The 40,811-nt window shown below is 32.7% G+C and carries 32 protein-coding genes and 1 tRNA gene (1 of these 33 only partly in view); 17 read left to right on the top strand and 16 right to left on the bottom strand.

The window, feature by feature from the left end; all coding sequences use genetic code 11:
* On the bottom strand, window positions 1-3,648 hold a 3,648-nt coding region (locus ACOSP6_RS14180; protein ID WP_422095730.1), incomplete at its 3' end, for an Ig-like domain-containing protein.
* Between the two features lie 574 nt (window positions 3,649-4,222).
* Window positions 4,223-4,984 carry a TerB family tellurite resistance protein gene (locus tag ACOSP6_RS14175; protein ID WP_422094499.1) on the bottom strand — a complete coding sequence of 254 codons (762 nt, stop codon included), beginning with the start codon at window positions 4,982-4,984 and terminating at the stop codon, window positions 4,223-4,225.
* 72 nt (window positions 4,985-5,056) lie between these two features.
* Between ACOSP6_RS14175 and ACOSP6_RS14170 the strand changes: the two genes are divergently transcribed.
* Together ACOSP6_RS14170 and ACOSP6_RS14165 are read left to right on the top strand one after the other, a co-directional pair.
* Entirely contained in the window at window positions 5,057-5,467 is a 411-nt protein-coding gene (locus tag ACOSP6_RS14170) for a BrxA/BrxB family bacilliredoxin (RefSeq protein WP_422094500.1), read from the top strand.
* Window positions 5,468-5,548: 81 nt separating this feature from the next.
* Window positions 5,549-6,583, top strand: coding sequence for a glycosyltransferase family 9 protein (locus ACOSP6_RS14165; RefSeq protein ID WP_422094501.1), 1,035 nt, complete (start codon window positions 5,549-5,551; stop codon window positions 6,581-6,583).
* Window positions 6,584-6,648: 65 nt separating this feature from the next.
* Here the strand turns inward: ACOSP6_RS14165 and lysM are convergent, their stop codons facing one another.
* Window positions 6,649-7,119 carry a peptidoglycan-binding protein LysM gene (lysM, locus tag ACOSP6_RS14160; RefSeq protein WP_422094502.1) on the bottom strand — a complete coding sequence of 157 codons (471 nt, stop codon included), beginning with the start codon at window positions 7,117-7,119 and terminating at the stop codon, window positions 6,649-6,651.
* A 70-nt stretch (window positions 7,120-7,189) separates the two neighbouring features.
* Window positions 7,190-8,245, bottom strand: a complete 1,056-nt coding sequence (gene thiL / locus ACOSP6_RS14155; RefSeq protein ID WP_422094503.1) for a thiamine-phosphate kinase — start codon at window positions 8,243-8,245, stop codon at window positions 7,190-7,192.
* A 159-nt stretch (window positions 8,246-8,404) separates the two neighbouring features.
* Between thiL and ACOSP6_RS14150 the strand changes: the two genes are divergently transcribed.
* The 9 genes from ACOSP6_RS14150 to sufD all read left to right on the top strand — a co-directional run bounded on the left by ACOSP6_RS14150 (window position 8,405) and on the right by sufD (window position 17,635).
* Entirely contained in the window at window positions 8,405-9,865 is a 1,461-nt protein-coding gene (locus ACOSP6_RS14150; RefSeq protein WP_422094504.1) for a choice-of-anchor B family protein, read from the top strand.
* Between the two features lie 14 nt (window positions 9,866-9,879).
* The gene (locus ACOSP6_RS14145; protein WP_422094505.1) at window positions 9,880-11,208 is read left to right on the top strand and encodes a hypothetical protein; all 1,329 of its coding nucleotides are present in this window, start codon (window positions 9,880-9,882) and stop codon (window positions 11,206-11,208) included.
* Complete coding sequence (locus ACOSP6_RS14140) at window positions 11,208-11,969, top strand: MbnP family protein (RefSeq protein WP_422094506.1); 762 nt, start codon at window positions 11,208-11,210, stop codon at window positions 11,967-11,969. Before ACOSP6_RS14145 ends, ACOSP6_RS14140 begins: the two co-directional genes overlap by 1 nt.
* Window positions 11,970-13,049: a cytochrome-c peroxidase gene (locus ACOSP6_RS14135; RefSeq protein ID WP_422094507.1), complete on the top strand. Its 1,080-nt coding sequence runs from the start codon at window positions 11,970-11,972 to the stop codon at window positions 13,047-13,049.
* A gap of 100 nt (window positions 13,050-13,149) precedes the next feature.
* Window positions 13,150-13,479, top strand: a complete 330-nt coding sequence (locus ACOSP6_RS14130) for a HesB/IscA family protein (RefSeq protein WP_422094508.1) — start codon at window positions 13,150-13,152, stop codon at window positions 13,477-13,479.
* A 28-nt stretch (window positions 13,480-13,507) separates the two neighbouring features.
* Window positions 13,508-14,956 (top strand): Fe-S cluster assembly protein SufB, encoded by a 1,449-nt coding sequence (sufB, locus tag ACOSP6_RS14125; protein ID WP_422094509.1) that lies wholly within the window; start codon window positions 13,508-13,510, stop codon window positions 14,954-14,956.
* A 98-nt stretch (window positions 14,957-15,054) separates the two neighbouring features.
* Window positions 15,055-15,417 carry a four helix bundle protein gene (locus ACOSP6_RS14120; RefSeq protein WP_422094510.1) on the top strand — a complete coding sequence of 121 codons (363 nt, stop codon included), beginning with the start codon at window positions 15,055-15,057 and terminating at the stop codon, window positions 15,415-15,417.
* A 58-nt stretch (window positions 15,418-15,475) separates the two neighbouring features.
* Complete coding sequence (sufC, locus tag ACOSP6_RS14115; protein WP_422094511.1) at window positions 15,476-16,225, top strand: Fe-S cluster assembly ATPase SufC; 750 nt, start codon at window positions 15,476-15,478, stop codon at window positions 16,223-16,225.
* 96 nt (window positions 16,226-16,321) lie between these two features.
* Window positions 16,322-17,635, top strand: a complete 1,314-nt coding sequence (gene sufD / locus ACOSP6_RS14110; RefSeq protein ID WP_422095583.1) for a Fe-S cluster assembly protein SufD — start codon at window positions 16,322-16,324, stop codon at window positions 17,633-17,635.
* A gap of 60 nt (window positions 17,636-17,695) precedes the next feature.
* Here sufD and ACOSP6_RS14105 read toward each other — a convergent pair whose 3' ends face one another.
* The 4 genes from ACOSP6_RS14105 to ACOSP6_RS14090 form a co-directional block, all read right to left on the bottom strand.
* On the bottom strand, window positions 17,696-18,091 hold the full coding sequence (locus ACOSP6_RS14105) for a hypothetical protein (protein WP_422094512.1): 396 nt from the start codon (window positions 18,089-18,091) through the stop codon (window positions 17,696-17,698).
* A gap of 118 nt (window positions 18,092-18,209) precedes the next feature.
* Window positions 18,210-19,328, bottom strand: a complete 1,119-nt coding sequence (locus ACOSP6_RS14100; protein WP_422094513.1) for a helix-turn-helix domain-containing protein — start codon at window positions 19,326-19,328, stop codon at window positions 18,210-18,212.
* Between the two features lie 99 nt (window positions 19,329-19,427).
* Window positions 19,428-21,953, bottom strand: coding sequence for a trypsin-like peptidase domain-containing protein (locus ACOSP6_RS14095; protein WP_422094514.1), 2,526 nt, complete (start codon window positions 21,951-21,953; stop codon window positions 19,428-19,430).
* Between the two features lie 241 nt (window positions 21,954-22,194).
* Window positions 22,195-25,278, bottom strand: a complete 3,084-nt coding sequence (locus ACOSP6_RS14090) for a trypsin-like peptidase domain-containing protein (RefSeq protein ID WP_422094515.1) — start codon at window positions 25,276-25,278, stop codon at window positions 22,195-22,197.
* Between the two features lie 270 nt (window positions 25,279-25,548).
* Between ACOSP6_RS14090 and ACOSP6_RS14085 the strand changes: the two genes are divergently transcribed.
* Both ACOSP6_RS14085 and ACOSP6_RS14080 read left to right on the top strand, forming a co-directional pair.
* Entirely contained in the window at window positions 25,549-26,265 is a 717-nt protein-coding gene (locus tag ACOSP6_RS14085) for a DUF547 domain-containing protein (RefSeq protein WP_422094516.1), read from the top strand.
* 241 nt (window positions 26,266-26,506) lie between these two features.
* Window positions 26,507-29,716 carry a starch-binding protein gene (locus ACOSP6_RS14080; protein WP_422094517.1) on the top strand — a complete coding sequence of 1,070 codons (3,210 nt, stop codon included), beginning with the start codon at window positions 26,507-26,509 and terminating at the stop codon, window positions 29,714-29,716.
* 102 nt (window positions 29,717-29,818) lie between these two features.
* Here ACOSP6_RS14080 and ACOSP6_RS14075 read toward each other — a convergent pair whose 3' ends face one another.
* The 5 genes from ACOSP6_RS14075 to ACOSP6_RS14055 all read right to left on the bottom strand — a co-directional run bounded on the left by ACOSP6_RS14075 (window position 29,819) and on the right by ACOSP6_RS14055 (window position 36,218).
* A complete protein-coding gene (locus tag ACOSP6_RS14075; protein ID WP_422094518.1) occupies window positions 29,819-30,190 on the bottom strand; it encodes a VOC family protein in 372 nt (123 codons plus the stop codon).
* Window positions 30,191-30,243: 53 nt separating this feature from the next.
* Window positions 30,244-30,831 carry a hypothetical protein gene (locus tag ACOSP6_RS14070; protein ID WP_422094519.1) on the bottom strand — a complete coding sequence of 196 codons (588 nt, stop codon included), beginning with the start codon at window positions 30,829-30,831 and terminating at the stop codon, window positions 30,244-30,246.
* Window positions 30,832-30,957: 126 nt separating this feature from the next.
* Complete coding sequence (locus ACOSP6_RS14065) at window positions 30,958-32,163, bottom strand: DUF418 domain-containing protein (RefSeq protein WP_422094520.1); 1,206 nt, start codon at window positions 32,161-32,163, stop codon at window positions 30,958-30,960.
* 84 nt (window positions 32,164-32,247) lie between these two features.
* Window positions 32,248-33,456 (bottom strand): 2-oxoglutarate dehydrogenase complex dihydrolipoyllysine-residue succinyltransferase, encoded by a 1,209-nt coding sequence (odhB, locus tag ACOSP6_RS14060; RefSeq protein ID WP_422094521.1) that lies wholly within the window; start codon window positions 33,454-33,456, stop codon window positions 32,248-32,250.
* Between the two features lie 32 nt (window positions 33,457-33,488).
* A complete protein-coding gene (locus ACOSP6_RS14055) occupies window positions 33,489-36,218 on the bottom strand; it encodes a 2-oxoglutarate dehydrogenase E1 component (RefSeq protein WP_422094522.1) in 2,730 nt (909 codons plus the stop codon).
* A gap of 193 nt (window positions 36,219-36,411) precedes the next feature.
* Between ACOSP6_RS14055 and ACOSP6_RS14050 the strand changes: the two genes are divergently transcribed.
* A tRNA-Asn gene (locus tag ACOSP6_RS14050) sits at window positions 36,412-36,485 on the top strand.
* A gap of 115 nt (window positions 36,486-36,600) precedes the next feature.
* The gene (locus tag ACOSP6_RS14045; RefSeq protein WP_422094523.1) at window positions 36,601-36,756 is read left to right on the top strand and encodes a hypothetical protein; all 156 of its coding nucleotides are present in this window, start codon (window positions 36,601-36,603) and stop codon (window positions 36,754-36,756) included.
* A 92-nt stretch (window positions 36,757-36,848) separates the two neighbouring features.
* Here ACOSP6_RS14045 and ACOSP6_RS14040 read toward each other — a convergent pair whose 3' ends face one another.
* The 3 genes from ACOSP6_RS14040 to ACOSP6_RS14030 all read right to left on the bottom strand — a co-directional run bounded on the left by ACOSP6_RS14040 (window position 36,849) and on the right by ACOSP6_RS14030 (window position 39,203).
* Window positions 36,849-37,577, bottom strand: a complete 729-nt coding sequence (locus ACOSP6_RS14040) for a hypothetical protein (protein ID WP_422094524.1) — start codon at window positions 37,575-37,577, stop codon at window positions 36,849-36,851.
* A gap of 31 nt (window positions 37,578-37,608) precedes the next feature.
* Window positions 37,609-38,184, bottom strand: coding sequence for a porin family protein (locus tag ACOSP6_RS14035; RefSeq protein WP_422094525.1), 576 nt, complete (start codon window positions 38,182-38,184; stop codon window positions 37,609-37,611).
* Between the two features lie 62 nt (window positions 38,185-38,246).
* Window positions 38,247-39,203 (bottom strand): DUF4382 domain-containing protein, encoded by a 957-nt coding sequence (locus tag ACOSP6_RS14030; protein WP_422094526.1) that lies wholly within the window; start codon window positions 39,201-39,203, stop codon window positions 38,247-38,249.
* A 174-nt stretch (window positions 39,204-39,377) separates the two neighbouring features.
* On the opposite strand from ACOSP6_RS14030, the gene ACOSP6_RS14025 reads away from it, so the two are divergent.
* Both ACOSP6_RS14025 and ACOSP6_RS14020 read left to right on the top strand, forming a co-directional pair.
* Window positions 39,378-39,899: an RNA polymerase sigma factor gene (locus tag ACOSP6_RS14025; RefSeq protein WP_422094527.1), complete on the top strand. Its 522-nt coding sequence runs from the start codon at window positions 39,378-39,380 to the stop codon at window positions 39,897-39,899.
* A 39-nt stretch (window positions 39,900-39,938) separates the two neighbouring features.
* Window positions 39,939-40,811, top strand: the 5' portion of a protein-coding gene (locus ACOSP6_RS14020; protein ID WP_422094528.1) for a FecR family protein. Its footprint extends 36 nt past the window's final position; only the first 873 of its 909 coding nucleotides appear in the window; the start codon lies at window positions 39,939-39,941; its stop codon lies beyond the right edge, outside the window.

Here is a 40,811-nt window from a genome sequence, read left to right as displayed (position 1 = left end):
ATCTGATGTCTCTGTAACGCTTCCGTTTGTAGGACCAGTAGTTAAACTATAGTCCTCTCCATCGCCGCCATCTCCACCTAAATAATCATTCGCGCTTACAGTAATTGAAACGTTAGTATCCTCATCCAATGAAGCATAATCATCATTTGCTGTTGGAGTGCTTACCAATAAGCAATTTGAGGCATCATTTAAGTTCGAATAATCAACTGAACCGTCTGATAATCTATCAATAAAAGACTGGTTTTCATCCGAATTGGCGTATCCTGGTGTTCTACCTGAAGAGCCAGATCTAACAAAATTTCCCGAATCTTCCCAATCACCACATTGAAAAGCAAAAGTACTACCAGTTCCTCCTGCTCCTAAATTAAAACTAGAACCTCCACAAGGGAAAGTAGGGAAAGGCGCGGTTACATCACCATAAGCAAAACCATGATAAAAAGTACCATCAGGCTTTCTTGTTTGCGCAGCATCTCCCCCATTTCTAAAGGCTGTTCTTGACCATGTGGAAGTCGTAGGTGTAGTACATGGCACATATGAAGGATCGCTTGATGTTGGATTAGAACTACACCCGCTTAAAGAACTATGATTTCCTGGTAAGATATAGACACCATCACCATTACTATCTGTAGGGTCATCTGGTCCTATATTTGGGTCTTTAGCACCTGAAGCATTATTATAAATAACAATTAAAGAACCAGGTGGTACACTGTTAAAAGCACTACCAAAAACAATATATCCTGAAGCAATACCAACTCCTGTAGTACTTCCTTCAAAATCACCATTATTATCATCAAAAATCCAACCAGTTAAATCAACATTGGTTGTTGGGTTCGAAGGGTCGCCAACAACTAATAATTCAACCCAATCCTCAGAGCCTGAGCTACCATTAGAAGCTTCGTTAACAATTAGACCCGCTTCAATAAGACAAGCATTTATTGTTATACTTACAGTTGCCGTATCTGTATCACCATCTACATCTGTAATAGTGTACGTGAAACTGTCTGTTCCATTAAAACTAGTATTAGGTGTGTACAAAAATACTCCATCCGATGTTTCAGTCACTGTACCATTTGATGGGCTCGTAGTTAAACTAAAATCATCTCCATCTCCTCCGTCTCCTCCAACACTATCATTACCGCTAACTGTAATAGAAACTGTTCCATTTTCAGTTACCGTAGCCGTGTCATCATTTGCCGTTGGTGTATCGTTTACTGGCGTAACTGTAATGGTAACCGTAGCACTTGAACAGTTTGCTGGAGTCGCGTTATCACATACTTCATATGAGAAGGTATCTGTCCCATTAAATTCTAGATTAGGTATATAAGTAACAATATCATCATTTGGGTCAGCATTTCCCCCATCATTAATTGTGACTGTACCGTTGCTAGGTGCACTAATAATTGTTAGTGAACCATCAGTGGGAACATTTGGATCATTTGCTAAAATATCTATTACTACAGAATCATCCTCAGCAACAGTTGCCGTATCGTCTACCGCAGAACCATTAATAGTGATGATTAAATTTGCAGAATCCGTGTTTCCTGAAGCATCTAAAGAATCTATAAGAACGTAAGGTATCGTATCTGTTAATGTGTTACCAACTAATAAGTTTATAACATCAAGATTCGCAGGGTCTAAAGTATAAGTGTAAGTACCATCTCCATTTAGAGTTATAAACCCATATGTTGTGGGAGTAAGAACTCCAACATTCAAAGTACTTCCGTTAACTTGATATATTCTAGGAACTGCTGTAGACTGCCAATTAAAATCAGTCACACCAGCAATTTGATTTCCTAAATCTAAGATTGTAGCATCAGGTCCGTAATTATATGATAAGACAACCTGATCTACAGGTTGATCAAAGAAAAAATTAACATTTCCATGAGCATCCTCTGGCGGAACAGAGCCAGTACCATAAAATGTATCAGCACCGACCTGAACAACTGAACCAGGAACCTGAGGAGTGTAAACTATATTTGTACCTCCAAGGTTCCCTGTTACTGTCATTTGATCTTGCCATGTATCTCCTTGTGAATAATCTATATCTGTTATAGTAAATGACAAACCAACTACTGGCTCACTAAAATCAACTGTTAGTGTTGTAGCAGTATTAGGATTTGTAGAAGGATCAGTATTAAACAATAAATAACCTGTATGACCTCCATTTGTAGATGTTGTTAAAGCAATTTGATTTAAAGCAGTTCCTATTCCATCAGGATCTGCAGAGGTAAAATCTAAAGTAACTCCTGAAATTGTTCTTGAAAGTCCATTAACAACCTGACCATTAGTAAATTCATTTTCCCAAATTAATTGTGACAGTAATCTATCTCCTGAATCCTGTCCAAATCCATCATCGTCAAAAATTACATTTCCCGAAGCTGAGGGAGAAGTTGATACTGTTACTTCATTTGTATTATCTGTTGCTACGGGCAATTCATCAACACCATTAATAGTTATCACGATAAATCCATAATCAGTATTTCCATTAATATCTTGTACAGCGTAAGAAATAATATCAGTTAAAGAAGATCCAGATTGCAATCCTCTAACAGTTATATTATTCGTATCTACGGTATAGCTATAATTACCGTTAGACTGCACTGTTATAGTACCATACGTAGTAACAAAAGCACTTCCTACTGCGCCTGAAAAACCGTTAACTTCTGAAATGCTCAGTACATCTCCAACTGTTAAATCTGTATCATTAGCCTCCAAATCTCCTGTAACTGGAGTAACAGAATTAGCAATAATTGAATTTGAATCATCAACAGCGTTTGGAAAATATTGCACATTAATAAAGGAATTTGCTGAACCAGTTGCACCTGTTCCGTCTTCAGTAACGGAAACAGCAACAGTTCTAATTCCTTCAGTGGCCCCACCAGCTCCTAATTGATTTCCATATTGAAAAAAAGAAAGAAATGAAATAAAGTTTGCAGTTGGGATGACACCTCCTACTGAATCTACGATATTAAAAACCCCTGGTGAGGGATTTGAAATGACTAAAGTATTTCCTCCGTAAGTAGCATTAAGTGTTGCATTTGTAGTAGAAAGATCAAATACTCCAACAAAAGCACCACCTCCATCAAAAAGACCAATTAACTCATTACTTCCATCTGCAACACCCGAAAAAGTTAAACTCGCACTAATAATGTTTCCTGTGTCCGTTGTTATTGTCGTTCCGAATTCAATAATTGGCCCGACCGAACCGGAAGTTGGTTCAGATGTAATATTAGCATCTACTCCAGCCCCATCGCCATTTAAATCTACACTGGTAACCGCAAAAGGATTAGAAATCAATCTTTTTAAAAACGAAGTACTGTTATTACTATTTTGTTTAGTGAAAGTATTATTATAAATGTAATGATCGTTATAAGAGGTACTACTTTTTACTAATGTTTTCTTACTTAACCTTTTCGGATTCGTTTTATCTAGCGAATAAGCATATTGACCAAATAATAAAGAGAAAAACAACATCACTGTTATATTCTTTATTGTCAATTTATTATAGCACTGATACAATAAAATAATGAAATCTCCTTTTTTATTAATACTTTTGCTCGCTTTCCTATATGGATTTAGAAAAAGGCTGCGAATTACAAAGAGCATCTTTTTTAATATATCAAAGAATCTTTTTTGATTTTTTGACATGAGAACATTAAGATATTTAAACATAATAATCAGTATTATATTGATTGTTATACACTACCCTGCTTTTGTAGCCGCTCGCCAAAGTGTTACAATTGCGGGGTTTATTTTATATAGTTTTACACCCTTCAAAACTGGTGTATTATAAACGTTATCAACATGCCAATTTCAGCATCTGACAAAATAAATTCTTTAGAAAAAACTGAGAGTTTGGTATACTTTCTCTTTGACACTCATTAATTCGGGGGAATTTAGTTTAGCCAATTTTATTTTATTCCAATTAGTTTGAGTCGTACTAAAAGATTCAAGCCAATGAAAACAAATTCTATTTTGTAATCCTACTATAACCATAATCTCAATTTTAAATATGAGTAATATCACTATAATAGATAGTAGTTGTTTGGTCATTATAATAATTACATTTTAAACCTACGTAATACCTTATAACGACTCTAATATAAAAATTTATTAACAAATGTTAACAGTTTTTTTAGACGAATTGAAAAAAACGAACTTTAAACGAATATTAACATTTGTTAATTGGACATTTTATGAAAAAGTCACATCAAGAAAAAAATTAGAAATTTCTTTCTTCTTTTAACCTCTCATAAGCATTTTGAATATTCTGAAATTTTTGTTTAGCAACCTTCATGTGCTCCTCACCAATATCCTGTAATCTGTCAGGATGATATTTCTTAGCCATTCTTCGGTATGCCTTTTTGATTTCATCAACTGATGCTTCTTTTTCTATTTCCAATATTTTGTAAGCAGCATCTGCTTCATTATAGAACATTGCCTTGATAGATTCATAATCTCTATCATTTATATATAAGTATCCAGCAATTTTTCGGATTACTTCTTCTTCAGAAGCTTCCACAATTTCATCTGCCTGCGCTATTCCAAATAGAAAATGAATTAACTGCAATCTTGAAGAATGAGACATGTGCTCGCGAATTTGAATACAAACTTGTCTCGTTGATACCTCTTTCTTTATAACTCCATTAAACAATTTAAAAGCTCTATTAGCTCTTTCTTTTCCATATAAATCTGTAAAATGAGTTCTTACAAAATCTAATTCTCTTTTATCTACATTTCCATCAGATTTTATTACAACCGATGCTAGCACCAACAAACTAATTTCAAAATCGCCAGAAGTTGAAGATTTAGCTTTCGATTTTGTTTTAATTTTCCTTCTATAACTGTCTTGTTCTTTTTTGTATTCTTGTTCACTTACTCCACTATCAATAACACTTCCTATTGCATAACCAATAAGCGCTCCAATAGGACCACCTAATGTGAAACCTAATCCTGCTCCTAACCATTTCGTAAAACTTCCCATTTCTAATTTTTTAATAATTTCAAATATAATGAGATTATAAGTATCTTTGCAGTCTAAAAAAAGATAATTCATATGTATCCAGAAGAATTAGTAAAACCAATGCGTGATCAATTAATTGACGCTGGTTTTGAAGCGTTATATAGTGCCGAAGATGTAGATAGTGCTTTGGCAAAAGAAGGAACTACTTTAGTAATGGTAAACTCTGTTTGTGGTTGTGCTGCAGGTACTGCAAGACCAGGAACGATTGCTTCTATTCAAGGAGATAAAAAGCCTGATCATTTAACAACAGTTTTTGCTGGTGTTGAAAAAGAATCTACGGCAAAAGCTCGTGAATATATGATTCCTTTTCCTCCATCTTCTCCAGCAGTTGCTTTGTTTAAAGATGGTAAGTTAGTACACATGTTAGAAAGACATCATATTGAGGGGCGTTCGGCTCAAATGATTGCAGAAAATTTATCTCAAGCATACGAAGAGTTCTGCTAGATTGTATTAAAATGAAAAAACTAAATCCGCTCTAAGAGTGGATTTTTTTATGCTTACTTTTGAAGCGTTAAATATTTTGTATTGAAAAATCAGCAACATATTATAATTTTTAGGTTATCTGCAATGGGAGATGTTGCTATGACAGTACCAGTTATAAAATCTTTTGTACAGCAATATCCTGAAGTTAAAATTACTTTTGTTTCAAGAAGTTTTTTACAACCTCTTTTTAGCGATATTGATAACGTATCCTTCTTTGCTGTTGACACTAAGAATAATCATAAAGGTTTTCTTGGGTTGATTAGCTTGTTTAAAGAACTAAAATCTTTACAACCGACTCATTTTGCTGATTTCCATAATGTACTTCGATCTAAGATTATCCGTGTTTTATTCTCTCTTTTTTCCAAAGTCAGAATTGCTAAAATTGATAAGGGAAGAAAAGACAAGAAGGCTTTAACAAGAGAGAAAAATAAAGTTTTCAAACAGCTAAAAACAAGCCACCAACGTTATGCTGATGTTTTAAACGAACTAGGTTTTACAACTAAAATCGAAAAAGACATTCTTCAAAGCAACCAAGGGCTTAGTAAAAAGAATATTGAGCTATTTGGCGAAAAGAAAAAGAAGTGGATCGGAATTGCTCCTTTTGCAGCATTTCCCTCTAAAACGTATCCAGCGGATTTGATGCTCGAAGTAATTGAAGGACTATCAAAAGAAAATGTGCGCTTATTTTTATTTGGTGGAAAAGCCGATATAGATAAACTCCAACCAATTGAAAGTAAGTTTAGCAATGTAACTTCTGTAGCAGGAAAGCTGGGTGGTTTAACTAATGAATTAAACTTAATTGCCAATCTTGATGCAATGCTTTCTATGGATAGTGGAAATGCTCATTTTGCCGCTATGCTAGGAATTAAAACAATTACGCTTTGGGGTAGTACACATCCTTATGCCGGTTTCGCTCCTTTTAATCAACCTAATGATTATTGTATACTTCCTAATTTAGAAAAATATCCTTTACTACCGACTTCTATTTATGGCAATGAAACAACTCCAGGTTACGAAAATGTAATGAGGTCAATTTCTCCTAACATGGTAATTAAAAAAATTAAAGAAGTTATTTAAAAAGATAAAGCACCACTTTCGTGATGCTTTATGATAGTATATAGTAAGTTTTTATATCATTTACCTTAATCTACTAATGGTGGAATTCTTAAAACCTGTCCTGGATAAATTTTGTCTGGGTGCTTTAACATTGGTTTGTTAGCTTCAAAAATAACTGGATACTTCATAGCATCACCGTAAAATTCTTTAGCAATTTTACCTAAAGTATCACCACTAACAACGGTGTGAAATTGTGCCATTTCTTCTTCAGCTATCTCTTCAACTTCAGCAACAGTCATATTATCTTCAACAGTAGCAATACCTTCAGTATTACCAACTACTAAAACAACTTTTTCTTTAGTTGCTAAATCTGCAGCTTCTCCTGTAATTGTTGCTTTATCATCATCAACACTAACGTTTAAGTCAGCAACAGATAATTCTAACGCATTTACAGCATCAACTAATTTACCAGCTTTTTCAGCAGCCTCTTCTTCAGTTGTTTTTCCGATTCCAAAAACTTTTGCTCCAGCATTTTTAATAAATGAAAATAAACCCATTTCTTTTAATTTTTTGTTATTAATAATTATTTATTCGTATCAGCAATATACAAATTTTATACCATAATTATTAATCATTTTCTTCGTTGAATGAATTCCAACCTTGTGCTTTTAACTTTATAGACTGATTCGCACGAGTAACCAAATTCATACCTTGATTCTCCTCAGTGATATGTCCAATAACTGTTAAATTAGGATTTGCTTTGATTTTATCGAAATCATTAATAGAAATGGTGAATAACAATTCGTAATCTTCTCCTCCACTTAAAGCCACCATAGTTGAATCGATGTTAAATTCTTCACAAGTTGAAATTACTTGAGGGTCTAACGGTAATTTATCCTCAAAAATATTACACCCAACTTTACTTTGTGTACAGATATGCATAATTTCAGATGATAATCCATCCGAAATATCAATCATCGCCGTTGGTTTAACCTCTAATTCTTTTAATATTCTTGGAATATCTTTTCTGGCTTCTGGCTTTAATTGTCGTTCTATTAAATAAGAATAATTTTCCAGATCAGGTTGACTTTGAGGGTTTACTTTGAAAACTTCTTTCTCTCTTTCTAAAACTTGTAGTCCTAAATATGCCGCACCTACATCTCCAGAAACAACAATTAAATCATTCGGCTTAGCTCCGTTTCTGTAAACTACATCTTCCTCAATTGCTTTACCAATAGCAGTGATAGAAATCAACATTCCTTTTGTTGATGACGTGGTATCTCCTCCAATTAAATCCACATTATAAGTTTCACAAGCTAATTGGATACCAGCATACAATTCTTCAATAGCTTCTAGTGGAAACCTATTAGACACAGCAATAGAAACCGTTATTTGTTCAGCCTCGGCATTCATTGCATATACATCAGAAAGATTTACCATGACTGACTTATATCCCAAGTGTTTCAAGGGCATATAACTTAAATCAAAATGTACTCCTTCTATTAACAAATCAGTAGTAATTAAAGTTTGCTTTTCTGAACTTGACAGTACTGCACAGTCATCACCAACTGCTTTTTTGGTTGAAGCATGATGAATTTTAAAATTTTTGGTCAAATGTTCAATTAAACCAAACTCACCCAACTCAGCTAATGAGGTTCTTTGTCTATTTTTATCTTCTAACATGCTGCAAAGATACTATTAGATTGTAAAAATTAACAGAATTATAGATATACTTATGTGTAAATTTCTTAAAATTAGGGTTTTTATTGTTAGAACTGTTATAGACTTAAACAAAGCTATTAATTTCATACTTTTGTTGTTAAGGCCTTTTAAAATTTCCTCATGAAGAAATTATTACAAATAGTTGCAGTATTTATATTCTACCCAAATATGAATATCAGCTCACAAACACCTTGTGATGGAACTGGTTTTGCAGGTTCTTACCCTTGCAGTAACTACGACTTAATGTCAACTATTGATATTGCAACACTCTCTGGTTCTAGTGCTGCCGAAGGTAGTGATATTTGGGGATGGACAGATTCCACAACAAATAAAGAATATGCGTTGGTAGCGATGACCAATGGAACAGCTTTTGTAGATATAACCGACCCAGTAAATCCAATATTTTTAGGGCGTTTAAATACGAATACTTCAAATAATGCGTGGCGTGATGTAAAAGTCTATGATAATCATGCTTTTATTGTCGGAGATAATGTTGGCGCTCATGGTATGCAGGTTTTTGATTTAACCAGACTAAGAAATGTTACTTCTCCTCCACAAATTTTTACTGCCGATGCGATATATAATGGTGTAACCAGTTGCCACAATATTGTTATTAATGAAAGTTCGAGTTATGCCTACTTGGTTGGCTGTAATACCTTTAGTGGTGGACCTACTTTTGTTGATATTTCTGATCCAAAAAACCCTGTTGCCGCTGGCGGTTATGCTACCGAAGGATACACTCATGATGCTCAGGTAATTACATACAACGGACCTGATGCATCATATACAGGCAAAGAAATTTTAATCGCTAGTAATGGAAATAATGGAGGTTCAAATGATATATTAATACTTGATGTTACCGATAAATCGAGTCCTCAATTTATTTCAAAAATTTCGTATCCAAATGCAGAATATACGCATCAAGGATGGTTTACTGAAGATCATCGATATTTTATTTTAGGAGACGAACTAGATGAACAACGGACAGGAACTAATACTCGAGCTATTATTTTCGATCTTTCTGATTTAGATTTACCAGTATTATCATCAACCTACACGGCACCGCATGAAGCAATTGACCATAACGGGTATGTTAAAGGAAGCGAATATTTCCTGGCAAATTACAGGGCTGGAATGAGAGTATTAGACATCACAAATATTTCCAGCACAACGAATCCTATGACAGAAGTTGGTTATTTTGATACATATCCAGCAAATAATAATGTAGGCTTCAATGGAGTTTGGAGTATCTATCCTTATTTTGCAAGCGAAAACATTATTATTAATGATATTGAACAAGGCTTATTTATTGTTCGAAAAAGTAGAACATTATCTGTACCTGACCAACAAATAAGCTCAAAGAAAATCACCATTTACCCAAATCCTGCGGATAGAGCTCCTATAATTTCTTCAAACACAATTATTGAATCTATTGAAGCATTTACTATTCTTGGTAAAAAAGTCTATCAAAAAGAAAATATTAATCGTAACGATTTCGTTTTACCAATAAACAACCTCGCCAAAGGAATTTATCTAGTGAAAATAAATGGTACTATTGGTAAAAAGTTAATCATTAAATAATCTCAAATTAATTCGTGAAACACTTTACTTTACTTTTAATCTTATTGGCTGTCATTGGATGCGGTGAAGGAGATATCAACTTAAACGACGCATTAAACCCCAATACTGGTATTAAAGTTGACTTTGTAAAAACTTTTGGTGGAAATGGTAACGACATAGGAAATTCTGTAATAGCCACCAATGACGGTGGATACGCTATTCTAGGTTACACCAGTAGTACGGATGGAGATATCACCTCTAAAACTTCAGATGATACCGATTTTCTACTCTTGAAATATGATAGTCAAGATGAGTTACAATGGTACAAATTGTATGGTGGGTCAAACGACGATAGAGGAAATCAAATATTAACGACCCTAGATAATGGATTTGTAGTATTTGGATTTAGTAACAGCAACGATAATGACGTTACCGAAAATAATGGAAATTCAGACTTTTGGGTTTCTAAATTGGATGCATCGGGTACTATCCAATGGGAAAAATCATTTGGCTTTTCAGGAAGAGATTATGGAACCTCTCTTACGTTAACTTCAGATGGTGGTTTTTTACTGGTTGGTGAACTAGATGTTACCGCTTCTGGTGGACAAGGAAATTCAGCAGCTGCAAGACAACATGCTGGTGGTGATTTTTGGGCGATTAAGTTAGATGCTAATGGAACAAAAGAATGGAGTAAATATTATGGAGGATCTTTTTCTGACACTCCACAAGGAGTGGTGCAATTAGACGATGGTAGTTATATCTTTTCCGGATTTTCTGATAGTAGTGATGTAGATATTACGGATAATAAAGGTTCTTATGACTTTTGGATTATCAAGATTAATAGCACGGGAACACTAATTTGGAGAAAGAATTTTGGAGGAACTGAAATTGATGAATCTTATGATATCAAGAAAACTCCAGATGGTAATCTAATACTTGTTGGTGATACTAGAAGTTCTGATAAAGATGTTTCTAGAAATAACGGAGGAGCAGATTTGTGGGTTATTAAAATCACACCTGATGGAGATTTAGTTTGGCAAAAGAATTTTGGAGGAAGTAATTTTGATGCGGGAAGAGCTGTAAAGAATACTGCTGATGGTGGTTTTGTTATTTGCGGTAGTTCGAGAAGTTCTGATAGAGACTTTATAAACAAAGGACAAAATGATGCGTGGGTAATAAAAATTTCGGCTTCGGGTTCAACTGAATGGCAACAATTTGTGGGAGGAACCGAAATTGATATTTTATATGATGTTGTAGAAACAAGTAACGGATCATTTATTGCAGTTGGAGAATCTACCAGTAACGATGAAGACATAGAAGAAAACAAGGGCTTTTCTGATTTATTAATGATTAAAATTCAGTAATGATTAAAAAACTGACATACATTTTCGTTATATTAATCCTAACCTGGTCTTGTTCTAGCGATAGTGATGAAACTATTCAAAATAAAAAAATCACGATTAATTTTATTCATGAATGGGATGGAACGCCTGTTACGAAAGATGATTTTAACGACATTAAGTTCAAAAATGAAAATGGCGACTCTCTAAGTATTGAAAAATATCGTTATGTAATATCGGATATTAAGTTAGTTGACCCTTCTGGTTTTGAAACTCCTCTAAAAGATTACTTATTCATAGACTTAGGTGAGGAACAAAATTTATCTTACTCGTTAGAAGATTTAATTTTAGATAGAACATATTCCTTAAGGTTTACGTTTGGTTTTACCGATGATGATAATCAAGATGGAGTTTACTTGGATTTAAATTCTGCTAATTTTAATGTTTCCGAAGGATTAGGAGGCGGCTATCATTACATGCAGTTTGACGGTAAATATAAAACAGAGACCACCACTACTCCGTCAGGTTTTAACTATCATGCTATTCGAGCTGTTGATAATACAGATCCCGCTAACTTGGTATTTCAAGATACTTCTTTTACAGTTAGTTTGACTGATATTTGGTTAAACTCCACTAATGAAATCATCAATGTTAAAGTGAATATTGCTGAGTGGTTTAAAAATCCAAACATTTGGAAATTAGACGAGTTAAACCAGGGACTCATGCCTAATTTTGATGCGCAAATTTTAATGAATGGAAACGGAAAATCAGTTTTTAGCTTATAAATGAGATATTGGTGGATATATTGTTTTGTAACTTTCTTTTTAATTTCTTGCTCTTCTGAGGAATCTAATGAGCCTTTTGATAACGGTGGTTATACTCCTGTACAAATTGATTTAGAAATCCCGCAACTATTTCAAGACAAGCTTTTAGCGCCACTAATTCCAAATAATAATCCTCAAACTCAAGAAGGAATTGACTTAGGAAAAAAATTGTTTTTTGACCCTATTTTATCCTCAGACGAATCTATTTCTTGTGCTAGTTGTCACAATCCTCAAAAATCATTTGCAGATAACCTCCAATTCAGTAAAGGTGTCAACGATGCTATTGGTACTCGAAATTCTATGCCTCTTTTTAATTTAGCTTGGAATTTTGACGACAAATTTGCTTGGGATGGAAAAGAATTAAGTTTAGAAAGACAAGCTTTTGAACCTGTTACTAATCATGTTGAAATGAATAATGACTGGGAACAAATAGCAGTAAAACTAATTAATCATGCTGAATATCCTGAGTTATTTAAAAAAGCTTTTGGCAATATTCCTATTGATTCAAACTTAGTTGTAAAAGCAATCGCTCAATTTGAAAGAACATTAATATCGGGGAACTCAAAGTTCGATAAATTTCTTAGGAATGAAGTTAGTTTAACTCCAGAAGAACAAAATGGTTTTGATATTTTTATGGATGAAAATAGAGGTGATTGTTTTCATTGTCATGGAAGCAACAATAATCCACTTTGGACAGACAACAAATTCCATAATAACGGACTAGATGCCACCTTTACCGATTTAGGTTTAGGGGCAGTTACTGGTGATGCTAGCGACAACGGTAAGTTTAAAACTCCATCATTGAGAAATTTAGAGTTTACTGCTCCGTATATGCATGACGGGCGATTTGCGACTTTAGAAGAAGTTATTAATCATTATTCAGAAGGATTAAAAAACTCACCAACCATCTCTCCATTAATGAAAAAAGTGAGTCAAGGTGGTGTTCAATTATCACCACAAGATAAGTCCGATTTAAAAGTTTTTTTACTCACACTCACCGATTCCGATTTTATAAATAATCCTGCTTTTCAGCTTCCATAAGTTTTTTTGATTATCGTATCATTTTAAACAGTAAACAAAACCTTGGAGAATCATTGTTATGTCGTATATTTGCAGTCCAATTTAGATTTAATCTAGTTATATGATAAAAGTTTCAGACACAGCTAAAAAGAAAGTTATTGAGTTAATGACCGATGATGGCTTCGATGCAACTACTGATTTTGTTCGTGTAGGTGTTAAAAGTGGTGGTTGTTCAGGACTTTCTTACGATTTAAATTTTGACAATTCACAAGGGGAAACTGATAAAATTTTTGAAGACAATGGTGTAAAAATTATTGTTGACAAAAAAAGTTTCCTGTATTTGGTTGGTACAACACTAGAATATTCTGGTGGTTTAAATGGTAAAGGATTTGTTTTCAATAATCCTAATGCCAATAGAACATGTGGATGCGGAGAGAGTTTTTCTCTGTAATTAATATCATTAACTGAAAACAGCTTCAATGAGCAAGTATACTGAAGACGATTTAAGAGAAGAGTTAAAAACCAAAGAATACGAGTACGGTTTTTATACAGATATTGAAAGTGAAAAGTTTCCAAAAGGACTAAATGAAGACATCGTTCGTGCAATTTCTAAAAAGAAAAACGAACCAGAATGGATGACGGAATGGAGATTAGAAGCTTTTAAAGTTTGGAAACAAATGGAAGAGCCTGAGTGGGCAAACGTTACCTATCCTAAGCCAAACTTTCAGGATATTTCCTATTATTCTGCACCAAAAAAGAAACCTAAATTAAATAGTTTAGACGAAGTAGATCCAGAAATGTTGGCTACTTTCGAGAAACTAGGTATTTCTTTAGAAGAACAAAAAAGATTAGCAAATGTTGCTGTAGATATTGTAATGGATTCTGTTTCTGTTGCTACTACATTTAAAGAAACATTAGCTGAAAAAGGAATTATATTCATGCCAATTTCGGAAGCTATTCAAGAACATCCTGAATTAGTTAAGAAATATATCGGTTCTGTAGTTCCTACAACTGATAACTTTTATGCAGCATTAAATTCTGCTGTATTCTCAGATGGTTCTTTCTGTTATATTCCAAAAGGAGTTCGTTGTCCAATGGAATTATCTACTTACTTCAGAATTAATGAAGGGGGAACAGGACAATTCGAAAGAACTTTAGTGATTGCCGATGAAGGTAGTTACGTTTCTTATTTAGAAGGATGTACTGCGCCTCAACGTGATGAAAATCAATTACACGCAGCTGTAGTTGAATTAATCGCTCTTGATGATGCAGAAATAAAATATTCAACAGTACAAAACTGGTTCCCTGGTGATGCTGAAGGAAAAGGTGGTGTTTTCAACTTCGTAACTAAACGTGGTTTATGTGAAACAAACGCAAAAATTTCTTGGACGCAGGTTGAAACTGGTTCTGCAGTAACTTGGAAATACCCGAGTTGCGTTTTAAAAGGAAATAATTCAGTAGGAGAATTCTATTCAATTGCTGTTACTAACAATTTCCAACAAGCAGATACTGGAACTAAAATGATTCACTTAGGTAAAAACACTAAGTCAACTATTATTTCAAAAGGTATTTCAGCTGGTAAATCACAAAACAGTTATCGTGGTTTAGTACAAATTGGTTCAAGAGCAGAAAATGCTCGTAACTTCTCTCAGTGTGATAGTTTATTAATGGGCAATGAATGTGGAGCTCATACTTTCCCATACATTGAAACTAAAAATAAATCTGCACAAGTAGAGCACGAGGCTACAACAAGTAAAATTGGTGAAGATCAATTATTCTATTGTAACCAAAGAGGTATTGATACTGAAAAAGCTATTGCATTAATCGTTAATGGATTTAGCAAAGAAGTATTAAACAAATTACCTATGGAATTTGCCGTTGAAGCACAAAAATTATTAGAAATTTCCTTAGAAGGAAGTGTAGGATAGATTTTTAAGTTCAAAGACTAAGGTCTAAAGATAAACAGTTTAAACAATGCTAATGTTTAAACTTAAGTTGAAAAAGAGAAAAATAAAATGAAAAAGAAATGGAACGTTATAAATCTTTTGAAAACCTTGATGGTTGGAAAAAAGCTAGAGAATTTAATAAATTAATTTATCTAGCAACTAACTCTTCAAGTTTTGATAACGATTTTGACTTAAAAAGACAGTTAAGAAGAGCCTCGGTTTCTATAAGTTCAAATATTGCCGAAGGTTTTGAAAGAAACACGGATAAAGAATTTATTCATTTTTTATATGTAGCGAAGGCATCAGCAGGTGAAGTTAGATCGCAATTATATTTAAGTCATGATTTAAATTATTTATCAAATGAAAGTTTTAGTGATTTGAAATTCAAAATCATTGAAGTTTCGAAGATTATAAGTGGATTAATAAAATATTTAAAAAAGTAGATTTAGACTATTCGTTATACTTTTAACTTTAGTCTTATGACTTTAAACTAAGTTTACAATGTTAAAGATTCAAAACTTACACGCAGAAGTAGAAGAAAAGTCAATCTTAAAAGGATTGAATTTAGAAGTTAAAGCAGGAGAAGTACATGCAATTATGGGACCTAATGGAGCTGGAAAAAGTACTTTAGCTTCTGTAATCGCAGGGAAAGAAGAATATGAAGTAACTTCAGGTTCTGTAGAATTAGATGGTGAAGACATTAGCGAATTAGCTCCAGAAGAAAGAGCACATGCTGGTGTATTTTTATCATTCCAATATCCGGTTGAAATTCCAGGTGTAACCGTAACAAACTTTATCAAAACTGCGATTAATGAATCTCGCAAGGCACAAGGTTTAGAAGAAATGCCTGCGAAAGAAATGCTACAGAAGATTCGTGAAAAGTCAGAGTTACTTGAAATCGATCGTAAATTCTTATCTCGTTCTTTAAATGAAGGGTTTTCAGGAGGAGAAAAGAAACGTAATGAAATATTCCAAATGGCAATGTTAGAGCCAAAATTAGCCATCTTAGATGAAACTGATTCTGGTTTAGATATCGATGCACTTCGTATCGTTGCAAATGGAGTAAATAAATTAAAATCTGAAGACAACGCTGTTATTGTAATTACACACTACCAACGTTTATTAGATTATATCGTTCCAGATTTTGTTCACGTTTTACACGATGGTAAAATTGTAAAAACTGGAGACGCTTCTTTAGCTCTTGAATTAGAAGCTAAAGGTTACGATTGGATTAAAAACGAATTAGTATAATTCAATTGTCATTCCCGTGAAGACGGGAATCTCATAAAATTCGAGATTTCAATAATAAGATTCCGCATCAAGTGCGGAATGACAGAAGAGAAAAGAATGGAATTAAAAGATAAAATATTATCATCATATTTAGCTTTTGAAAATGGAAAGGACATTAATAGTGATGTTCATGAAATTAGATCGAAAGCACTACAAAATTTCGAAAAATTAGGTTTCCCTTCTAAGAAATTAGAAGCTTGGAAATACACTTCTTTAAATTCGGTTTTAAAAGAGGATTATAGCATTTTTCCTAAGGCAGAAACTGCAGTGGAATTAGCTGATGTAAAAAAGTATTTTATTCACGATATTGACACTTATAAGATTGTTTTTATTGACGGAAAATACAGTTCGTTTTTATCGAATACAACGCATGATAACATGGATATTTGCTTGTTATCATCTGCATTGAGCAAACCAAAATATAAAGCGGTTATCGAAAACTACTTCAATAAAGTAGCAAAACAAGATAACTTAACTTCTTTAAACACTGCTTTTGCAAGTGAAGGAGCTTATATTTACATTCCAAAAAATGTAGAAGTTGAAAAACCAATTCAGATTATCAACTTCACAACAGGAACGGAAAGCGCAACAATGATTCAACCACGTAATTTAATTGTTGCTGAGCGTAATGCGCATGTTCAAATTATTGAACGTCATCAGAGTTTAACTGAGAACGCTATTCTTACCAATTCTGTAACTGAAATTTTTGTAGACACACACGCGAATGTAGATTACTATAAAATTCAGAACGACAACACCAACGCGTCTTTAGTTGACAATACTTACATTGAGCAACAAAAAGAAAGTGTTTGTTCTGTTCATACTTTCTCTTTCGGAGGAAATATTACAAGGAACAACTTAAACTTCTTCCAAAAAGGTGAACGTATTGATTCTATTTTAAAAGGAGTTACAATTCTTGAAGGAAAACAACACGTAGATCATCATACTTTAGTTCATCATATTGAACCAAATTGTGAGAGTCACCAAGATTATAAAGGAATTTATGGTGATCGTTCTACAGGAGTATTTAACGGAAAGGTAATTGTTGAGAAAGAAGCTCAAAAAACGAATGCTTATCAGCAAAACAATAATGTTTTAATAAGCGATAAAGCAACAATTAACGCTAAGCCTCAATTAGAAATTTTTGCTGATGATGTGAAATGTTCACACGGTTGTACTATTGGTCAATTAGATCAGCAAGCTTTATTTTATATGCAACAAAGAGGTATTCCTAAAAAAGAAGCGAATGCTTTGTTAATGTATGCTTTTGCTAATACCGTTTTAGAAAGTGTTAAGATTCCTGAAGTTAAGCAAAGAATCACAAAAATTATTGCAAGTAAATTAGGAGTAGATATAGGTTTCGATCTATAATTATCCTATACTGAGATATAGAAAAAAAAGCCACGCATATTTGTGTGGCTTTTTTATTTCTCAGTTTTCTTTAGTCGCTACCCAAACAGCTAAAAAATCTTTTTTCAGTGAATGCGTAGAACCATAGAGCTTTCCATTTTTAAGGTAAAAAGAAGTATTATAATCTCCTGAATTATCGCCAGATACTAATGCTCCATATAAGTTCTTATTTAAAGCATTAATCCTACCTTCTCTAATTTTGACACCTTTTCTATAAAAAGTTCCCTCTATTAAGTTTTTAGACACCTTGTCGATAATCATTATAGCAAAATTATTATCCGTTTTATCATAAGGTGACATATCAATTTTCCAACTTCCTAATAAAGCATCAACATTATGGTTTGCTTCTCTCTGAGCGCATGATGTTGTAATATTTAAAAAAGTCAAAAACGAAATGATTACATAAACTTTCTTCATTGTATTAGATTTTAAAATTCCATACAAACATAGATTTCAACTTCCTACATATCGCCTCATTTAGATAATTGACACCAATATCTTAAACTAAATAAGTATCACATATATATTTGACACCTTATTCATCACGCTTTAATTCTCTGGGAGAAACCCCTAAGTGTTTTTGAACTGCTCTATTAAAAGAAGACTTAGAATTAAACCCAGCTTCCATTGCAAGGCTCAGTAAAGTATATTTCGAATTTTCAGGATTTTCTAACAAATTTTGCACTTCTTTAACACGGTACTCATTTATAAAATCGTTGAATTTTTTCCCGATAACCTCGTTTAAACATTGTGTAATAACATAAGGTTTAATCTTTAGTTCATCGGCTAGAGAGTTCAGATTTAACTTCTGAATTTTAAAAAGCTCATTTTCTTTAACAATTTTCTTTAAATCTTTAGCAATCACCTCAAGTCTTACTCTATCCTCTTCCGAGAGCCTAGTCTTTACAGGTTGCTTTCTTTCATTTCTTCTAGAGAAACCTTCAATTCCCAACCAATAAATTAGCACAGATATTCCAATGAAAAAAGGATAATAAAAAAATCTTATGAAATAAAAATAATCGTGCTGCAGTACAACTTTATACACCAATAAATCAACAAGCAGAATTGATAAAACTAAAGAAAAGTAAATTTTGAAAGAAAAAATTATTCGTTTAATCCAATGTAACTTTTGAGAATCAATATTTACTTCCTTTTTAAGTAATTTTAAAGAAAGATTTGCGTAGTAAATTATCAATAAACTAGCAATAATATATATCGTTGGATAATTCATCCATACTACATATCCCCAATAACCTAACCAACTTAAACTTTCTCTAGTTCCTTCCCAATATAAATTTTGGAGTCGAACAAAAATACTTATAGCTATTTGCAGTACTAATGGTAAAAAATGAAAATAATCTTTTTTAGATATTTTATAATCTGAATCAATTTGAGCCTTAACATAGAAATATAGTAAAGGACCCGTAACCCAACTCAAATCTAACATAAAGTAGTACCAAGTATCGTAGTATCCTAATCCAAATAAACGCATTATTTGAACTAACAATCTGTAGGAAAGTAAAAACAAAATGGTTGCAAGTATTTTATTTGATATACGATTATTTTTACTTCTTAAAAGGATTACTCCAAAGACCATTCCCTGGAATGCTCCGACGAATAAAAAAAGTACTAATAGAACAGTAAGCGTATTCATTAAATGCAATAAATATTTCTAAAGATAAAAAATAAACCCTCTTGAAATCAAGAGGGTTTTCTAATTAATTCATTTAACTAATAAATGATACAACTATAATTATTCGATAATAAATCGTTTACTAGCACTTGTAAACTTATTTTCAATCTTTAAAATATAAATACCAGAATCAAATTGATCAATACTGATAGTTCTAGCATCGTTGATGTTTCCTTTTTTCATTATTTGTCCCAGCATATTCACAATAGAATAATTAGCTTCTTTCAAATTAGCAGAAGGACCAACTAACTTCAATAAAGTTCCTTTTTTAATTGGGTTCGGAGCAATTTGAATGCTTGTTAATACATCCTCATCCTCGTCTCCTAAAACATCTACTCTCGTTTCGAAAATTTCAGTAACTACGACATCAGAACTCTCACAAGAACCTTCATAAATTCGAACATTTGAGAAGGTAGAATTATTTCCAGAACCGGCGTCATTATCATTAATAAACACCAATCTATCCATACTTCCAGTATATGAACTTCCAACTGGAATTGTATATTTAATTGTTCCACTAGTATAATTATCATAATTTGTTACTCCATAATTTTGAGTTCCATGAACTTTAAAATATCTACTTGAAGTTAAACTGTTATCATTTTCAAAACCAACACCATGAATTTCACCTTGAGAAGTACTACTAAATTCAAATTCAATTACAGTATTAGCAGTTACTGTATAATTCATTGCAATATACTTCCAAGTATTATTAGTTAATGTTAAAGAATTTCCTCCACTTCCTATTGAGAAATTACCAGCCGCATCTTGGTTAGAGAAAGATGTAATACTAAAATCATTAAAATTAATTGTTGGACATGATGGTGTTGGGTTTCCACCACCAGAAGTCAATGATAAATTATCGATAGCGATGTCACTAGACCAGCTTGTTCCTGTAGTTCCCACAAAACGTAATCTAACCTCACTCTGACCCAAATAAGCGCTTAAATTTACACTTTCAGAATTCCATTGGTTTCCTTTGTTTCCAGAATTGCTCCATAAACTAGTCCAAGTTGTTCCATTTGTAGAAGCCTCTAAACGTAATGAACCAACTGACGTTCCGTACATATGGTTGCTAAACGAGAACGTTGCTGATGATAATCCTGATAAATCAAAACATGGACTTTGCAAAATAGCCGTAGCATTTGATCCAATTTGTCCAGTACTTCCATTAGTAGAAGCTTCTAAGAACATATAAAACGATCCATTTGCACCTGAACTTGGACCCGTACCTGAAGACGGTGTACCTGAAGCATCTCTTACCCAGTTTCCATCGTCACCTGTAACTTGTGTCCAACCATCGTTAGATTCAAAGCTTTCGCTATAAGGAAAAGAACTAACAGTTGAAGTACAACTTGGATCTGGGTCTGGATCTGGATTTCCGCCTCCATTTCCATCAACTCCATTTGCCGGCATATCATTACCAATTGAAGCAATTAGATTATCACTTCTTCCGTAAGATCCATTAGGACAGCCTCCGGTATTATGAATTGCAATTACCAAATTAGTATTATAATCTAATACTGGAGAACCAGAGCTTCCACCTTCAGTATCTGCATAATAACGAACTTGCTGACCAGAACCTGAAGAACTTTGAAAAACTCGAGAGAAACCTCCAGCAGTTCCATCTACATCTGTCTTTACTGAAATTTCTTTCCTTCTTCCTCCTGGATGTTGTGGGATATAGATTCTGTCACCAGCAGCAGCAACCGCAGAACTTAAACTTAAATACCCATAAGTGTTTGTTGGATTCGTTGGTAACTTTACCAGTGTGTAATCTAAACTTGAGTTTGTTTTGATAAATGTTGCTGAAGTAGCAACCACATCGCTGGTAGCATTTCCAGTACCAGAACAACTTAATTGTTGGTAATTGAAAATATAATCTGTGTTTTGAGCAGCTGAAGAAGAACCAATACAGTGATTGTTTGTCATTAAGTGTCCTTCACTTCCTAGCAACCATCCCGTACAACTAGAACTTCCACCGATAATTAATCTACAAACAGCTTTTGCTTTCTCAAACATATCTGTTCCTTCATAACATGCAATTCTTTCTTTGTTATCACTAGAACAAATAGAACGTTGCTGTGGATCATTCTTAGCAAATTGTTTTAGAATCTTTTCTTTTGTAAAACCGTAAGCCACTTTAGTAATTTCAAATCCGTTGTAATTACTAGTGTTTCCTGTAGCATAGAGTTTTACCTCCACTTTGTCATCAAAGATAACTTTAGACCAGAAATTACTAATCATTGTCATCTCATCATCAACAATTTTTCCCTTAGCACCGTAAACAATCTTCTCATTACTATGGGCTCCAATGATTTCAACAAAATCGCCTGGGGCAAGATCGAAATTCTCAAAATATAACTTTACATACGTAGAGTTTTTCGAGTAAAATTCGTTTTGATAAACTAGCTGTGGTTGACTACTTTTTTGATTATTAGATTGACTAAACTTTTGGTAGGTTTGAGTTACTTTGATATTGGTATCAAACTCATCCCCAATTTTAAACTTTTTTTGTGCTGTTAGATTTGTACAACACAAAAACACGATGGCAAAGGACGCCACCTTGAAAAATTGATTTTTCATTTTAGAAGGGTTTTTGGTTAATTAATTGAAACAAAACTATTAATAACGATAGTCAATTACAAATTAAATGTTAAAAAAGTATTGTATTTTCACTAAAAATTAAAATACTTTGAATTTATTTTAAAATACTTAATACAACTCCGTAGTTACAAACACTAGGTTTTTATTATTATTTAATTCATAATAAAAAAACAACCCTTCCTTTTGGAAAGGTTGCTCTTTTAGTTCATAATATAGTTTTCTATTTAACAATAATTTGTTTACTGATGATTTCAGAACCTGAATCAATTTTTAAAATATACAACCCTTTCTCTAAAACATTTGTACTTATAAAATTTCCTTGCTTCAAATTACCATTAACAACTATTTGACCAAGCACATTAACAATAATATATTTTGAATTATTAAGATTCTGAGCATTATATTCTTTAATCCTCAATAAATCTCCTCTTTTAATTGGGTTTGGTAAAACTATAAAGTTTAAATTCACTTCATCTTCATTTCCAAGTATTGGTACTTGTAAATCAAAAACCTCGTTTACTAAAACACTACTATTCTCACATGAACCTTCATAAATTCTCACATTAGAAAATGTAGAGTTGTTGTTAGTACCCCCATCATTATCATTAACAAAAACTAATCTATCCATATTGCCTGTATAGAAATTTCCAATTGGAATACTGTATTTAACTGTTCCAGAGGTATAATTATCATAATTTGTTATCCCGTAGCTTTGAGTACCATGTACTTTAAAATACCTTGATGATGTTAAACCGTTATCATTCTCAAAACCTACTCCATGAATTTCTCCTTGTGAAGAACTACTAAATTCAAACTCAATAACTGTATTGCTCGTTACTGTATAATTCATATCAATATATTTCCATGTATTATTCAATAACGTTAAGGAAGCACCATTGTCTTCTATTGAATACTCTCCAGAAGCATCCTGATCAGCGAAAGAAGAAATACTGTAGTCATTAAAATTTAAACTTGGACAAGTTGGATTTGGATTTGGATCGGGATTAGAAACTGGTGAAGTCAGCCTCAAATTATCAATAGCCATATCACTTAAATAACTTGTACCAGTAGTTCCTATAAAGCGTAACTTCAATTGAGTTTCTCCTAAATAAGAATTTAAATCAACTATTACATTTCTCCATTGACTTCCTTGATTACCAGAATCACTCCAAAGAACATCCCAATTAACTCCATCTTTTGATGCCTCTAGAGAAAGAGTTCCCATTGAAGATCCATACATATGATTATCAAAAGAAAATTGAACACTCTCTAATTCGGAAATATCGAAGCACGGGCTTTCAATAATTGCTGTTGCATTACTACCAATTTGACCTGTGCCAGAAGTAGAAGCTTCCAAATACATATAATAACTTCCATTATTAGCATTACTTGGTCCAGTGCTTGAAGATGGTGTTCCAGAGGCATCTCTTAACCAATTTCCATCATCACCTTCTATTTGTATCCAGCCATCGTTTACTTCAAAACTTTCGGAGTATGGAAAACTACTAATTACGGAGTTACAAATAGGTTGGGGATCTGGATCAACTAATTTCGAATTTAACTTTAAATTATCCAAAGCCATATCACTTAAATAGCTGGATCCAGTGACTCCTACAAATCGAAGTTTTAACTCTTCTTCTCCTAGATAAGAATTCAAATTAATAATAATACTATTCCATTGATTTCCTTGATCACCGGTTGCACTCCATAGCGTATTCCAATTCACTCCATCAACAGACACATCAAGTGATAGCGATCCCATTCTACTTCCATACATATGAGTATCAAATGTAAATTCGGCACTCGGTAATCCTCTAACATCAAAACAAGGACTTTCAAGAATTGCTGTTGCATTACTACCAATTTGCCCGGTACCGGAAGTTGAAGCTTCAAGGTACATATAATAATCTCCATCATTTGCATCTCTTGGACCTGTGCTCGAAGATGGAGTTCCTGAAGTATCTCTAAGCCAATTTCCATCATCACCTGTAGATTGAGTCCATCCTTCATTTGCTTCAAAACTCTCAGAATAGGGAAAAGTATTTATTATTGAAGTACATACAGGATCTGGTATTGGATCCGGGTCTGGGTCAGGATCTGGATTTGGGTCAGCACCTCCTCCTATTCCATTTGTTGGCATATCTGATCCAATATCAACAATTAACTGATCACATCTCCCATAGGAACCATTAGGACATTCACCGGTATTATGAATGGCAATCACTAAATTCGAGTTGTAATCTAAAACTGGAGAACCTGAACTACCTCCTTGTGTATCTGCATTATAACGAATAGACTTAAGTGGAGCATTGGGTGTAGCGCAATTACCAACACATTCAACAACTGCAAATCCGTTATCAGTATCTGAATTTACAGAAATTTCTTTTCTCGCTCCTCTAGGATGTTGCGGTATATATATGCGATCTCCTACAGAAGGTTTATTGGGGCTTAGACTTAGGTATCCAAATTCAGTAGTTGGATTATCCTTTAATTTTATAAGAGTATAATCAAGATCTTTATTGGTTTTAACGACTGCTCCTCCTCTATAGACTTTTTGTCTTCCCGATGTAGATCCTGTACAATTTTCATATTGATAATTAAATATAAAATCCGTTCCATTGGCTCCAGTATCGGAGCTCATACAATGATTATTTGTCATTAAATGACCATCACTTCCAAGCAACCATCCAGTACAAGCTGCAATTCCTCCAACAAGCATTCTACAAACTGCTTTTGATTTTTCAAACATTTCTGTTCCTTTATAGCAAGCAATTCGTTCTCTATCATTAGAGCCACAAACCGCTCTTTGTTGAGCCTCTTCCTGAGCAAATAGTTTGTTAATCTTCTCTTGAGAAAAACCATAAGCTACTTTTGAAATCGTAAATCCTTTATGGTTTAATACATTTCCATTCGAAAATAAAATAACTTCGATGGTATCCTCGAAAAGTGCACCGGACCAAAAATTACTGATTGTCTCATTTTTTTCATTAATAACTTTTCCTGATCCTCCATAAATTAAAGTTTCGCGAGTATTTCTTCCGATTATTTTCACATAATCTTCGGGCGCTAAATCAAAATCTTCAAAAAACAACTTAATGTAAGCAGAGTTTTTAGATTTGAACTGTTTTCGAAAAACCGCTTTGAAATTTCCTTGGTTCTTTTTAGGTTGATTTTGATAAGCACTTCTGCTACTTATCTGAGTTTCGAATTCCTCTCCTATTTTTATAATTTTTTGCGAGTTTGCATTTAAAAAAAAGAGGAAAATTATGGTACAAAATACCACATTGAAAAAATATTTTTTCATGATTTGAAAGGGTTTATGGTTGGTTAATTATTTTCTAAAAGTATTAATTATTATTAACTAAAATCAAAAAAAATGTTAATTAATTATTTATAATTTTACTATTAGCTTAATTTTTTAAATAATAAACAAATACGACTCCCTTCTTAATTAATTCAAAAAACCATCCGAATCACCCACTATTTCAGCATTTTTTTAAACCTTCCTGTAATGATTCTTTTTTAACACCGTCCAAAATGAAGTAAACCCCGAGAGAGGACAAAAACTAAAAACATGAAAAAACTATTAATTATTTTACTAGCTGTATTTACTAGCTCACAAATAGAAGCACAAACCAATGAAGTATTCGATGCTTTACTAAAAACATATGTAACTTCTGAAGGAAAGTTAGATTATAAAGGTTTAAGAAAAAACAAAGCAATATTAGACATTTATCTAAATCAATTAGAAGAAACTATTCCATTAAAAAAGTGGTCATCTAAAAAAGCGAAAGCATTTTGGATGAATGCATATAATGCTTATTCCATTAAATTAATAATCGATAGTTATCCTTTAAAGAAACTAACTGATATTAAAATTAAAGGAAAGAACGCTTGGAAAATCCCTTTCGCAAAAGTTGGGAAAAAGACATATTCATTAGATTACATAGAACATAAAATTTTAAGAAGATGGCATGATGATCCTAGAATCCACGTTGGAATTAATGCAGGTTCTGTATCGGGACCTAGATTTCCAAATTATGCATTCACAGCTCAAAATATTGAAGACAAGTTAGAAAGTTTAATGAAAGAGTTTATAAATGATTCGAGTAAAAATAAAATTTCACTTACCAAGGTAGAAGTATCCAAAATATTCGAATGGTATCAAGAAGATTTCACCTCTGTAAACTCTTTAGTAGACTATATTAACAAATATTCTAACACTAAAGTAAACGACAATGCTGAAGTATCCTATTTAGATTATAACTGGTCTTTAAACGAAAAACAATAATCCTTTTTTACCCAAAATAATTCTCCCGTATTTATAAGCTGTTCTGCTAAATAGAACAGCTTTTCTATTTTCCTTAACAATTCTTCGGTAAATAAAAACTTATCAACACGAAATCGATTTCGATTCAAACTACTGTAAACTAAGCAAATAATAATAGGTAAATTCGATAAAAATGTAATTCCACCGCCCTTTCATTACATTTTTACCAACCTCATATTAATCAATAACAAACCTATTATTCATGAAAACTTATTTTTCAAGATTAAGTTTCGTGGTATTCCTTCTTACCATGTTAACTTACGAAAACGTTTTCTCTCAAAATGATTTTCGAGAAGAAACAATTTACTTCCTACTAACAAGTAGATTTAATAATGGAGACCCAAATAACAATGCTCCCACCGAATGGTCTTCCTACAATCCAGATCCAAACATCAATCCAAGTATAACAGACCCTAATGATGTAACTTGGAGAGGTGATTTTAAAGGTTTAATTCAAAAATTAGATTACATAAAAGATATGGGCTTCACTGCCATTTGGATTACACCGATTGTTCATAACAGAAGTCCATTAGATTATCATGGTTATCATGCTTGGGATTTTACCCGAGTAGATCCTAGATTAGAATCACCTGGTGCAACTTTCCAAGATTTAATTAATGAAGTTCATGCCAGAGGAATGAAAATCGTGCTAGATGTAGTAACAAATCATGCCGGACGTTTCGGTATTAAAGATGTTGCAGAAATTAAGTACAATACCGATCCTACTAAACCATGGGCTTCAGTTGACAATGCTAATTGGGAATACGATGGAATTACTCCAAATCCAGATGACGGATTAATTTGGAGTAGAGCGAACTTAGCGAAAATGCCAGCACCTTATAATCAAAATTTAGCAGCTTATAATTTCCCAGGTAAAGAAAGTTATGTAGACACAAGTGATCCAGATTGGTATCATCATTCTGGTAATGGATTTGCGCAAGGTTTTGATGATATTGAAAACTTACACAATCGAGCTCTTGCAGGCGATACTCCGGATTTAAATACTAGTAGTACAAAAGTTAGAGAATACTTAGTGAACGCATATCGCAAGTATATCGAAATGGGAGTAGATGCTTTTCGCTGGGATACATTAAAACATATGAGCAAAGAAGATGTTTTATATTTCTTTGATGCATTCAAAGCTATTAATCCCAACCTTTTCATTTTCGGTGAAGTTGCTCAAAAGCGACATGAACTTCATCCTGTAGAAGAAATTAATCCTCACTATTACACTTGGCGCGGCGCAGTAAATAATTCCGCTCCATTAGATTTAGCTGTAATTGATTTTTATGGTGAGGCAACTTTTCATGGGACTTTTGAAGAAGGTCAGTCCTTTCCAACGGTAAAAGCAGCCGCGCGTTATGATCATTTATATAGCGACCCTTCTACGCTAGTTACTTGGTTAGATAATCATGACTTTGGTCCGAGTAACGATTGGAACAGACGTTATGGAGGAAGCGATGAAAACTTAGCCGCTTGTATGAATTTTATGTTCACTTGGCGTGGAATTCCAACAGTATATTACGGAACTGAAATGCGCTTTAAAGCTGGTGAATTTGCAGATATACATAATGCAGCTGGAATTCAAGAATCTATAGATAATACAGGTAGAGCTTATTATGGTGATGTGATGGATCAGGCTCCAAGTCATAAAATATATCAACAAATAAAAAAGTTGAATGCAATGCGACGCGCTATTCCTGCTTTGCAAAAAGGAAGCTGGGAATGGAAAGAAGCTCCAGGAAATGCTGTTTCTTATAAAAGAGTTCATGGAAACAGCGAAGTTGTTGTTGGTTTAGCAAAAGATGGAGATGCATCATTCTCAATATCTGGTGTTACTGATGGCGTGTATAGAGATGCTGTAACTGGAAGAGAAACTTTTGCTTCTGGAGGTAGAATCAATTTTTCAGTCACTTCTGGTTCTGCTGGAGTTTATGTTTTAAACGGACCAGGTTTAATTGGACCATGCGGCGGTGGATATTTTGAGAACTGTGTTAACGGACCAAGTAAACCAATAGTAAATATCAACTCGAATGCAACGCAATCCGAAAATCCAATACAAGTTTCAATGGAAGCTTTTGGTGGTTCTGGAAGCTTAGAAATTTTCTATACCACGGATAATTCTAATCCTAATCAATCTAGCAACCGTTATACGAGTTCCTTCACTATCAATAATTCTTCAACTATAAAAGCGATTGCATTCGATAATAATGGAATAGCATCTGATATCGTAACTCAAAACTTTACAATCGGACCAATTGAAGGATTGCATGTATACTTCAAAAAACCCGCTTCTTGGTCACAAGTGAATGTTCATTATTGGAATGAATCTCCTGATGTTTTGCCCGTTAGCAATTGGCCTGGCCCAGAAATGAACCAAATTGGAAATACAGATTGGTATGAATATATATTTAATGGCGTAACGAGTACTAACTTACTATTTAATGATAATGGTAATGCAAAAACTGATGATTTAGTTAGAGCTCAAGATGGATGGTTTCAAGATAACCAATGGTTTGATTCAGATCCAAGAGATAATTCAACTCCTGATGATCCAGATCCGGTTGATGGTATAACAATTTATTACAAAGGAAACATTTCGAATCCTAACATATATTACTGGAATACAAGTCCTGGAGCGGCTACAACATCTTGGCCTGGTGAAAATATGACTGCTATTGGAAATGGTTGGTTTTCTTATACCCTTAGTAATGTGAATTATACCAATTTGATTTTTAGTAGTAACGGAAATAATCAAACTGATGATTTACAACGATGTAGAGATGGTTGGTATTTCAACGGAACTTGGCACGACTCTAATCCAGAAGAACAACCTACTGGAAACGATTTAAACATCTATTTCAAGTCTGATTCTTACAGTAATCCTGAAATCTATTTTTGGAATGTTACACCTTCTAACCTGACCACAACTTGGCCTGGTGAAACTATGACCTTACAAGGTAATGGTTGGTACAAATACACTTTCAGTAATACCAATTGCTCGAATATCATATTCAGCAATAATGGAAGTTCTCAAACTGGTGATTTAAACAGATGTTCTAACGGTTGGTATTATAACGGAACTTGGTATGATTCTAATCCAGATAATTCACAATCTAAAACCAGTTCAATTTTTAGTACTTCTAGCCATCCAGATCTAATATCTATTTATCCCAATTCAATTAATGAGAATTCGAAAGTGAGAATTGGTAATTTGAACGGTAAAACAGATTTAAAAATTGAAGTAATAAGTGTTTTTGGCACTTCCCAAACTCTAGTTGACACTAAAATCAATTCAGGAATGCATAAGTTTAAACTTAATGAAATTCAAAATCAATTAACCAACGGAATCTATTTTGTTCGTGTTACAATGAACGGAAAAACTACAGTTAAAAAGATTATTAAGAGATAATCCTTGAAAAAAACGTCATTCTGAATTTATTTCAGAATCTCATCATATAGAGATTGCTTATTGTAATAAGAAACTGAAACAAGTTCAGTTTGACGTATTAAATTACACATGTTGGTCAATCAATATTGTATTTCCATCGGGGTCAAAAAACACAACACTTCCTGGACCGTTGGTTGAAGCATCAACTTCTCTTTCCAATTTTATATGATTCTCCTTTAAGTGTTGTTGAATTGTTCTCACATCGTCATATTCCTCTAAAGTATTGGCATTTTCATCCCATCCTGGATTAAAGGTTAGTATATTATTTTCAAACATACCTTCAAATAAACCAACCAAGGAATTACCATTTTTCATAATTAAGTAATTACGCTCCATTGCTCCAGCAAATACCTTAAAACCTAACGTTTCATAAAAATCTCGTGATTTCTGCAAACTCTTTACAGCTAAACTTATAGAAAAAGCTCCTAATTTCATAGTAGATATAATTTGGTTAACTCTTCTAAGTTACTATTTTAAAAATAAGAATACTATTTCGACTTATTTTTTATGATGGCTCTCATTAAGAAATAATAGGCAGTATTGTATAATACAACACTTAAAATAATAAAAAACAAGGAAGTTCCTGTAATTTTCTTTGATCCTGATAAAGCATCAGAAAGGATAAAAATTGCGATTGAAATAAACATTTCTTTGTTTCCAAACTTCGTTCCTCTTGTTGTTAATAAAGAAAAAGAGGTAGATAACAATAACACCAATCCAACGGTAGTAACAATTGATAAGTAGTAAAAAATAGAATCTGTATAAATCAAGTATAAAATCATTCCAAATAATAACGATGTAATACTCAATGCTATCAATATTATTTTCTTATCAATTTTTGATTTAATATCGAATATTAGTTTTAACCAAGAAAAACGCAATGCAATCAAACTACACATTCCTAGCAAAGTAAAATCATCAAGAGAAAATAAAAATCCAGTTAAAATTATGAATAAGGATAAAATCCAAAAACTAAACGGAATCTGTTCAGCAGAAAAATAACCATATAACACAACTGATGATAAACTAAGCAACCTAGGAATCCATAATATTTCTTTTAAGCCGAAAAAAATCATTGAAATATCAACGATACTAAAGACTATAAATAAAACAAGAAACAAATGCTTTAACCGCATTGAATAGGGGTATTTATTTGGGTGATGGGTAAATATATAAAAAATCTTACATGGAGTATTAAAGGACTATTTTTTTAACTTAAATAACCTTTTATAAGTCAAGCACCTCCAAAGCCATTCCATTGGACCAAACTGAAAATATTGTAACCACACTTTACTCACAACAATTTGAAAAACAAACACTAGTAATGCTGTTAAAAATGTTTCTGTTGGACTCATAGTTTCATATAATCCAAAACCAATAGAGGAGAATAAAACTAACCCGATAAAACTATGCATTAAGTAATTTGTTAATGCCATTTTTCCGGCAAACTGCAGAGGTCTTAATAAGACTTTTGCACTCGTTTTATACCACATCCAACCAATAAACCATAAATAAAATAGTCCCATAATTACATCGGAAATCATCATAAGTTTAATAAAAAGTTGACGTGCAAAATCAATTTTATATACATCTAATTTCACTATTACATACAAGAAACAAATTCTATATATATTAGATAATACAGCTATGAGAATTGCTGGTTTTCTAATTTTGAAAATGAAAGTTTCTAAATTTTCATACATCTTATTTTTACCCAAATACATCCCAAGTAAAAACATTGATAATGCGATTGGAGCTAAGAATCCAACTAACATGGGAAAGTTTGACAAATACTCAAGAATTCTCAATTGAATTCCTTCTATATAAGTTCCTTCGGTAATAATTTTGTTTACACTTTCTCCCGTATATCCTTCTAAATACATTCCAGGATTATAACCTAAAAACGTGAATATTTGCTGAAAGATGTAATCATAAAACGGAAATAATAAAAAGAAAACTGATAAGCTAAGTATTAATTTATTGGACTTTTTAATTAAAAAAACTGTCAACAAACCTAACAAAGCGTACATATTTAAAACATCTCCAGACCAAAGAAGCAAAATGTGTAAAACACCAAACACAAACAGAAAAAACATTCGTCTGAAAAAGAAAGCTTTACTCAATTTTCCTTTTTCAGAAAGTTTTACAGCTTGCATTGAAATCCCTAACCCAAATAACAGCGAAAATATTGGAAAAAACTTTGTGTAAAAAAATAACTGCAATACTTTCTGAATAGCAATATCTAAACTAGAAGTCCATTGTTTAGCGAACTCATCTTGATTCAAAAAAGTTGAGTTCATAATTACAATATTCACTACAAAAATTCCGAGAATTGCAAATCCTCTATACACATCAAGTAATTCAATTCTTTTATTCTTAGCAGTTTTATCTATGTTTTTTGATTCCATTATTTGGATTTAGTATTTGGCATAAAAAAACCCTACACTGATTTAGTATAGGGTTTAAATTTATATTCTCTATATGTAATAGGATTACATTTCTAAAGCTTTCTTTGGATTTCCTCCCATAAGTAACTCTACTGGGTCTTCTAATGCTTCTTTAACAGCAACTAAGAAACCAACAGACTCTTTTCCATCGATAATTCTGTGATCGTAAGATAAAGCTACGTACATGATTGGTTGAATAACCACTTCTCCATTAACAGCCATTGGACGGTTAACGATATTGTGCATTCCTAAAATTGCACTTTGTGGAGGATTGATAATTGGTGTCGATAACATAGAACCAAATACACCACCGTTAGTAATTGTAAATGTTCCTCCCGTCATTTCATCAACAGTAATTTGACCTTCACGAGCTCTGATTGCTAAACGCTTAACTTCGCTCTCAACACCTCTAAATGTTAAGTTTTCAGCGTTTCTAATTACAGGCACCATTAATCCTTTTGGTCCAGAAACTGCAATTGAAATATCTTGGAAGTCGTAAGACACCATTTCTTTACCATCAATCATTGAATTTACAGCTGGATACATTTGTAATGCACGAACACAAGCTAATGTAAAGAAACTCATAAATCCTAAACCAACACCGTGTTTAGCTTTAAAGTCTTCTTTATACTCATTACGTAAATCAAAAATTGGTTGCATATTAACTTCGTTGAACGTAGTTAACATTGCAGTTTCGTTTTTCACAGAAACTAAACGCTCTGCTACTTTTCTACGAAGCATAGAAAGTTTTTTACGCTCTAATCCTCTTGATCCCATTCCTGGAGTTCCCATTGAAGGTACGGCCTTAACAGCATCATCTTTAGTGATTCTTCCGTCTTTTCCAGTTCCTTTAACGTCAGAAGCACTCATTCCTTTTTCAGCTAATACTTTTTTAGCTGCTGGTGAAGCTGTTCCTGTTGCATATGTTTCTTTTGCTGGTTCGGCTTTTGGAGCTTCCTTCTTTTCTTCAGTTTTAGGAGTTTCTTTCTTCTCTTCTCCGCCTTCAGGTTTTGCAGCACTCATATCAATATGACATACTACAGCACCTACTGCAACTGCATCTCCTTCTTCTGCTTTTAACGTGATAATTCCACTTTCTTCCGCTGGTAATTCTAACGTTGCTTTGTCAGAATCAACTTCGGCAATTGGTTGATCTTTTTCTACATAATCACCATCTTCAACTAACCAAGTTGCTATTTCTACCTCTGTAATTGATTCCCCTGGAGAAGGAACTTTCATTTCTAAAACACTCATATTTTCTTTTTTTTCTGAGTTTATTTTATTCTTTATTTATCAAAAACTTTGTCAATAATTGCTTGATGACGTTCTTTAAAACGTGTACTAGAACCAGCTGCTGGAGCTGCTCTATATTTTTCTGAAGCACACTCTAAACGAGCTAATTCAAAACGCTCTAACATGTATGACCACGATCCCATATTCTTAGGTTCTTCTTGTGCCCAAACATAACGTTCAACGTTTGGATATCTATCCATTACCGCTTTAATCTTATCATTGTGTAATGGGAATAACTGCTCTATTCTAACTAAAGCAACATCATCTCTTTCTAACTTGTTTCTTTCAGCTAATAAATCGTAATAGAATTTACCAGTACAGAACACCATCTTCTTCACATTAGCTGTATCTATTGTATCGTCAATTACTTCTTGAAATGTTCCTTCTGCTAATTCCTCAATAGAACTAACAGCAGCTGGTAAACGTAACAAACTCTTAGGTGTAAATACAACTAACGGTTTTCTAAAATCACGCTTCATTTGACGGCGTAGAATATGATACATATTCGCCGGAGTAGTACAATTTGCAATAGTCCAGTTATCAGTTGATGACGATTGCAAGAAACGTTCTATCCTTGCCGAAGAGTGCTCAGGACCCTGACCTTCGTAACCATGAGGCAACAACATTACCAATCCGTTTTGAAGCTTCCACTTATCTTCAGCAGATGAAATATACTGATCGAATACAATTTGTGCTCCGTTTGCAAAATCACCGAACTGCGCTTCCCAAATAGTTAATGTATTTGGCGCTGCCATTGCATAACCATAATCGAAACCTAAAACTCCATACTCGGATAAATGAGAATTGTAAATTGTTAATTCTCCTTTATTCTTAGGGTTTGTATTTAATAAGTTTACGCGCTCTAAAGTATTTTCATCACGCATAATTGCATGACGGTGCGAGAATGTTCCTCTTTCTACATCTTCTCCGGAAATACGAACATTGAATCCTTCTTCTAATAAAGTTCCGTAAGCTAAATTTTCAGCTGTACCCCAATCTAATTCATTCTTTTCAAACACCATATCAGCACGCCCTTTTAAGATACGCTCTGCTTTACGAACAAATTTATGACCTTCTGGTGTTGAAGAAATTACTTTCGCAATTCCTTTTAATGCTTCAACCGAATAACTTGTATCCACTGGTTGTAACATATCTTCTAATTGCTTTCTTATAAATCCATCCCAAACATCTGGCATGAAATCTTGAATTTTTGAAGTAGTTTTCTTTTTTGACTCTGTAAATTCAGCTTCTAAGTAATCTTTAAACTCGTCTGTAATCTGCTTTACATAGTCTTTAGTTATCGTTCCTTCTTCTAATAACTTACCTACATAAATTTCTTTGGCATTTTTATGCTTTTTGATAAGTTTATATAATTCTGGCTGCGTAAATGTTGGCTCATCACCTTCGTTATGACCATATTTACGATATCCTAATAAATCAATAAAAATATCTTTTTTGAACTTTGCTCTATATTCTACTGCAATTTGCATGGCATGACAAACAGCTTCAGCATCATCAGCATTCACGTGTAATACAGGTGACAATGTTACTTTAGCAATATCGGTACAATACGTGCTTGAACGTGCATCTAAATAATTTGTAGTAAATCCAACTTGGTTATTTACCACAACATGAATTGTTCCTCCTGTTTTATATCCATTTAATTGTGCCATTTGCACAACTTCATAAACAATTCCTTGACCTGCTATTGCAGCATCACCATGCACTAATATTGGAAGAATTTTAGAATCATCGCCTTCATAAACTAAATCAACTTTAGCTCTAACAATACCTTCTGCAACAGCATCTACTGTTTCTAAGTGAGATGGGTTAGGAACTAAATTCATTTTCATTTCCTGACCTCCCTTATACGATTTACTTAAAGTAAGTCCTAAGTGATATTTTACATCTCCATCAATCGTTTCATCTTCAAAATCTTTACCTTCAAATTCACTGAATAAATCACGCACAGGTTTTTTGAAAATATTAACCAATGTATTCAGACGACCACGGTGAGCCATTCCTAAAACACATTCTTCAACTCCAAACTTTTCTGCCGCATCTCTTAATGCAACACTAATTCCTGGAATTAATGTTTCACCTCCTTCAACCGAAAAACGTTTCTGCCCTACATATTTAGTTTGTAAAAAACTTTCGAAAGTTGATGCTTGATTTAATTTTGATAAGATGTATTTCTTTTCATCTAAACTATAGTTTGGATGATTATTATTCTGATTTAATCTATTTTGCCACCATTTAATTTGCTCAGGATTTCTAAGGTACATGTATTCTACACCTATACTGTCGCAATAAATAGCCTGAAGATGCTCTACTATTTCAGATAACGATTTCGGTCCTATACCTAATATTTCTCCTGCATTAAAAACAGTAGACAAATCATCTTTGCTTAATCCAAAGTTCTCTAAATCTAGTTTTGGAGTATATTTTCTACGCTCTCTAACAGGGTTCGTAGCAGTAAATAAATGACCTCTAGTACGGTATCCGTTGATTAAATCTAATACTAAAAACTCTTTACGAACTTCTTCAGGGATTAGAACCTCTTGCTCTTCTTCGGTTAATGAAAAATTCTCATTAGCCAAATCGTAACCTTGGAAAAAACTTCTCCAACTTGGTTCTACTGCATCTGGGTTTTTTTGGTATTGTTCGTACAGCTCACTAATAAAACCTACATGTGCTGCATTTAAGAACGAAAACTTGTCCATATATACAATTGTACTTTTCTGTATTAAAAATAACGAATACAAAAGTACAACTTTTAGTACAATCGTGTTCCTTTTTTAAAATTTTAATTCTGAGGATAAAAAATAAAAAATATAATTTTTTTCAAAAAAAAGTTTGCGGAATAAAAAAACGGTGTTATATTTGCACTCGCAAAACACGAAATGTGTCGCAAACTCCTCCTTAGCTCAGTTGGTTAGAGCATCTGACTGTTAATCAGAGGGTCCTTGGTTCGAGCCCAAGAGGGGGAGCAAAAAAAGTCCAACAATTTGTTGGACTTTTTTTATTCTTCAAATTTAGCTATTGAAAATTATATAATTCACAATTAGGATATTACAAAAATGATTTATTCGTATATTTGTAACTATGAAAAAAATATTTTACTTATTATTCGGTTTACTTTTTTTAGGAGCTTGCGCTAGCTCTACTTCTGTTGCAAAATCTTCACAGGATAGTGATAAAATTCAGGTAGAGCCAAATGTTTCTTCTAACAAATACTCAAAGAAAAGAAGCAATCACTAAATTGTTTTTTTCTTAATCTAAAACTATCAGTTTATCTTGCTTTAAAGGCAAGCAATCTTATTATTGCCTTGTCTTAAGGTAGAGTTTTCATTCTAAAATGAATTTGTGCAATTAGAAATGATTGACTCTAGTTCATTATCCGAATTTATCAAAGTATTTATTGGTCCAGCTTCAAAAACCGTTATTGGATATTTCGCCGAGTAAATATCGACGGGTAATAAGTTTTCTATAAAAGAAAATAGTGCTACATCAGAAGAAACATCAATGACATCAAATAAATTTAAATTTGAGTTATAAATAGAAAACTGAAAAGGATATTCAAAATCTACACAAGTAATCGGATCATCGTTATTCAACGTTAACTCATCACATTCAGTAATTAAGTCATTTAAGCCATTTTGATTCAGCACATTTTGAGTTGTATAATCGTATTTAGTTACTTGAATAGGGAAATTAAATTCAATCGTATCAACATCTGTATTCGACTGATTAAAAATAGTTTCAACTTGAGCCAAATCTGCCAAAGTGTTCAAAGTAACTGATACTCCATTAGCCACTAATGAAACCGGAAGCACAACCAAACCACATGGATTATTATCTATTAAATCGTCAGCAGAACCATCTAGCATACTAATCCTTCTAAAAGATTTAGTTGTTTCTGAATTTGCTGTATTAGTGTTTTGATTAGGAGCAGTTCCTTCCGTTATATCAATATCAGTTTGACAACCATAAAAACATAAAACAACACAGCAAATTACCCCTAACTTTATTACAGTTTTAAAACTCTTTCTTGTAAAATTTAATTGATGAATCGATTTCATTCTTTGCTGGAATTATTACTCTGTGAAAATATTAAAATTTAAACGCAACTGAAAGTTGTAAAACATTATTAAAGTATTCAGTATCATTCACAATTTCTCCTAAACCGTAATAATATCTTCCAGATAATGTAAAACCTCCTTTAGACACTAATCCAACTCCAGCATTCAAACCCCATGTAAATGAATTAGGTGTAAATTCTCTTGTACTATTTATAAAAGATTCTGTTCTTTCCGTATGTGATATCGCATAACCTAATTGAGGACCAAGTTCAACAAAAAAGAATTTAACCGGGTACATTTTAAACGTGGTAGCTAAATTAATATAATCTAACTCTTGTGTTAATTTGTAACTATTGTTTTGAACCTCATATCCTTGTTGAGAGTATACTAATTCTGTTTGAAACGCCACATTATTACTTATAAAATACTCATTGTAAAGTCCTACGTGGAAGCCATTCTTATGATTTGTCTCTGATTGATCATTATTTCTTACTGAAGATATATTATATCCAGCCTTAATTCCTGAATTTGAAGTTCCTTTACTCTGTGCATAAGAAACAGAAGTTATTAAGATTAGGATTAAAAAATTTAAAATTCGATTTGTCATAATACTATATTTTTTAAAGCGCCGAAAGTGTTTTCGGCGCATATATTAATATTTAGTTCTTTTTAGAAAGTTCCTTTTACTGATGCTACTAAATTGATTGATGAACTAGAAGTAACATTAATACTCTTAAAGTTTACATTTGAGTTAGATTCAACTTCTAACATTGTATTAAATTCGAACTCACCATCATTATCACTATCATTATAAGACACAAAATGTAATTCGTACTCACCTTCCTTTAAAAAGTTCAACTCGTAATTTGCGGTTAATTCACTTACTACAGAACTAGTAACAGCATTTGAGAACATAACATTACTATCTCCTTGTCCATTAGTTTCAACCTCTGCATCAAAACTTCCCTTTTCATATGCATATACAATAATCTTTTCTGAAGTATTTTGAGTATCGGTTAAAGTACCTGAAATTTCACCGCTCATTTCTTCGTTAATCACACGAATACTATTTCTTAACTCACCTGAAGTCACAAATTCAAAGTTTCCTGAATTAGATACAATTGCTTTTCTAATATCGAAATCAAGAACAACATTACTAGTTCCAGGAAGAATTTCAAAAGATTTTGCAATGTTTATCGTTGACATAGCAGTTGAAGACAACTCATCTTTAGTACCATCGTTTAGTTTTACGTAAGAACCTGGCGCATTACCAGAAGCATCAAACTGATTGTCTAACACCAACTCAATACTAGAATACGTTCCTGACATTAATTTTAAATCTCCTAATAATTTTTTAGTCCCATTTTGGTATTCCATCAAATCGATAGTAGTTTTTGTAAAATTCTCTACTGAAATTCCATTTACTCGTAAATCTGCAATCGTAACTACAACTCCACTAACATTTGCATTATCAGTTGGTGCATCTGTAATATAAAAGTTAGAAGCACTTTCTTGAGTATCGTTAATATTTTCTTCATTATTAGAACATGATGAAACTATAAATGCAGCTACCAACAACATAAATTTAGTAGTAAGGTTTTTTCTAATGTTTTTAAAAGTTTTCATAATTATTGTTTTAAAAGTTATTATTATTTTTTTGCTTACATCAAGTAGACACCTAATACTTAAACAACCCTACCCTTCTTTAAAATAAATTTTTAAAACATTGAAAAACAGATATTTAAATACTGTTTTCCAGGAATAATTTGTTTTTGAATCTTAAAAGAGTAAATTTGAGATATGTTGGAAACAGACTTTACTGATCTTTGTAACGAGAAACAATTTGATGCTTTTTATAAGAAAGAAATTAATCAAGTTTTTAGATTTATTGTTTCAAAAAACAATAATAGAGACGAAGCTTACGATATAGCTCAGGAAGCATTTATTCGTATTTGGAAAAACTGTAACAAGTTTGATATTACAAAAGCCAAAGCCTATCTATTATCTACTGCTAGAAATTTATTCTATAACATTACGAAACATAAAAAGGTAGTTCGTGCTTACGAGCAAGAAACACCCAATTTATATATAGATGAAGAATCTCCTGAATATACTTTGCGTCAAAAAGAGTTTAAAACTAAACTAGAAAAAGCTATTGCAGGTTTAACTGAAGCACAAAGAGAGGTTTTTTTATTGAATAGGATTGAAGGAAAAAAATACAGAGAAATAGCAGAATTACTCGATATTTCTGTAAAGGCTGTTGAGAAGAGGATGAGTAAAGCACTTGTTTACTTAAGAGAAAAAATAGAAGAATTTAATTAATTAGGTAGGGTAGATTACAACCTAATTGTCTAGATGTAAATGGATAACACAAAAAACATATTAAAGTGGCTCAATAATGAGATGTCTGCTGAAGAATTAAAAGAATTTCAGCAAACAGAAGATTATCGAAATTATATTGAAATTTCTAAAGCTTCGGAATATTTGGATTTCCCTACATTAAATCCTGATGTAGCTTTAGCTGATTTTAAACAACGATTTGCGGAAAGAAAGGAGACAAAAGTAATTCCTCTTTACAAAAAATTGGCGTTTAGAGTTGCTGCCTCAGTATTGATATTGTTAGGTTTAACCACTTATTTTTTACTGAACAATTCAAGCACAACTATATCAACTCAATTTGCGGAGAATAAAACCTTTACACTACAAGATGAATCTGTAATTCAATTAAACGCAGGAAGTTCCATTCGTTATAACAAAGAAGGCTTTGAAAATAACCGACAACTTAATTTAGAAGGTGAAGCTTTTTTTGATGTTGTTAAAAAAGGAAAGTTTGTTGTTGAAACCTCATACGGAAATATAAGTGTGTTAGGAACTAGCTTCAATATTAAATCAAGAAAAAACGACTTTACAGTTTTTTGTTTTACCGGAAAAGTACAAGTGAAAGCGTTAAACAAAGTATTTACTCTTACTAAGGGAGAAGGTGTTCGTTTAAATAAAGATAATGAACCTGTGTTATTCAACGATGAAACTTTAAAAACTCCTAATTGGATGAATAAAGAAAGTGTGTTTTATGAAGTTCCATATCAAGAGGTTATTGACGAATTAGAACGTCAGTACAATGTGAAAATTTCACTTAAAAATGTTGAAACAGATTATATTTTTACAGGAGCATTTGATAACAATAATTTAGATTCAGCAATTAAATCTGTTACTTTACCTTTAAACTTAAAGTAT

Source organism: Tenacibaculum sp. MEBiC06402 (assembly GCF_049239625.1).
In the GTDB taxonomy this organism is placed as follows: Bacteria; Bacteroidota; Bacteroidia; order Flavobacteriales; family Flavobacteriaceae; genus Polaribacter.
This window is presented reverse-complemented; position numbering and strand designations above follow the sequence as displayed.

What these genes read in the sequence shown, in the direction of transcription:
- ACOSP6_RS14175 (WP_422094499.1), bottom strand. Translation starts at nt 4,984, where the DNA reads ATGGGAAGTTTTACGAAATGGTTAGGAGCAGGATTAGGTTTCACATTA.
- ACOSP6_RS14040 (WP_422094524.1), bottom strand. Translation starts at nt 37,577, where the DNA reads ATGAAATCGATTCATCAATTAAATTTTACAAGAAAGAGTTTTAAAACT.
- ACOSP6_RS14075 (WP_422094518.1), bottom strand. Translation starts at nt 30,190, where the DNA reads ATGAAATTAGGAGCTTTTTCTATAAGTTTAGCTGTAAAGAGTTTGCAG.
- ACOSP6_RS14065 (WP_422094520.1), bottom strand. Translation starts at nt 32,163, where the DNA reads ATGGAATCAAAAAACATAGATAAAACTGCTAAGAATAAAAGAATTGAA.
- ACOSP6_RS14170 (WP_422094500.1), top strand. Translation starts at nt 5,057, where the DNA reads ATGTATCCAGAAGAATTAGTAAAACCAATGCGTGATCAATTAATTGAC.
- ACOSP6_RS14105 (WP_422094512.1), bottom strand. Translation starts at nt 18,091, where the DNA reads ATGAAGAAAGTTTATGTAATCATTTCGTTTTTGACTTTTTTAAATATT.
- odhB (WP_422094521.1), bottom strand. Translation starts at nt 33,456, where the DNA reads ATGAGTGTTTTAGAAATGAAAGTTCCTTCTCCAGGGGAATCAATTACA.
- ACOSP6_RS14150 (WP_422094504.1), top strand. Translation starts at nt 8,405, where the DNA reads ATGAAGAAATTATTACAAATAGTTGCAGTATTTATATTCTACCCAAAT.
- ACOSP6_RS14135 (WP_422094507.1), top strand. Translation starts at nt 11,970, where the DNA reads ATGAGATATTGGTGGATATATTGTTTTGTAACTTTCTTTTTAATTTCT.
- sufB (WP_422094509.1), top strand. Translation starts at nt 13,508, where the DNA reads ATGAGCAAGTATACTGAAGACGATTTAAGAGAAGAGTTAAAAACCAAA.
- ACOSP6_RS14085 (WP_422094516.1), top strand. Translation starts at nt 25,549, where the DNA reads ATGAAAAAACTATTAATTATTTTACTAGCTGTATTTACTAGCTCACAA.
- sufD (WP_422095583.1), top strand. Translation starts at nt 16,322, where the DNA reads ATGGAATTAAAAGATAAAATATTATCATCATATTTAGCTTTTGAAAAT.
- ACOSP6_RS14140 (WP_422094506.1), top strand. Translation starts at nt 11,208, where the DNA reads ATGATTAAAAAACTGACATACATTTTCGTTATATTAATCCTAACCTGG.
- thiL (WP_422094503.1), bottom strand. Translation starts at nt 8,245, where the DNA reads ATGTTAGAAGATAAAAATAGACAAAGAACCTCATTAGCTGAGTTGGGT.
- ACOSP6_RS14025 (WP_422094527.1), top strand. Translation starts at nt 39,378, where the DNA reads ATGTTGGAAACAGACTTTACTGATCTTTGTAACGAGAAACAATTTGAT.
- ACOSP6_RS14090 (WP_422094515.1), bottom strand. Translation starts at nt 25,278, where the DNA reads ATGAAAAAATATTTTTTCAATGTGGTATTTTGTACCATAATTTTCCTC.
- ACOSP6_RS14030 (WP_422094526.1), bottom strand. Translation starts at nt 39,203, where the DNA reads ATGAAAACTTTTAAAAACATTAGAAAAAACCTTACTACTAAATTTATG.
- ACOSP6_RS14130 (WP_422094508.1), top strand. Translation starts at nt 13,150, where the DNA reads ATGATAAAAGTTTCAGACACAGCTAAAAAGAAAGTTATTGAGTTAATG.
- ACOSP6_RS14080 (WP_422094517.1), top strand. Translation starts at nt 26,507, where the DNA reads ATGAAAACTTATTTTTCAAGATTAAGTTTCGTGGTATTCCTTCTTACC.
- ACOSP6_RS14120 (WP_422094510.1), top strand. Translation starts at nt 15,055, where the DNA reads ATGGAACGTTATAAATCTTTTGAAAACCTTGATGGTTGGAAAAAAGCT.
- ACOSP6_RS14100 (WP_422094513.1), bottom strand. Translation starts at nt 19,328, where the DNA reads ATGAATACGCTTACTGTTCTATTAGTACTTTTTTTATTCGTCGGAGCA.
- ACOSP6_RS14095 (WP_422094514.1), bottom strand. Translation starts at nt 21,953, where the DNA reads ATGAAAAATCAATTTTTCAAGGTGGCGTCCTTTGCCATCGTGTTTTTG.
- ACOSP6_RS14045 (WP_422094523.1), top strand. Translation starts at nt 36,601, where the DNA reads ATGAAAAAAATATTTTACTTATTATTCGGTTTACTTTTTTTAGGAGCT.
- ACOSP6_RS14070 (WP_422094519.1), bottom strand. Translation starts at nt 30,831, where the DNA reads ATGATTTTTTTCGGCTTAAAAGAAATATTATGGATTCCTAGGTTGCTT.
- ACOSP6_RS14055 (WP_422094522.1), bottom strand. Translation starts at nt 36,218, where the DNA reads ATGGACAAGTTTTCGTTCTTAAATGCAGCACATGTAGGTTTTATTAGT.
- sufC (WP_422094511.1), top strand. Translation starts at nt 15,476, where the DNA reads ATGTTAAAGATTCAAAACTTACACGCAGAAGTAGAAGAAAAGTCAATC.
- ACOSP6_RS14035 (WP_422094525.1), bottom strand. Translation starts at nt 38,184, where the DNA reads ATGACAAATCGAATTTTAAATTTTTTAATCCTAATCTTAATAACTTCT.
- lysM (WP_422094502.1), bottom strand. Translation starts at nt 7,119, where the DNA reads ATGGGTTTATTTTCATTTATTAAAAATGCTGGAGCAAAAGTTTTTGGA.